48 protein-coding genes and 3 pseudogenes (1 of these 51 running past the window's edge) are annotated in these 54,274 nt (G+C 62.5%); 18 read left to right on the forward strand and 33 right to left on the reverse strand.

All coding sequences use genetic code 11. The annotated features are described in order from the left end of the window. On the forward strand, positions 1-816 hold the 3' portion of the coding sequence (locus FJ973_RS21865) for a pyridoxal phosphate-dependent aminotransferase (RefSeq protein WP_140523994.1). It extends 351 nt beyond the left edge of the window; only the last 816 of its 1,167 coding nucleotides appear in the window; its start codon lies off the left edge, out of view; it ends in the stop codon at positions 814-816. A 73-nt stretch (positions 817-889) separates the two neighbouring features. Here FJ973_RS21865 and hemA read toward each other — a convergent pair whose 3' ends face one another. Continuing rightward, a complete protein-coding gene (hemA, locus tag FJ973_RS21870; protein ID WP_140513285.1) occupies positions 890-2,167 on the reverse strand; it encodes a 5-aminolevulinate synthase in 1,278 nt (425 codons plus the stop codon). Between the two features lie 277 nt (positions 2,168-2,444). On the opposite strand from hemA, the gene galE reads away from it, so the two are divergent. Beyond that, positions 2,445-3,440: a UDP-glucose 4-epimerase GalE gene (gene galE, locus FJ973_RS21875; RefSeq protein WP_140557651.1), complete on the forward strand. Its 996-nt coding sequence runs from the start codon at positions 2,445-2,447 to the stop codon at positions 3,438-3,440. Between the two features lie 106 nt (positions 3,441-3,546). Further along, positions 3,547-4,797: a D-amino acid dehydrogenase gene (locus FJ973_RS21880; RefSeq protein ID WP_140496573.1), complete on the forward strand. Its 1,251-nt coding sequence runs from the start codon at positions 3,547-3,549 to the stop codon at positions 4,795-4,797. 16 nt (positions 4,798-4,813) lie between these two features. Here the strand turns inward: FJ973_RS21880 and FJ973_RS21885 are convergent, their stop codons facing one another. The 7 genes from FJ973_RS21885 to FJ973_RS21915 form a co-directional block, all read right to left on the reverse strand. Continuing rightward, on the reverse strand, positions 4,814-6,190 hold the full coding sequence (locus FJ973_RS21885) for an FGGY-family carbohydrate kinase (RefSeq protein WP_140557652.1): 1,377 nt from the start codon (positions 6,188-6,190) through the stop codon (positions 4,814-4,816). Next, a complete protein-coding gene (gene rhaM / locus FJ973_RS21890) occupies positions 6,187-6,504 on the reverse strand; it encodes an L-rhamnose mutarotase (protein ID WP_140496569.1) in 318 nt (105 codons plus the stop codon). Before rhaM ends, FJ973_RS21885 begins: the two co-directional genes overlap by 4 nt. Continuing rightward, entirely contained in the window at positions 6,504-7,499 is a 996-nt protein-coding gene (locus FJ973_RS21895) for an ABC transporter permease (RefSeq protein ID WP_140557654.1), read from the reverse strand. Before FJ973_RS21895 ends, rhaM begins: the two co-directional genes overlap by 1 nt. Then, positions 7,496-8,473 carry an ABC transporter permease gene (locus tag FJ973_RS21900; RefSeq protein ID WP_140496565.1) on the reverse strand — a complete coding sequence of 326 codons (978 nt, stop codon included), beginning with the start codon at positions 8,471-8,473 and terminating at the stop codon, positions 7,496-7,498. Before FJ973_RS21900 ends, FJ973_RS21895 begins: the two co-directional genes overlap by 4 nt. Further along, the gene (locus tag FJ973_RS21905) at positions 8,470-10,011 is read right to left on the reverse strand and encodes a sugar ABC transporter ATP-binding protein (protein WP_140557656.1); all 1,542 of its coding nucleotides are present in this window, start codon (positions 10,009-10,011) and stop codon (positions 8,470-8,472) included. Before FJ973_RS21905 ends, FJ973_RS21900 begins: the two co-directional genes overlap by 4 nt. Positions 10,012-10,092: 81 nt before the next feature. Continuing rightward, a complete protein-coding gene (gene rhaS / locus FJ973_RS21910; protein ID WP_140557657.1) occupies positions 10,093-11,088 on the reverse strand; it encodes a rhamnose ABC transporter substrate-binding protein in 996 nt (331 codons plus the stop codon). A gap of 56 nt (positions 11,089-11,144) precedes the next feature. Beyond that, positions 11,145-11,948, reverse strand: a complete 804-nt coding sequence (locus tag FJ973_RS21915) for a DeoR/GlpR family DNA-binding transcription regulator (protein ID WP_140496559.1) — start codon at positions 11,946-11,948, stop codon at positions 11,145-11,147. Positions 11,949-12,135: 187 nt separating this feature from the next. Here FJ973_RS21915 and FJ973_RS21920 point away from each other — a divergent pair, with 187 nt between their 5' ends. The 3 genes from FJ973_RS21920 (at position 12,136) to ggt (ending at position 17,596) form a co-directional block, all read left to right on the forward strand. After that, positions 12,136-14,238: a bifunctional rhamnulose-1-phosphate aldolase/short-chain dehydrogenase gene (locus tag FJ973_RS21920; RefSeq protein ID WP_140557659.1), complete on the forward strand. Its 2,103-nt coding sequence runs from the start codon at positions 12,136-12,138 to the stop codon at positions 14,236-14,238. An 87-nt stretch (positions 14,239-14,325) separates the two neighbouring features. After that, entirely contained in the window at positions 14,326-15,618 is a 1,293-nt protein-coding gene (gene rhaI / locus FJ973_RS21925; RefSeq protein ID WP_140557661.1) for an L-rhamnose catabolism isomerase, read from the forward strand. 238 nt (positions 15,619-15,856) lie between these two features. Continuing rightward, the gene (ggt, locus tag FJ973_RS21930) at positions 15,857-17,596 is read left to right on the forward strand and encodes a gamma-glutamyltransferase (protein ID WP_140513303.1); all 1,740 of its coding nucleotides are present in this window, start codon (positions 15,857-15,859) and stop codon (positions 17,594-17,596) included. Positions 17,597-17,711: 115 nt separating this feature from the next. Here ggt and FJ973_RS21935 read toward each other — a convergent pair whose 3' ends face one another. The 7 genes from FJ973_RS21935 to FJ973_RS21965 all read right to left on the reverse strand — a co-directional run bounded on the left by FJ973_RS21935 (position 17,712) and on the right by FJ973_RS21965 (position 25,677). Next, positions 17,712-18,056, reverse strand: a complete 345-nt coding sequence (locus FJ973_RS21935) for a hypothetical protein (RefSeq protein ID WP_140496551.1) — start codon at positions 18,054-18,056, stop codon at positions 17,712-17,714. Between the two features lie 1,149 nt (positions 18,057-19,205). After that, on the reverse strand, positions 19,206-19,946 hold the full coding sequence (locus FJ973_RS21940) for a ribonuclease activity regulator RraA (RefSeq protein WP_140496549.1): 741 nt from the start codon (positions 19,944-19,946) through the stop codon (positions 19,206-19,208). Positions 19,947-19,970: 24 nt separating this feature from the next. Next, positions 19,971-21,134: a mandelate racemase/muconate lactonizing enzyme family protein gene (locus tag FJ973_RS21945; RefSeq protein WP_140557663.1), complete on the reverse strand. Its 1,164-nt coding sequence runs from the start codon at positions 21,132-21,134 to the stop codon at positions 19,971-19,973. Positions 21,135-21,165: 31 nt separating this feature from the next. Then, positions 21,166-22,263, reverse strand: coding sequence for an ABC transporter ATP-binding protein (locus tag FJ973_RS21950; RefSeq protein WP_140557664.1), 1,098 nt, complete (start codon positions 22,261-22,263; stop codon positions 21,166-21,168). Positions 22,264-22,273: 10 nt separating this feature from the next. After that, positions 22,274-23,164: a carbohydrate ABC transporter permease gene (locus FJ973_RS21955; protein WP_140557666.1), complete on the reverse strand. Its 891-nt coding sequence runs from the start codon at positions 23,162-23,164 to the stop codon at positions 22,274-22,276. Beyond that, positions 23,161-24,120, reverse strand: a complete 960-nt coding sequence (locus FJ973_RS21960) for a sugar ABC transporter permease (RefSeq protein WP_140557668.1) — start codon at positions 24,118-24,120, stop codon at positions 23,161-23,163. The genes FJ973_RS21955 and FJ973_RS21960 overlap by 4 nt, the downstream gene beginning before the upstream one ends. Positions 24,121-24,198: 78 nt before the next feature. Continuing rightward, complete coding sequence (locus FJ973_RS21965) at positions 24,199-25,677, reverse strand: sugar ABC transporter substrate-binding protein (protein ID WP_140557670.1); 1,479 nt, start codon at positions 25,675-25,677, stop codon at positions 24,199-24,201. A gap of 217 nt (positions 25,678-25,894) precedes the next feature. On the opposite strand from FJ973_RS21965, the gene FJ973_RS21970 reads away from it, so the two are divergent. The 6 genes from FJ973_RS21970 to FJ973_RS21995 all read left to right on the forward strand — a co-directional run bounded on the left by FJ973_RS21970 (position 25,895) and on the right by FJ973_RS21995 (position 32,247). Then, a complete protein-coding gene (locus FJ973_RS21970) occupies positions 25,895-26,605 on the forward strand; it encodes a GntR family transcriptional regulator (RefSeq protein WP_140557672.1) in 711 nt (236 codons plus the stop codon). A gap of 52 nt (positions 26,606-26,657) precedes the next feature. Beyond that, positions 26,658-27,824 (forward strand): mandelate racemase/muconate lactonizing enzyme family protein, encoded by a 1,167-nt coding sequence (locus FJ973_RS21975; RefSeq protein WP_140557673.1) that lies wholly within the window; start codon positions 26,658-26,660, stop codon positions 27,822-27,824. Between the two features lie 64 nt (positions 27,825-27,888). After that, positions 27,889-29,250: a mandelate racemase/muconate lactonizing enzyme family protein gene (locus FJ973_RS21980; protein WP_140557675.1), complete on the forward strand. Its 1,362-nt coding sequence runs from the start codon at positions 27,889-27,891 to the stop codon at positions 29,248-29,250. 102 nt (positions 29,251-29,352) lie between these two features. Continuing rightward, positions 29,353-29,679, forward strand: a complete 327-nt coding sequence (locus FJ973_RS21985; protein WP_140496531.1) for an NIPSNAP family protein — start codon at positions 29,353-29,355, stop codon at positions 29,677-29,679. A 9-nt stretch (positions 29,680-29,688) separates the two neighbouring features. Then, on the forward strand, positions 29,689-30,888 hold the full coding sequence (locus FJ973_RS21990) for a mandelate racemase/muconate lactonizing enzyme family protein (protein ID WP_140496529.1): 1,200 nt from the start codon (positions 29,689-29,691) through the stop codon (positions 30,886-30,888). 141 nt (positions 30,889-31,029) lie between these two features. Continuing rightward, a complete protein-coding gene (locus FJ973_RS21995; protein WP_140557677.1) occupies positions 31,030-32,247 on the forward strand; it encodes a DUF2235 domain-containing protein in 1,218 nt (405 codons plus the stop codon). Between the two features lie 121 nt (positions 32,248-32,368). Here the strand turns inward: FJ973_RS21995 and FJ973_RS22000 are convergent, their stop codons facing one another. The 6 genes from FJ973_RS22000 to FJ973_RS31435 form a co-directional block, all read right to left on the reverse strand. Next, positions 32,369-33,250, reverse strand: coding sequence for an ABC transporter permease (locus FJ973_RS22000; RefSeq protein WP_181165435.1), 882 nt, complete (start codon positions 33,248-33,250; stop codon positions 32,369-32,371). 62 nt (positions 33,251-33,312) lie between these two features. Next, complete coding sequence (locus tag FJ973_RS22005; RefSeq protein ID WP_140557681.1) at positions 33,313-34,896, reverse strand: sugar ABC transporter ATP-binding protein; 1,584 nt, start codon at positions 34,894-34,896, stop codon at positions 33,313-33,315. A 165-nt stretch (positions 34,897-35,061) separates the two neighbouring features. Continuing rightward, a complete protein-coding gene (locus FJ973_RS22010; RefSeq protein WP_140557683.1) occupies positions 35,062-36,204 on the reverse strand; it encodes a substrate-binding domain-containing protein in 1,143 nt (380 codons plus the stop codon). A gap of 76 nt (positions 36,205-36,280) precedes the next feature. After that, positions 36,281-37,765: an aldehyde dehydrogenase gene (gene aldA, locus FJ973_RS22015; protein WP_140513323.1), complete on the reverse strand. Its 1,485-nt coding sequence runs from the start codon at positions 37,763-37,765 to the stop codon at positions 36,281-36,283. Between the two features lie 41 nt (positions 37,766-37,806). Beyond that, on the reverse strand, positions 37,807-38,838 hold the full coding sequence (pdxA, locus tag FJ973_RS22020) for a 4-hydroxythreonine-4-phosphate dehydrogenase PdxA (protein ID WP_210240113.1): 1,032 nt from the start codon (positions 38,836-38,838) through the stop codon (positions 37,807-37,809). A 223-nt stretch (positions 38,839-39,061) separates the two neighbouring features. Next, positions 39,062-39,586 (reverse strand): nucleotide-binding domain containing protein, encoded by a 525-nt coding sequence (locus FJ973_RS31435; protein ID WP_246675920.1) that lies wholly within the window; start codon positions 39,584-39,586, stop codon positions 39,062-39,064. Between the two features lie 204 nt (positions 39,587-39,790). On the opposite strand from FJ973_RS31435, the gene FJ973_RS31440 reads away from it, so the two are divergent. Beyond that, positions 39,791-40,183 (forward strand): hypothetical protein, encoded by a 393-nt coding sequence (locus FJ973_RS31440; RefSeq protein WP_246675922.1) that lies wholly within the window; start codon positions 39,791-39,793, stop codon positions 40,181-40,183. Here the strand turns inward: FJ973_RS31440 and FJ973_RS22030 are convergent. Both FJ973_RS22030 and FJ973_RS31445 read right to left on the reverse strand, forming a co-directional pair. Continuing rightward, the gene (locus FJ973_RS22030) at positions 40,149-41,048 is read right to left on the reverse strand and encodes a DeoR/GlpR family DNA-binding transcription regulator (RefSeq protein WP_318012478.1); all 900 of its coding nucleotides are present in this window, start codon (positions 41,046-41,048) and stop codon (positions 40,149-40,151) included. The two genes, FJ973_RS31440 and FJ973_RS22030, sit on opposite strands and share 35 nt — an antisense overlap. 184 nt (positions 41,049-41,232) lie before the next feature. Next, a complete protein-coding gene (locus FJ973_RS31445) occupies positions 41,233-41,694 on the reverse strand; it encodes a hypothetical protein (RefSeq protein WP_246675924.1) in 462 nt (153 codons plus the stop codon). Between the two features lie 63 nt (positions 41,695-41,757). Here FJ973_RS31445 and FJ973_RS22040 point away from each other — a divergent pair, with 63 nt between their 5' ends. The 3 genes and pseudogenes from FJ973_RS22040 to FJ973_RS22050 all read left to right on the forward strand — a co-directional run. Next, positions 41,758-42,684, forward strand: a complete 927-nt coding sequence (locus tag FJ973_RS22040; protein ID WP_140496511.1) for a LysR family transcriptional regulator — start codon at positions 41,758-41,760, stop codon at positions 42,682-42,684. 100 nt (positions 42,685-42,784) lie between these two features. Further along, positions 42,785-42,955 (forward strand): iron-containing alcohol dehydrogenase, encoded by a 171-nt coding sequence (locus FJ973_RS22045; RefSeq protein WP_140557690.1) that lies wholly within the window; start codon positions 42,785-42,787, stop codon positions 42,953-42,955. A gap of 14 nt (positions 42,956-42,969) precedes the next feature. Next, positions 42,970-43,675 (forward strand): annotated as a pseudogene (locus tag FJ973_RS22050) (aldehyde dehydrogenase family protein); the annotation flags it as partial. Positions 43,676-43,796: 121 nt separating this feature from the next. Here the strand turns inward: FJ973_RS22050 and FJ973_RS22055 are convergent. Beyond that, entirely contained in the window at positions 43,797-45,536 is a 1,740-nt protein-coding gene (locus FJ973_RS22055; protein ID WP_140557692.1) for an FAD-dependent oxidoreductase, read from the reverse strand. A 368-nt stretch (positions 45,537-45,904) separates the two neighbouring features. On the opposite strand from FJ973_RS22055, the pseudogene FJ973_RS31450 reads away from it, so the two are divergent. Next, positions 45,905-46,239, forward strand: a pseudogene (locus FJ973_RS31450) (DDE-type integrase/transposase/recombinase); the annotation flags it as partial. Between the two features lie 136 nt (positions 46,240-46,375). On the opposite strand, the gene FJ973_RS22065 reads toward FJ973_RS31450, so the two are convergent. The 9 genes from FJ973_RS22065 to FJ973_RS22105 form a co-directional block, all read right to left on the reverse strand. Then, a complete protein-coding gene (locus FJ973_RS22065; RefSeq protein WP_140496507.1) occupies positions 46,376-47,026 on the reverse strand; it encodes a prepilin-type N-terminal cleavage/methylation domain-containing protein in 651 nt (216 codons plus the stop codon). Further along, entirely contained in the window at positions 47,023-47,391 is a 369-nt protein-coding gene (locus tag FJ973_RS22070; protein ID WP_140524045.1) for a prepilin-type N-terminal cleavage/methylation domain-containing protein, read from the reverse strand. The genes FJ973_RS22065 and FJ973_RS22070 overlap by 4 nt, the downstream gene beginning before the upstream one ends. Continuing rightward, on the reverse strand, positions 47,388-47,807 hold the full coding sequence (locus FJ973_RS22075; protein ID WP_140557696.1) for a hypothetical protein: 420 nt from the start codon (positions 47,805-47,807) through the stop codon (positions 47,388-47,390). Before FJ973_RS22075 ends, FJ973_RS22070 begins: the two co-directional genes overlap by 4 nt. Before the next feature lie 37 nt (positions 47,808-47,844). After that, a complete protein-coding gene (gene gspG / locus FJ973_RS22080) occupies positions 47,845-48,285 on the reverse strand; it encodes a type II secretion system major pseudopilin GspG (RefSeq protein ID WP_140496499.1) in 441 nt (146 codons plus the stop codon). A 12-nt stretch (positions 48,286-48,297) separates the two neighbouring features. Further along, positions 48,298-49,617, reverse strand: a complete 1,320-nt coding sequence (locus FJ973_RS22085; protein WP_181169861.1) for a type II secretion system F family protein — start codon at positions 49,615-49,617, stop codon at positions 48,298-48,300. Positions 49,618-49,627: 10 nt separating this feature from the next. Continuing rightward, positions 49,628-50,119, reverse strand: coding sequence for a hypothetical protein (locus FJ973_RS22090; protein WP_140496494.1), 492 nt, complete (start codon positions 50,117-50,119; stop codon positions 49,628-49,630). Next, the gene (locus tag FJ973_RS22095; RefSeq protein WP_140496491.1) at positions 50,116-50,724 is read right to left on the reverse strand and encodes a GspMb/PilO family protein; all 609 of its coding nucleotides are present in this window, start codon (positions 50,722-50,724) and stop codon (positions 50,116-50,118) included. The genes FJ973_RS22090 and FJ973_RS22095 overlap by 4 nt, the downstream gene beginning before the upstream one ends. Continuing rightward, the gene (locus tag FJ973_RS22100; protein WP_140557699.1) at positions 50,721-51,788 is read right to left on the reverse strand and encodes a PilN domain-containing protein; all 1,068 of its coding nucleotides are present in this window, start codon (positions 51,786-51,788) and stop codon (positions 50,721-50,723) included. Before FJ973_RS22100 ends, FJ973_RS22095 begins: the two co-directional genes overlap by 4 nt. A gap of 159 nt (positions 51,789-51,947) precedes the next feature. Then, positions 51,948-53,750, reverse strand: a complete 1,803-nt coding sequence (locus tag FJ973_RS22105) for an IlvD/Edd family dehydratase (RefSeq protein WP_140557701.1) — start codon at positions 53,748-53,750, stop codon at positions 51,948-51,950. Between the two features lie 168 nt (positions 53,751-53,918). On the opposite strand from FJ973_RS22105, the pseudogene FJ973_RS22110 reads away from it, so the two are divergent. Continuing rightward, positions 53,919-54,274 (forward strand): annotated as a pseudogene (locus FJ973_RS22110) (NAD(P)(+) transhydrogenase (Re/Si-specific) subunit alpha); the annotation flags it as partial.

Consider the following 54,274-nt stretch of genomic DNA (forward strand, 5'->3'; position numbering starts at 1 on the left):
ATCTATCTGTCGCCCGCCTGGCCGAATTTCGACGCCGCCGCCGCCATCGCCGGTGCCGTGCCGGTGCCGGTCACGCTCGACCAATCCGGCAATGGCTGGTCGTGCGATGTCGAGAAGATCGCGGCCGCCATCACGCCCCGGACCAGGGCGCTGTTCATCAACACGCCGTCCAATCCGACCGGCTGGACCGCCGACCACGAGACTTTGCGCGCCATTCTCGATCTCGCCCGGGCAAATGGCCTTTGGATCATCGCCGACGAGATCTATTCGCTGTTCCACTATGGCCAAGGCCGCGCGCCGTCCTTCCTCGACATCGCGACCGCAGAGGACCGCATCCTGTTCGTGAACAGCTTCTCCAAGAACTGGGCGATGACCGGCTGGCGCGTCGGCTGGATCAAGACCCATCCGAGCTTGCAGCAGGTGTTCGAGAACCTGATCCAGTATTCGAATTCAGGTGTCGCCCAGTTCATGCAGCGCGGCGCGGTCGCGGCGCTCGATGAAGGCGATGTCTTCGTCGCCGGACAGGTGGAGAGGGCAAGAAAGGCGCGCGATCTGGTCTGCGGCATTCTCGGCGCCACCGACCGCGCCCGGTTCACTGTGCCGCAAGGTGCTTTCTATCTGTTCTTCAGGGTGGACGGCATCACCGATTCGCGCAGCGCCGCCTTCGAGATCGTCGACAAGGCCAATGTCGGCCTGGCGCCGGGCACGGCCTTCGGCCCGGGCGGCGAAGCCTTCCTCAGGCTGTGCTTCCACCGCCGCCTCGACCAGCTCGAGGAGGCGGCGCACCGGCTGGCGAAGTGGATGACGGCTGTTTGAGAGGTTGACGAAGCCCGAATTGAAAGTCGCTCCGGCGCGCCAGACGGCCGCCGGAGTGGAGTTTCAAACGGCTTCAGCCGCCTGACTTGGGCACCAGCAGGGGAATGATCCGGTCGGTCTTGGCCACGGAAGGTCGTCCTGCTGAACCATAGGAAATGCCGAGCGCGTCCCAGGTCTCGACCAGGGCGTCCTGCAGCTCGGCGATCAGCGCATCCGAATGGAACGGCGTCGGCGTGATGCGCAGCCGCTCCGTGCCGCGCGGCACGGTCGGATAGTTGATCGGCTGGATGTAGATGCCGTGCACGCCGAGCAGCCGGTCGCTTGCCATCTTGCAAAGCTCGGGGTCGCCAACCAGCACTGGCACGATGTGGGTCGCCGATTCCATCACCGGGAGGCCGGCGGCGGAGAGGATCTGCTTGGTCCGCGTCGCCTGCTGCTGCTGGGCGTCGCGCTCGGCCTGCGAGCGCTTGAGATGACGGATCGAGGTAGTGGCAGCGGCGGCGATGGCCGGCGGCAGCGCGGTGGTGAAGATGAAGCCCGGCGCATAGGAGCGCACGGCGTCGATGACAGCGCTCGTGCCGGTGATGTAGCCGCCCAGCGTGCCGAAAGCCTTGGCGAGCGTGCCCTCGATGATGTCGATGCGGTCGGCGAGGCCTTCCCGCTCGGTGATGCCGCCGCCGCGCGGACCATACATGCCCACGGCGTGGACCTCGTCGATATAGGTCATGGCGTTATAGCGCTCGGCGAGGTCGACGATCTCTCTGATCGGCGCGATATCGCCATCCATCGAATAGACGCTCTCGAACACGATCAGCTTGGCGCGTTCGCGGCCCGCCGCCTGCAGCAGGCTTTCCAGGTGCGCGACATCGTTGTGGCGAAAAATCTTCTTTTCCGCGCCCGAGCGCCGCACGCCTTCGATCATCGAGGCATGGTTCAACTCGTCCGAGATGATCAGGCAGTTGGGCAAAAGCCGCGCGATGGTCGAGATCGAGGCCTCGTTGGAGACAAAACCGGAGGTGAAGACCAGCGCGGCTTCCTTGTCGTGCAGGTCGGCGAGCTCATGCTCGAGTTCGACCAGCGGATTGCTGGTGCCGGAGATGTTGCGGGTGCCGCCGGCGCCCGAACCCATCCGGCCCGCCGCGTTCTGAAACGCTGCGATGACATCCGGGTGCTGGCCCATGCCGAGATAGTCGTTGGAGCACCAGACGGTGATTTCCTCTGCGCGGCCGTTGGCGCGCCAGATGGCACGCGGAAATTTGCCCGCTATGCGCTCGAGGTCGGCAAAGACGCGGTAGCGTCGTTCCGCATGGAGCTGGTCGATCGCGTCCTCGAAGAACCGCTGATAATTCATGTCGGCTTCCCAGTTTTGCGCTGGATCATAATCATTGCCCGATTGGCCGTCCACCGGCCCGTTTTGGTCAAAATGCCACGCCCCGCACCTGTTCCTAACGAGGGGCGGATCATGGCCTATTTCCTGGCGATAACGGCCTGTAGGGCGCTTTTGTTTCGACATGATGCCATATGCCGGCCAAGTCGGTTACGCAGGGTTTTATTGGTCATGGGGCGGGCTTTCCAGTAGAGCGGGTGTTGAGACAGTTTCCGATAGATCTTGAATGCGAGGACGCGGAATGACGGTTTTGGTGACAGGCGGCGCCGGCTATATCGGCAGCCATATGGTCTGGGAATTGCTGGATGCGGGCGAAAGCGTGGTCGTTCTCGACCGGCTTTCGACCGGTTTCGAATGGGCGGTGGCACCGGAGGCAAAGCTGGTCGTCGGCGACGTCGCCGACAAGGAATTGGTCGGCTCCATCATCCGCGACAACAATGTCGACGCGATCATCCATTTCGCGGGCTCGATCGTCGTTCCCGAATCCGTCGCCGATCCGCTCGGCTACTACGAGAACAACACCTGCAAGACGCGCACGCTGATCGAAACGGCGGTGCGCGAGTGCGTACCGAACTTCATCTTCTCCTCGACCGCCGCCGTCTATGGCGGCGCTGGGCTGGAACCGGTGCGCGAGGATGCCCGCCTGGCGCCGGAATCACCCTACGGCCTCTCCAAGCTGATGAGCGAATGGATGCTGCGCGATGCGGCGATCGCGCATGGCCTGCGCTATACGGCGCTGCGCTATTTCAACGTCGCGGGCGCCGATCCCAGGGGGCGCACCGGCCAGTCGACGCCGGGCGCCACGCATCTGATCAAGGTCGCTTGCGAGACGGCGCTCGGCAAGCGGCCGTTCATGCAGGTGTACGGCACCGATTATCCGACGCCCGACGGCACCTGCATGCGCGATTATATCCATGTCAGCGACCTGGCCGCGGCGCATCGCCTGGCCCTTGAGCGGCTGCGCGCCGGGGGCGCGAGCCTCGTCGCCAATTGCGGCTACAGCCACGGCTACTCGGTGCTGGAGGTGATCGAGAGCGTGCGCCGCGCCTTCGGCCATGATTTCGAGGTCAGGACGGGCGAGCGCCGCCCCGGTGACGCCGCCGCGGTGGTTGCCAATTCCGATCTCGCCCGGACGGAACTCGGCTGGACGCCGCAACGCGACGATCTCGACCAGATCGTTGCAGATGCGCTCGCCTGGGAGCGTATCCTGACGGGGAAGAATTCCGCACGCGGTTGAGCGGGTTTTCCCAAGGGCTCGCAAGCCGCTCCGCGAAGCGCTATGGAAGCGTTCGCGGAGGGTGCGGAAGCGCGCTGCCCGGTTCGACCTTTTTTGGGGGGACGACATGAAGATAACGGTGCTCGGGGCCGGCGTCGTCGGCACGGCGGCCGCCTACTATCTGGCGAGCGACGGCCATGAGGTCACCGTCATCGAGCGTCATCCGGCGCCGGCGCGGGGCACCAGCCAGTCGAATGCCGGGCTGGTGTCGCCGGGCGATGCCACCGCCTGGGCTTCCCCGGCGGCGCTGAAGACCTTCCTGCGCGGGCTCTACAACCACGATCTCGGCATCAAGGTGCGACTGCGCTTCGATCCCTATTTTCTCGCCTGGAGCCTGCGCTTCCTGCGCCAGTGCACGGTGGCGCGCCTGCGCGCCAACACCGACATCAAGCTGCGGCTCGCGCTCTATTCGCGCGACTGCATCAATGCGCTGTCGGAGGCGACCGGCATCCACTATGACGAGCGCAAGAAGGGCATCCTCTACTTCTTCCGCTCGCAGAAGAGTCTCGACACCGGGACCGACAATTATCGCTATCTTGCCGAGCATGGCTTGCCGATCGAGATCGTCGGGCGCGACCGGCTGGTCGAACTGGAGCCGGGGCTTGCCGGGGTGAAGGACAAGATAGCCGGCGGGGTTTATTCGCCCACTGACCAGACTGGCGATTCCAAACTGTTTGTCGACAGGCTCGCCGCCTATGCGACCGAGAGGCTTGGCGCCGAGTTCCGGTTCGGCACCACGGTCGAAGGTTTCGATATCGAAGGCGACAGGGTGCGGGCCGTCATCACCTCGTCAGGCCCGGTGGCCGGCGATGCGGTTGTCATCGCAATGGGCCCGGAAAGCGGCCTACTCGGCCGCCGCTACGGCATCGACCTGCCGGTTTATCCGGTGAAAGGCTATACCGCGACGATCCCCCTGGAGGACGAAAGCAAGGGGCCGACTATGGGTGGCGCCGACGAGGACCGGCTGATCGGCTATTCCAGGCTGGGCAACCGCTTGCGGATGTCCTCGACGGCCGAGTTCACCGGCTTTGACCGAAGCTTCAAGCCCGCTGACTTCAACACCATCATCAGCACCGGCAAGGATCTTTTCCCTGGCGCCTTCGACGAGAAGAAGGCCATGTTCTGGGCGGGCCTGCGGCCGATGATGCCCAATTCCGTGCCGGTCATCGGCCGGGCCCGCTACAAAAATCTCTATCTCGACACCGGCCACGGCCATGTCGGATGGACCATGGCCTGCGGCTCGGGCAAATTCCTCGCCGACCTCGTCGCCGGCCGAAAGCCCGAAATCGATCCACAGGGGCTGGTCTATGAAGATTAGGCAAGCGGATCCGTAGTTAGCCCCGCCCTTCGACCGCCGCACGCCAGGTGCTTGCATAATCCGTCAAGGCGGGGTCGACCGGCGGTTCTTGTCTCAAGCCCTTGCCATGCGCCTCAGCCTTGTCCGATGCCAGCAACGCGGCGCCGATGCTGGTGCCGGTCGCGGCTTCGGAGGCGACGACGCTTCTGGCGGTCGCCGCCGCCAGCATGCCGACAAAGAGCCGGTTGCGGGCGAAAGGGCCTTCGACAATGGTCGGGCCGTCGGCGCCGATCAGATCGAGGCAGGTCGCCGACATCAGCGCCAGATAGAAAGAGATGGCGGCAAAGCGCTGGCCGCTATTCATGCCGTCAGCGTTGAGCCACGCCGCCGCATGATGCGGGAACGGTCCCGACCCCTGTTGTGTCGATGGCAGCAGCAGCGTCCTTTTTGCCAGCACGGCCCCGACATCGTCTTCGGTCCAGTTCTCCGGCTGATCATCCGTCAGCACGGAAAATTCGCGGCCGCCCATGAAGCGCGCCGATGGCACGGGATCGCCCAGCGCGTTGACGTTGACCAGCGTATCACGCGCCGGATCGAGCGCCACCGATCTGCCGCTGACCGACATCGACACCACCCAGGTGCCGGTCGAGACGACGCTGAAAGGCGGCGCGTCGGCGAGAAGATGCGGCAACAGCGAGGCGTTGGAATCGTGCAGGCCGCAGAACACAGGCGTCCGCGGATCGAGCCCCGTTCGCTCGGCAAGCGCCGGCAGGAGCGGGCCGAGCCGGTCCCTTGCCGGCCGCACCGGCGCCATCAACGCGCGCCAACCGAGGCGGTCGATCATTGCCGAAAAATCCGCTTTCCACGGGTTCCACAGATCGGTGTGGCAGCCGAGCGAGGTCACCTCGTTGGCGGCGATGCCGGTCAGCCGCAGCGCCCAATATTGGGGATACATCAACATCGCCGTTGCCCTGGCGAATTCCGTCGGAAAGCGCTTCTGCTGCCAGAAGAATTGCGCGCCGAGATTGAGGCCGAGCGGCAGCCGCGGCGTGCCGGTTTCAGCGAAGGGCGGACGGATCGCGTCATACTCGGCCGCGAGTTCCTCGGGGCCGTCGAATTCGTAGTCGAGCACGGGCAACACCAGTTCGCCGGAGGCCTCAACCAGAGCGCCCGTCGCGCCATGGGTAGTGATCGAAACGGCGTCGATGGTCTGTTCGCGGTTGAGATCGGCAAGACTGTCGAGGATGAAGGCCCACAGCGCCTCGACGTCGTGATGCGGGTAGCGGGCTTGCCGCACCGGCGCGTTCGCCACTCGGCGCAGCGAGACCTCGCGCAGCGTGGCGAGGTCGACCAGCGCCACCTTGGCGTTGGTCTTGCCGATGTCGATGACGGCGATGTGGCGCGGGGCACTCATGCCATGTGGAACATGGTTTCCAGGGGCACGGCCACCGGCTCATTGTCAGGCCTGGTCTCCATGAGGTCGGCCATGTCTGCCCACCAGCGCTGCATCACCGGATGCTTCGGCAGGTCGGCCATGCCATGGTCGTCCCGCCGCCACAGCACGCCGAACAGGATGTTGGTCTCCTCGTCGAGATGGATGGAATAGTCGGAAACCCCGGCCTGCTTCAACAGCGCGACCAGCGATGGCCATATCTCGTCGTGACGCTTCTTGTATTCCGCCTTCATGCCGGGCTTGAGCATCATCTTGAACGCGTATTTTTCGGCCATCAGTGTCCCCCGCGCAGCCGCCGCCAGACGATCGGCAGCGCGATGACGATGATCAGGAGCAGGCCGATGAAGATCGACATGACGATGCCGGGCACGTTGAGCAGGCCGAGCCCGAAGGTCACCAGCCCCATGATGAAGGCGGCGAGCACGACGCCGACAATGCTGCCTGCGCCGCCAAGGATGCTGACGCCGCCAAGCACCACCATGGTGATGACTTCCAGCTCATAGCCCTGCGCGATCGAGGGACGGGTCGAACCGAGCCGGGAGGTGATCAGCACAGAGGCGATGCCGGACATCAGCCCGGTCAGGCAGAACAGGATGAACTTGATGCGGCCGACACGCACGCCGGAAAACTGTGCCGCGACCGGATTGTTGCCGATGGCGAAGACGCGGCGGCCGAAACTCGTGCGGTGCAGCACGAACCAGTAGACGACGGCGGCGATGAGAAAGAGCACCAATTCGAACGACACCACCCACCGGACGTAACCCTGGCCGAAGAAGGCGAAGCTCTCGGGATAACCCTTGTAGGCCTGGTCGCCGAGGATGATGAAGGCGATGCCTCGAAACAGGCTCATCGTGCCGATGGTGACGACGATCGAGGGCAGGCCAAGCCTCGTGACCAGCAGGCCGTTGAAGGCGCCGCAGCCGAGCCCGACGACGATGCCGATCGCCACCAGCACCGGCGTTCCGGCGCCGGCCTGCACCGCCATGCCCATCATGGTCGAGGCCAGCGCGATGATGGCGGCGACCGACAGGTCGATCTCGCCCGAAATGATCAGCAGCGCCATGGCGAAGGCGATCAGGCCCTTCTCGGTGAAGTTGAAGGTCAGGTCCGACAGCGAATAGGGGTCGAGGAAATAGGGCGAGGCGAAGCTGTTGATGGCGAAGATGGCGAGGGCCACCACGACCAGCAGCGCTTCCCAGGAAAAGATCGCCGAACGAAACGGCTTGTCGAGCCGGTCCGGAATGTGGCGCGGGGCAGGGACGTCGCTCATGCCGCCTCCATTTTTCTCAGGATGATGCGGCCCTGCTGGCGTTCGCCGCGCGCGTTGAGCACGACGGCGAGGATGATGGCGCTGCCCGAAATCGCCATCTGCCAGAAGGGCGAGATGTTGATGACCGGCAGCGCGTTGGAGATGATGCCCAGGAACAGCGCCCCCAACACCGCGCCCCCGACCGAACCGATGCCGCCGGCAATCGAGATGCCGCCGATGACGCAAGCGGCGATGATGTTGAGCTCGTAGCCATTGGCGACCTCGACCGAGGCGATCACGTAGCGTGAGATCCAGAGATAGCCGGCGAGCCCGCCGATCATGCCGGAGATGCAGAAGACGATGAATTTCGTCCGCCCGACATCGATGCCGGCATAAACCGACGCCGTAGGATTGACGCCGATGGCATAGATCGAGCGGCCGAGCGCGGTGCGCGTCATCAGGATGAAGAACAGCGCGATGACCAGAATGGCGATCCAGGACAGCACCGGAATGCCGAGTAAGGCCGCGCGTTGGAAGCCGATGAACTCGGGGCTCATCTTGTCGGCATTGACCCAGGCGCCGCCGGAGATGACGAAGGTGGCGCCGCGATAGATGGTCAGCGTGCCCAATGTCACCACGATCGAGGGGATGTTCAGCCGCCACACCAGAAGGCCGTTGATGGCGCCGAGCACCAGGCCGACGACCAGCGCGATGACGATCAGCAGCGGGATCGGGATCGCCGGGTGGGCGGCGTTCAGCATCGCCACCACCATGCCGGTGAAACAGAGGTTCGACGCCATCGACAGATCGATCGAACGGGTCAGGATGACCACCATCTGCCCGAGCGCCAGGATCATCAGGATCGAGGTGTCGTTGAACACCTGGCGCAAATTGCCGGGGTCGGCGAAGGCGGGAAAACGCGTCGAGATCAGCCCGATCAGCACGAGAATGGCCGCCAGCAACCAGATTTCGCGATATTTCAGCAAAGCCTTCATGCCGCAATCCCCGCCGCCGTCCGGACCAGCGTCTCGGCGTCCAGTCCGTTGTTGTCGTAGACGGCCGCGACAAGGCCCTCGCGCATGACGACGACGCGGTCGGACATGCCGAGGATTTCGGGCAGCTCCGACGACACCATGATAACCGACAGGCCTTGCGCCACCAGCTCGGCCATGAAGCCGTGCACGGCGGCCTTGGAGCCGATGTCGATGCCCTTGGTCGGCTCGTCCAGGATGATGACCTTGGGCGTGGTCGCCAGCCATTTGGCAATGACGATCTTCTGCTGGTTGCCGCCCGACAGCGTGCCGACATCCTGGCTGAGCGAGGAGGCCCTGAGGTCGAGCCGCTCGGTGTAGGAGCGGGCGAGCGAAAATTCCTCCGCCAGCCGCAGCACGCCGGATTTGGAGGTGCGTGCCAGCGACGGGAGAGAAACATTCTGGAAGATGGGCAGGCCGATCACCACGCCTTGCTTGCCGCGTTCCTCCGGCACGTAGACGATGCCGGCCTCGATCGAATCCGCCGCCGATTTCGGCACGATCGACTTGCCGTCCAGCGTGATCGTGCCGCCGGAGGTGCGAGTGATCCCTGAAATCGCCTGCATCACCTCGCTGCGGCCGGCGCCGACAAGGCCGTAGAAGCCGAGAATCTCGCCTTTGCGCAGCTCGAAACCGATGTCGTTGAATTCGGTGGGGTGCGACAGGCCGGAGACCGACAGCACCGGCGCGCCGATCTCGGCCTTGCGCTGTGGAAAGATGTGGTCGACCGCACGTCCCACCATCATGCGCACGATCTGGTTCTGGGCGGCATCCTTGATCAGCCCTTCGCCGACCATCTCGCCGTCGCGGAACACGGTGTAGCGGTCGGCGATGCGGTAGATCTCGTCGAACTTGTGGCTGATGAACAGGATCGCCTTGCCTTCGCTCTTGAGGAACTCGATTAGCAAAAAGAGCTCTTCGATCTCCTTCATCGAAAGGGCGGCCGTCGGTTCGTCCATGATGACGATCTGCGCGTCGATCGACATGGCCCGCGCCACGGCAACGAGATGCTTGTTGGCGATGCCGAGGTCCTTCAGCCTTGCATCGGCGTCGATATGGCGGGCATGCATGGTGTCGAGCACTTCGCGCGCATTTCTGCGCATGGTGCGCCAGTCGATGGTGCCAAAGCGGGTGCGCGGCGCATGGCCGAGAAAGATGTTTTCGGCGACCGTCAGATCGTCGAACAGCACGGTTTCCTGATGGATGGCGGTAACGCCATGGCCGAAGGCGGCGTGCGCGCTGGGCAGGGTGACGTCCTGCCCGTCTATGCTGATCGTGCCCGCATCGGGCTGGTAGATGCCGGTCATGATCTTGACCAGCGTCGACTTGCCGGCGCCGTTCTCGCCGATCAGCGCCGTCACCTGGCCCGGATAGAGCGAGAGGCTGACATTGTGCAGCGCGCGCACGCCGGGAAAGCTCTTCGAGATGCCGGACAGCGTCAGGCGCGGCGTGGAGGCCAGGGGCCCGTCCTTCACCGTGCCGTGTTGGGCTGTCGTGTCCATGGTCGTATCAAGCCCTGAAACAAGGTGCGTTTGAAGTTGCGGCGGGGCGTGAACCCCGCCGCGTCAGCTTGAAGCTCCGGATCAGTAGATCTTGGAGAACTTCTCGATGTTGGTCTTGTCAAACTGGAAGGGCGGAGCCATCGCAGCCGAATTGGTGTCGTCGAGCGTGACCTTGCCGACGCGGCCGATCGACAGCGTCGCGCCGGGCTTGGCCTCTTCCTTCTTCACCGCCAGATCGTGGGCGAGGTAGACGGCGGAGTAACCGAGGTCGATCGGGTTCCAAAGAGCCACGGCCTGTGAAGCGCCGTTGTCGATGAACTTCTTGAACTCCGACGGCAGCGCGAGGCCAGTGACGTTGACCTTGCCGATCAGCTTCTCATCGGTGACGACCTGGGCAGCGGCGACGACGCCGACGGTGGTCGGCGCGATGATCGCCTTCAGGTTCGGATAGGACTTCAAGAGGCCCTTGGCTTCGTCGGTGCTCTTGGCCGAGTCGTCATCGCCATAGACGGTAGCGACGAGCTTGATCTTCGGAAATTTCTCCGGCAGCACCTTCTTGGCCGCGTCGATCCAGGCGTTCTGGTTGGTCGCGGTCGAGGAGGCCGACAGGATGGCGACGTCGCCGCCCTCAGGCAAATAGTCGGCGGCGAGCTTGATGATGGTCTCGCCGATCAGGCCGGTATCGGACGGGTTGAGGTGAAGCTGGCGGCCTTCCTTGGCGACGCCCGAATCCCAGGAGATGACGGTGATGCCGCGCTCCATGGCCTTCTTCAGCACCGGCACCAGCGCGTCGGCGTCATTGGCCGAGATGGCGATGGCGTTGACCTTTTGCGCGATCAGTGAATTGACCACCTCGATTTGCGCTTCGGCGGTCGCCTTGGTCGGGCCGGTGTAGATGATGTCGATATCGCCCAGTTCCTTGGCCGCCTCTTCGGCGCCCTTGTTGGCGGCGTCGAAGAAGCCGTTGCCGAGCGACTTCACCACCAGCGCGATCTTGACGTTCTCGGCATAGGCGGCATTCACGACCATGGCGGCGGAAAAGGCCGCCGTAACCATCAGTTTCTTCAGAAAGCTCATCGAATACTCCTCCCTTGAGCGTTGCATTCCATCGCCGCTGCGGGCGTGAGGGTGTCTCAGGCTTGCAGCGAAGATTCTTCCTTTGCCGACTTGCGGGCGACGATCAGCGTTACCCCCGCTGTTTCGAGCATCTTTGCCTCGCGGTCCTCGATGCCGTCGTCGGTGATGACGGTGGCGATGCGCGACAGCCCGCACAGGATCAGGCTGGAGCGTTTGCGGAATTTCGAGGAATCGACCAGCACCACCAACTCGTCGGCCTGATCGATCAGCTTCTGTTCCGCCTGGATCAAGAGCGGATCGCCTTCCATCAGGCCGAGCGGCCCGAGCCCCTGGGCGCCCATGAACATGCGGCGCGCGTAGAAATTGCGCGTCACGTCATTGTCGAAGGGCGACAGGATGATGTTCTGCTCGCGGTAGATGGTGCCGCCGGACAGCATCACCGTGTTCTTGGAGTGCTTGAGCAGGCTTTCGGCGATCGGGAAGGAATTGGTGAAGATCGGCATGCGGCGGCCGGTCAGGAAATGCACCATCTGGAAGGTGGTGGTGCCGCCGTTGATGATGATCGGCTCGCCGTCCTTGCAGAGTTCCACCGCTTCCCGCGCTATCGCCCGCTTCTGCGCGGCATTGAGCGTCTCGTTGACGGAAAAAGGCCTGCCGGCAAGGCCGATGAACTGTGGCGGCGTGATCGCCTCGGCGCCGCCGCGCACCCGGCGCAGTCGCTTTTGCACGTGCAGGGCCGCGATATCGCGCCGGATCGTCGCCTCGGAAGACTCCGTCAGGTCGACCATTTCCTGCACCGTCACCACAGGCTTTTCCTGGACGGCGGACAGAATGATCCTGTGGCGCTCTTTTTCGTGCATGGTTCCTCCCTGCATGGCCATCTGGCATTAGAAATCGCGCAGTGTCAATCATTTCCGATCATATAATTTCATTGTGCAGTGCAATATGATTGATGTTGATCGTTTGTGATTGACAAAGCCACGCCTTGCGTAGACATTCCCGACGAAAAGAGGAGCGCACCGTCCGCGCTTCAAGGGAGGATTACCCATGCTCGACAAGCGCTCCGGCTCGCGCCTCGCCAATCTTTGGGATGATGCGAAGGTAAGGGGGATGAGCGATCCCGAGCTTCTGGTCTATCGTTCGAACACGCTCGGCTCCGACAAGCGTGTCACCAATTACGGCGGCGGCAACACATCGTCGAAAATCCGGCAACAGGATCCGCTCACCGGACAGGACGTGGAAGTGCTGTGGGTGAAGGGCTCCGGCGGCGACAGCGCTTCGATCAAGCTTGATGGTTTTGCCACGCTCTACATGGACAAATTGCGAGCCCTCAAAGGCCTTTATCGCGGCGTCGAGCATGAAGACGAGATGGTGGGTTATCTACCCCATTGCACCTTCAATCTCAATCCGCGCGCGGCCTCGATCGACACGCCGCTGCATGCCTACGTGCCGAAGCCCTATGTCGATCACATGCATCCCGACGCCATCATCGCCATCGCTGCCGCCAAAGATTCCAAGGCCCTGACGAAGGAAATCTTCGGCGACGCCATAGGCTGGCTGCCGTGGAAGCGGCCGGGCTTCGAACTTGGCCTGTGGCTGGAGAAATTCTGCCTCGACCATCCAGCCGCCAAGGGCGTGATCCTGGAAAGCCACGGCCTGTTCACCTGGGGCGACAGCCCGAAGGAATGCTACGAAACGACGATCTCGGTGATCAACCAGGCGATCGAGTGGTTCGAGCGCCGTTCCGAGGGCGTCGCCATTTTCGGTGGCGAAGCGGTCAAGTCGCTCGACGCCGCCGAACGCCGCGCCATCGCCGCGAAGCTGATGCCGAGGATCCGCGGCCTCATCTCGGAAAAGAGCCATAAGCTCGGCCATTTCGACGATTCCGCCGCCGTGCTCGAATTCGTCAATTCCAGGGATCTGCGCCCGCTGGCGGCACTCGGCACCTCATGCCCGGACCATTTCCTGCGCACCAAGATCCGGCCGCTGGTCATCGAGTTCGATCCGTCCAAGCCCGATGTCGATGCCGTCATCGCGCGGCTGGCCGACGACATTGCCGAATACCGCGTCGGCTACCAGGCCTATTATGACAGCTGCAAGCATGCGGACTCGCCCGCCATCCGCGATCCCAACGCCGTCGTCTATCTGATGCCCGGCGTCGGCATGTTCACCTTCGCCGGCGACAAGGCCACGGCGCGCATTTCGGGGGAGTTCTACGTCAACGCCATCAACGTCATGCGCGGCGCCTCGACCGTCTCCTCCTATGTCGGCCTGCCTGCGCAGGAAGCCTTCGACATCGAATACTGGCTGCTCGAGGATCTGAAGCTGCAGCGCATGCCGAAGCCCAAGGCTCTTGCCGGCAAGATCGCGCTCGTCACTGGCGGCGCGGGCGGCATCGGCCGCGCGACGGCGAGCCGGCTGCTGCGAGAAGGCGCCTGCGTGGTGCTCGCCGACATTGACGAGACAGCACTTGCCAGCGCCAACGACGAACTGGCCAAGGCCTATGGCAAGGATTTTGTCCGCCCCGTGGTCATCAACGTCACGTCGGAGGATCAGGTCGTCGCCGGCTTTGCCGAAACGGCGGTCGAGTTCGGCGGCATCGATATTCTGGTCTCCAACGCCGGCCTCGCCTCCTCGGCGCCGATCGAGGACACGACGCTGGCGCTGTGGAACAAGAACATGGACATCCTGTCGACGGGATATTTCCTGGTCTCGCGGGAAGCGTTCCGGCTGTTCAGGGTGCAGAAGATCGGCGGCAACGTCGTTTTCGTCGCCTCCAAGAACGGCCTTGCCGCCTCGCCGAACGCTGCCGCCTATTGCACCGCCAAGGCCGCCGAGATTCATCTCGCCCGCTGCTTGGCGCTTGAGGGCGCGGAGGCGCAGATTAGGGTCAACGTCGTCAATCCGGACGCCGTACTGCGCGGCTCCAAGATCTGGTCCGGCGAGTGGAAGGAACAGCGCGCCGCCGCCTACAAGATGTCGACCGACGACCTTGAGGAACATTACCGCTCGCGCTCGATGCTGAAGCGCTCGGTGTTTCCCGAGGACATAGCCGAAGCGATCTATTTCTTCGCCTCCGACATGTCGGCCAAGTCGACCGGCAACATCGTCAATGTCGACGCCGGCAACGCGCAAAGCTTTACGCGCTAGGCCCTCCTTCTCCCCGTTCACGGGGAGAAGGTGCCGGCAGGCGGATGAGGGGCAGCGCCAGCTGAACGAAATTTGGGAGGAGCAGCAGTGTCCGAAACCATCATCTCGGCCGACGTCGTCGAAAAAAACAACGCGGCGCGCAAGGCCGACCTCGAGCGTGACTACGCCTCGCTCGGCGAACGGCTCGACCGTCGCGGCATCGCCATCGACGCGATCCGAGACAAGGTCGAGAAATTCGCGGTGGCGATCCCCTCCTGGGGTGTCGGTACCGGCGGCACGCGCTTTGCCCGTTTCCCCGGCGCCGGCGAACCGCGCGACATCTTCGACAAGATCGAGGATTGCGCCGTCATCAAGCAATTGACGCAGGCGACACCGACGGTGTCGCTGCACATTCCCTGGGACAAGGCCGACCCGAACCGGCTGAAGCAGGCGGCCTCGCGTTTCGGCCTCGGCTTCGACGCCATGAACTCCAATACGTTCTCCGACGCCAGGGACCAAAAGCTGTCCTACAAATTCGGCTCGCTCTCGCATGCCGATGCCGGAACGCGCCGGCAAGCGGTCGAGCACAATCTTGAATGCATCGAGATCGGCAAGACGCTTGGGTCGAAGGCGCTGACGGTGTGGATCGGCGACGGCTCGAACTTCCCCGGCCAGGTCAACTTCGCCAAGGCGTTCGAGCGCTATCTCGATGCCATGAAAGAGGTCTATGTCGGGCTGCCCGCTGACTGGAAGCTGTTTACCGAACACAAGATATACGAGCCTGCCTTCTATTCCACCGTCGTGCAGGATTGGGGCACCAATTACATTATTGCCAAGGAACTCGGCGACAAGGCGTTCTGCCTGGTCGACCTCGGCCACCACGCGCCCAACGTCAACATCGAGATGATCGTGTCGCGGCTGATCCAGTTCAGGAAACTCGGCGGCTTCCACTTCAACGATTCGAAATATGGCGACGACGACCTCGATGCCGGTTCGATCGACCCCTACCGGCTGTTCCTGGTCTTCAACGAACTGGTCGACGCCGAACTGTCCGGCGCCGACGGCTTCGATCCGGCGCATATGCTCGACCAGAGCCACAACGTCACCGATCCGATCGAGAGCCTGATGCTGTCCGCGGTCGAGGTGCAGCGCGCCTACGCGCAGGCGCTGCTGGTCGACCGCAAGGCGCTTGAAGGTTTTCAGGACGGCAACGATGCGCTGATGGCAACGCAGACGCTAAAATCAGCCTACCGCACCGATGTCGAGCCGATCTTGGCCATGGCGCGGCTGAACACCGGCGGCGCCATCGACCCGGTCGCCGCCTACCGGGCGGCAGGCTACCGCGCCAAGGTCGCGGCGGAACGCCCGGCCGTTGCCGGCGGCAGCGGGGGCATTGTCTGAGGCCGAGCCCGCCCCCTCATCCGGCGGCTTCGCGGCCACCTTCTCTCCGCTGGGGAGAAGAGACTGGCACCAGCGCTGACGGCCTCCTTCCACCAGGATAGGTCGGATTGCCCCGAATTGCCCTTCGCAATTCGCATGGCAAGCGGGTGAGGGGGCTCTTTCTCGTGCTCCCTCAATTGTTAGTGGACTCGATCACCCCAACACGGTTTCCTAGGCGTCCCCCGCCAGGAGCCTCGCCATGCATATCACTCGCCGCACGCTGATCGCCGTCAGCCTCTCATTCACAATCGCTTTCGCGCCATGGGCGGCCGCCATCGCCGCCTCGCCAGCGCCTGCCAAGGGCGAGAACGGCATGGTTGTCACCGCGCAGCATCTGGCGTCGGAGGTGGGCGTCGAAGTCCTGAAGAAGGGCGGCAACGCCGTCGATGCGGCGGTCGCTGTTGGTTATGCGCTCGCCGTCGTCTATCCCAATGCCGGCAATATCGGCGGCGGCGGCTTCATGACTGTCCGCTTCAAGGACGGCAAGTCGACCTTCCTCGATTTCCGCGAACGTGCGCCGCTGGCCGCGACCAAGACCATGTATCTCGACAAGGACGGCAAACCGGTGAAAGGCGCCAGCCTCGACGGCTACCTCGCCGTCGGCGTGCCGGGCTCCGTCGCCGGTTTCGAGATGGCGCGCGAAAAATACGGCACCTTGTCCCGGCAGGACCTCATGGCGCCGGCCATTCGCTATGCCAAGGACGGGTTCATCCTCAATCAGGGTGACGCCGCCTCGTTTGCCGGAGGTGCCGACAGGCTGGCGAAGGATCCCGCTGCGGCGGCCATATTCCTGAAGCCGGATGGCAAGCCCTATGGCATCGGCGAGCGGCTGGTCCAACCCGACCTAGCCGCGTCGCTCTCGGCGATTTCCGAAAAAGGCCCCGACGCCTTCTACAAGGGCGCCATCGCCGATGCCATCGTCAAGGCAAGCGGCGCCAAGGGCGGTATCCTGGCCAAGGGCGATTTCGAACAATATGCGGTGCGCGAGCTCAAGCCGGTGACCTGTTCCTATCGCGGCTACGAGATCATTTCCTCGCCGCCGCCAAGCTCCGGCGGCGTCATCATCTGCGAAATCCTCAACGTGCTGGAAGGCTATCCGCTGTCCTATCTTGGCGCCGGTTCGGCCGAGACCGTGCATGTCATGGTCGAAGCCATGCGCCACGCCTATGTCGACCGCAATTCGGCGCTCGGAGATCCCGATTTCGTCGACAATCCGGTCTCGAAGCTGCTGGACAAGGCCTACGCCAAGGATATCCGCGACAAGATCGATCCGTTCCGGGCCGGCGTCTCTCAGGACCTGATGCCGAAGGGGTTCGGCGAGAGCAAGGAGACGACGCATTATTCGATCATCGACAAGGACGGCAACGCGGTCGCGGTCACCTACACACTGAACGGCTCGTTTGGCGCCGGCGTTGTCGCCGACGGCACCGGTATCCTGCTCAACAACGAGATGGACGATTTCACCCAGAAGCCCGGCGTGCCCAACCTCTACGGCCTGGTCCAGGGCGAGGCCAACGCCATCCAGCCGAAGAAGACGCCGCTGTCGTCGATGAGCCCGACCGTGGTGGCCAAGGACGGCAAGCCGTTCATGGTCATCGGCAGCCCCGGCGGTTCGCGCATCATCACCATTACACTGGAAACCATCGTCAACGTCATCGACCACGGCATGAACATCCAGGAGGCGATCGACGCGCCGCGCATCCATCATCAATGGCTGCCCGACACGGTCTATATCGAGCCGTTCGGACTGTCGCCGGACACCGAAAGGTTGCTGGCCGGCATGGGTTATCATCTCGATCTCAGCGACAAGACCTGGGGTCAGGCAGCGGGCATACTGGTCGGCGGCAAGAGCCTGGCGGAAATTGGGAAGGGTGGCGGCGCCCGCTACAATGGCGCCATCGACAGCCGCGCCGCTTCCGGCGAGGCGCTCGGCTATTGATGGGACTGGCGCACTCCGCAAGCGCGTGAACCCGCGTCCGCAATCGCATCGAAAACGAAAAAACAGGGCGGTCTGGGTTTCCGTGAAACGACCGCTTTAATTGACGATCAAGCCGTCACGAAATCAGCGTGACGGTGGATGCGATCAGCATCAGGGCCGCGATGCCGACGAACAGTGCGTAGATGCGCGGCCGGTCGAGCAGAAGCGCGTTTCCCGATATCCAGGCCGATGTGGCGCCGCCGAGCGCGAACAGGAAACCGTTGCGGTGGCCGAAGGTCATCGACGCGGCCATCAGCCCGCCTATGATCAGGGCGCCGAACACGATTATGACGGCGACCGCGTATCTCTCGAAGTCATTGCCGCTGCCCATCGCCGGACCGATCGCATTCAAATTCGGCAGGTCATCCGGATCGAAGGGGCTGGTCGACCCGTATTCGTCTTGACCGATGGATTCTCGCATCACTCGTTCTCCGCTGACCGGCAACAAACCATCAACACATGCCGAGCGCAACCCGATCGCGTGTTTCTCCCTACGTGTTGACCGCGATATCAAACCGTCCGGCAGGGCGCGCCATCCGTTTTGGCGGGTTCGGATCACCGCCGCAACGCCAGCGGTGTCTGCCCGAATGGCAACGGCCCGCCAACCTGCTTTTATATGGGCGTTTCTTCTGGAGAAAACATGATGGCGGAGTTGATTCGAGCTTCGACAGAAGCATTTTTACGCGACCGGAGCCGCGGCGCCAGGCGCGGCCGCGTAAAATTTTCAGCTCCGGGCGTCCGCTTGATGTTGAGCCAGGTGCGTTCCGCACTTGGGGCGAGCGTCATGCTGGCGCTCGCGGGCTCATGATGAACCAGCTCGACCAAAGCGGCCGGGCTGATCGCATGGACAAAGCTCGGCCGGGGATCGATTTTCGGCGACGGCCTGCGATATCCTAAGCTGGTATCAGGGCGGCGATACGATGGATGCTGATCTCCTTGCGTGCCTTGGACGCCTCGTTGGTCAGCCTCATGTAGAACCTCTGTACTGGACAGCCTCAATCCATAGTGCGAGCGCGGTGGCAGGCGACCGTCCCTTTACTTTCAAATCGCGGCCTCGATAGCCGCCGGCCGCGATCCATACCGTTTTTGAACGCTGATAGATTGTTACGCCTCGTGCATTCGCCCAAGCGCATGATTCCGCGAACTTTGGAGCCATTGCCGAGCCCGCTCCCGAGAATGCTGTCTCTATGTGACAAAGCTGCGTGGCCATATCAGGTCCCCTAATCTTGACGGTCCCGGCCGACGATCCCGGCCCCCGCCCAAAATCACCGAATGAATGATAGGACCGCTTCCGTTACGGTAATGTGTCGCCACCAGCGCGGTCAGGTATCTCCCGATGCAAAAGCCGCCAGCTTTCGGCAGGGACAGGTCTGGAGTGGCCAGGGATTAAACCCAGCTTAGGTCAACGAGCGGGCGGAGAGCCGGGATCGGCCGCCATTCAAACCTGATCAGGAGATCGGGCTGGAGACGATGGTGCGCAAGGCGCACCTGTTCGACGCACAGCGCGGCGCCAGGATAAATTAGGGGGAATGGCTGACGCGCGCTGGCGACTGTCAGTTCATCCTGTCTATCAAGGTTTGGCGTTGGCTTTCCGCCAAGCCTCGTACTCGTCGTTCGCGCTTGGGTGCAGTGGATAGTAGCGTTGCAACGGCGCGCCCCCCATGAGTTTCATTCGTGAGAATTCCTCCCAATCGTGATGCTTCTGGGATTCTTCGATGACCTTCGGGGCCATTGCGACGGGAAGCACCACCACCCCGTCGTCATCGGCGACGATGATGTCGCCGGGGATCACCGTGACACCGCCGCAGGCAATCGGAACGTTGACCGCATTGGGATAGATGCTGGTCTGCACATGATAATTTGGCGTCCAGCCGCGCAGCCAAAGAGGCAGGTCGAGCTTTTCGACATTGGGCCGGTCGCGCATGCACCCATCGATGACAATGCCCGCACCGCCTCTGCCCTTGAAATAGGTCGACATCATATCGCCGAAGACACCGGAGCTCATGTCGCCGCGCGCGTCGACGACGACCACGTCGCCCTCCTGCGCATGGTAGAGCACATGTCTGTGAAGTTGCGTCTCCGGATCGGCATATTCTCCCTCGGTGAAGAGGTCCGGTCTCTGCGGCATGAACTGCAATGTCAGTGCCGGCCCGACGATCGACTTCCCATGGTTCTGCGGCACCGGGCCGACCATGTGCGGATTGCGAAAGCCCATATGGCCAAGTGTGCCCGCGACCGTGGCGGCGCCGATCTCCCTTAGCGCGTCGATCAGGTCCTTGGGCGGCCGCGTGATATCGGGAGTATGCGTCATTTTCGGACTCCGGTTGAAATTGAATTACCAGTTGGTGACAGAGCCGTCGCGGCGCTTGAGATGTGGCGCTTCCCAGAAACGGAAACTCTGCGCCTGGACCGCCGCTTCATTGACCTCGACGCCGAGCCCCGGCAGGTCGCTGACCGGATAATCGGGCCCGTCGAGCCTTGGCTGTACGGGGAAAAAGTCGGAATTGTCGAAACCCAGCTTCCTTTCGGGGATCCTGGTTTCTAGCCACGCAAAGTTGGGCACCGCGGCGGCGAGATGCACGGTTGCGGCCGTGCACACCGGGCCAAGGGGATTGTGTGGCATCAGGTCCACATAGTGCGCCTCGCTCCAGCCAGCGACTTTCATCGCCTCGGTGAGCCCGCCGACATTGCAGACATCGAGCCGGTTGAACTGGTGGATGCCGCGCTCGATGTAAGGCAGGAACTGCCACTTGCTGGCAAATTCCTCGCCGATGGCAAAGGGGATGTCGGTCATCGTACGAAGGGACTCGTACGCCTCCGGTGTCTCAGCCCGTATCGGCTCCTCGAGGAAATCAAGCACGCCGCGGCCGAGCTTGCTGCAGAAGCTCGCCGCCTCGGCCACCGACAGCCGATGATGATAATCGACGCCGAGCACCACCTCATCGCCCAGCGCCTCGCGCGCTTTGTTCAGCATGCTCGCGGTAGGGCCGATCGATTCACGCGGCTCGAAGACGTCCTTGCTGCTTTGTCCGATGGGGAAGAAGCGGATCGCCTGCCAGCCCTGCGCGCGCAGTTCGCGGGCGCGTTCGATCGCAACATCGCCCTCGGCCTCGTCTCCGGTCGAGGCGAAGGTGGGCACGCGGTCGCGCTGCTTGCCGCCAAGCAACTCGTAGACCGGCACCCCCAGCGCCTTGCCTTTGATGTCATGAAGGGCGATGTCGATGGCGGAAATCGCCGCCTGCAGGACCCGACCCCCCTCGAAGTACTGGCTGCGATAAACCTCCTGCCAGATACGCCCGATCTGCATCGGGTCGCGGCCGATGAGAAACTCGCGATAGTGCTCGACCGCGCCCGCCACGGCTTTCTCGCGACCGCTCAAGCCGCTTTCGCCCCAGCCGAAGATACCCTGATCGGTCTCGACCTTGACGAGCATCTGGTTGCGCGTTCCCACCCACACCGGGTAGGGCTTGATCGCGGTGATCTTCAGGTTCTTAGTCATCCACGCCCGCGTTCCACGCGCATCCCCTGTCTCAGTCGGCCTTGAGGGCCATTTCAGTTTCGCCATCGAACAGATGCATCCGCTCCTGGTCGAACTCGAGCCAGATACGCTCATCAGCTTTGACGGCGACGTTGGGCGACACGCTGATGTTGACGATGGCGCCCGACAGGAATGCTTGCACGAAGGTGACGTCTCCGGTCGGCTCCACCGTATAGGCCTTGGCCGGAATGGCGCCCGGGACCGCGCTTTTGTGCAGCTTGATCGTCGAGTGCCGCGCGCCGAGCACGACCTTCTTGGTGGTCGCTCCCTGGACCTTGCGCGCGTTGAGTTGCGACAGCTCAAGCGTCCAGCCTTCCGCGCTGGTCAGCGCGGTGCTGCCGTTGGCCGTCGAAGCCTCCAGCGGAATGAGACTCATCGCCGGGCTGCCGATAAAGCTGGCGACGAACATGTTGACCGGATGGGCAAAGACCTGCGCCGGTGAATCGTATTGCTGCAGATAGCCGCCATTCATCACCGCCATCTTGTCGGCCATGGTCACGGCTTCGAGCTGGTCGTGCGTCACGTAGATAATCGTTGCCTTGAGGTCCTGGTGGAAGCGCTTGATCTCGGATCGCATCTGCACGCGCAGTTTGGCGTCGAGGTTGGAGAGCGGCTCGTCCATGAGGAACACAGCGGGGTCGCGGACGAGGGCACGGCCAAGGGCGACGCGCTGCTGCTGCCCGCCCGAAAGTTCCCGCGGTTTGCGCTCGAGCAGGTGCGTCATGTCGAGAACGCGCGCCGCTTCCCTGACCTTCTTGTCGATCTCGTCCCTGGAGAGTTTCCGCATCTGCAGCGGGAACGCCAGGTTCTTGTAGACCGATTTCTGCGGGTACAGCGCGTAGTTCTGGAACACCATTGCGATGTCCCGGTCCTTGGGGTCGAGATCATTGACCACCCGGTCTCCGATGACGATGTCGCCCGATGTGATCGAGGTCAGCCCCGCGACGAGATTGAGCGTGGTTGTCTTGCCGCAGCCTGACGGGCCGACCAGCGCAACGAACTCGCCGTCATTGACCGTCAGCGAAACATCGTTGACAGCTTTGAAGCCGCCATAGGTCTTGACGAGATCTTTGAGGACCACGTGGGCCATTGGCAACTCCCTAATGCTTGACCGCGCCTTCTGTAAGGGCGCGTACGAAGTATCGTTGCAGGACGAGGAACAGCACCACGACGGGCACGCTCATCATGAAGCTGGCCGCCATCAGGCCCGGAAAGTCCGTCGTGTTTTCCGAGAAGAAGCGCTGGATGCCGACCGGCAGCGTCAATTGCTCGTTCTTGGAAAGGAAGGTGTAGGCGTAGATGTATTCGTTCCAGGCGCCGATGAAGGAATAGATCGCGGTGGCGATGATCCCGGGCGTCGAGAGCGGCATCACGATCAGGATGAAGGCCTGGAACCGCGTTGCGCCGTCGATGCGCGCCGCTTGCTCGAGTTGCACCGGGATGTTGTCGTAGAAGCCCTTGAGCAGCCAGATCGCCAGCGGCAGCCCGAACGTCAGATAGGTGAGAATGAGCGAGCCGTGCGTGTTCACCAGGCCGATCGCGCGCATCAGGATGAAGAGCGGCACGAGAAAGATCACTGCCGGGAACATGTTGCGCAGCAAAACGGCGAAGAACAGGAAGTTCCGTCCGGGGAAACTGAAGCGCGAAAAAGCGTAGGCCGCGGGGACAGCCACGATTACGGAAAGGATTGTCGTGACGGTCGACACGAACAGGCTGTTCCAGAAGAAGCGGAGGAAGTCCTGGCCGACGCTGTTCTGCGGATCGAGCAATTTCTGATAGCTGGCGAGGGTCGGCTCGTCCGGCCACCATTGCGGCGGGAATTGCGTCGCCGCGAACCCCGATTTGATCGAGGTGATCAGCATCCAGATCATCGGCAACGCCGTATAAAGCAGCATGAAAACGAGGAAGATGCGCCCGGCCCACCGCCATCCCTCGACGCGCATACGGCGACGGGTCTGGCCTCGGGAGACCGTCTCGGCAATCGCGCTCATACGCCGCCCTCCTTCCGCTCGTTGCCGCTCAGCGCACGGACGTAGAAGTAGCCCAGCGTCATCAGGATGATGAACAGGAGCACCGAATAGGCCGATGCCACGCCCCAGCGCTGCCGGCCGAAGGCGAGTTCGTAAATATGGGTGATCCAGATATGCGATGCGTTCGACGGCCCGCCGCCGGTCATGATCCAGGGGATGATGAAGGAATTGAAGTTGGCCACTGCCAGCAGCAGGATCGTCACCACCGAGACGTTGCGCAGATGCGGGAAGGTGACGTGCCAGAAGCGCTGCCAGGCATTGGCTCCGTCAACTTTCGCGGCGAGCAGCAACTGCTCGGGGACTGTCTGCAGGCCCGCCATCATCATGATCATGGCGAACGGAAACTCGCGCCAGATATTGACGACGATCAGCGAGGGGAGAACCGTGCTGACGTTGTCGATGAAATTCGGCGGTCGGTCGGCCAATCCGAGGCCGACCAGCACTGCGCCGATGATGCCGAAATCCGAATGGTAGATCCACTTCCAGATATAGGAGGCGGCGACCGCGCTGATGACCCAGGGAATGATCAGGATAGCGCGCAGCACACCGCGGCCGATAAAGTCGCGGTGGAGTGCCAGCGCAGTGGCAAACCCCAGGACAAAGGAGATGAAGGTGGACCCGAATGTCCAGATCAGCGTGTTCCAGGTGACTTTCCAGAACACCTCGCTGGTGAGGATGGCCGTGTAGTTGTCGAAGCCGATGAAGGTCTTGTCACGAAGCTGCAAGCCGGGCGGCGTCTTATAGAACGACAGCTCGATCGTGTAGTAGATCGGATAGGCGATGACGATGAGCATCACGGCGATCGCGGGCAGCACGTACGCGTAGTCGGCGCGATGCTCCCAGATATTCCGCAGCGCACCGGACCTGCCGGGTTGCAATTTTCGGCGCGCCTCGGCCTTGCCGGTCACGATCGTCACGATGGTATGCCCTTGTTTCTTCGGAACGAACCGGCTGCGCTGTCAGCGCAGCCGGTCAGGTCGTGGGTCAGGCGCAGGCTAGAGCCCGCCCATCAGGTCTTTCACCTTCTGGGCCGCGTCGTCCGCCGCCTGGTCGACGGTCATCGCTCCGGTCAGAGCATTCTGCAGCATGTCCGGGACGATGATGTTCATGATCTCCGGGGCCTGCGGCAGCGCCGGGAACGGGATGCCGTATGGCAGCATCGAGGTCGTGACATCGAGGAATTTGATGTTGTCCAGACGTTCCTTCATCCATTTGGTCTTGAAGCCGTTCAGGTTGCCGGGATTCGATCCGGCATAGGCCATCTTCAGCGACCATTCAGGGCTCGTCCACATGCAGATGATAGCCTTCGCCGCCGGCTCGTCTACCTTGCCGCCTTCGACATATTCGGGCTTCAGGATGTGGATGTTCGAGCCGCCGAACACGACGGCGCGCTTGCCGTCGGGCCCGGTCGGGATCAGGCCGTAGCGCATGTTGTCTATGACGGTCTGCGCCTTGTCCTTGTCGGTGCCCGTCGCCTTCTTCTGCAGGTCGAGCATGACATTGTAATCGGACGGGTGCGAGATCATCATGCCGAGTTGGCCGGCGACGAACAGGGGCTGGTTATCGGCCTGCTGGTTGGTGAGTGCCGAAACCGGAACCGACTTGTCGCGAACATACATGTCGTAGGAAGCCTGCAGCGCTGCCTTGCTCTGCGGGCTGTCGAGCTCGACCTGCTCATAGGTCGGGTTTGCCGCCGCTTCGTCGAAGACGCCGCCACCATAGGCCCATAGCTGCGGCATGAAGCGATACGGCGTATTGCCGGCATTCTTGCGAGCCACGAGGCCATACCCGGCAATGCCGAGCTTGTCGTGGATCTGCTTGGAATACTTGATGACGTCGTCCCAGGTTGCCGGTGGCTTGTCCGGATCGAGGCCGGCGCGTTTGAAGATGTCGGCGTTCCAGATGAACGCCATCGTTTCGTTGTTGGTTGGAATGCCGTAGGTCACCCCGTCCCAGGTCACGGCCTTCATGGCGCCGGGCCAGAAGTCCTCGGTCGAATAGCCCACATCCTCCGGCTTGAGCGGCTGCAGATAGCCTTTTGAAGCGAATTCGGTACCACCCAGGATTTGCAAGCGGACCGCCATCGGCGCGGCATTGCCGAGGAGCGCGGTGCGGAACTTGTCGAGAAGGTCGTTATAGGTGAGGGCTTGTTCCTCGAGCTGGATGTTTGGATAGGTCTTGCGGAAGGTTTCGAAAAATTCCTTGTAGTACTGGCGCAGGAGGTCGGGGTCGCCCTCGAACACGCCCTGATACCAGAAGGTCAGTCGCCCCTTGTAGTCCAGCGGGGTGACCTTGGCACAATCGGCCGCCGTGTCGAAATCCTGTGTTCCCGCAATGGCGCGGACGTATTCCGGCGACCACTTGCTGAGGTCGACCGGCGGCGCGCCCAGCGCCGATGTGGACATCAGCGATGCCGCCATAACGCTGACGACAGTGCCGCGCAGGACCGCACTGCCGAGTATAATCCTCGTCATAGGTATCCTCCCTGGTTCTCCCATGCCGCTTTGCGGCGAGGCAAAAGCGGTTTTTTGCTCGTTTGATCGCAGGACGTCTTTGTATCTGTGTACCCTTTCGGGAGCTCCGTACGTTTTCAGATCATGAATTGCCTGTCAACGCGTTAGATCGTACATTGTTTATCGAAACTTTGCGTGTTAATCGGAAAGGGTGTGTATTAATCCAGGGGAGCCGGCCTTGGCCGAACCAAACGATTTCAAAGCCAAGCCACCGGTGGGGATTGACCCCATAGGGGCGTCCAGCGAGGGCGCCTCGCTTTATGAGCTGATCAGGGAAGACATCATCGAGGGACGGCTTGCCGCCAACGAACGGCTCGTGGTCACTGATCTCGCCCGGCGCCACGGCACCTCGACCAACCCCGTGCGCGAAGCCTTGCAGCTCTTGCGCGGCGAAGGCTTTGTTACCTTTCTCCCCAACCGCGGGGCGCGCGTCCGGCCTATCGATCAGGAGTTTGTCCGCGACATTTATGAGATCGGCGTTCTGATCGAGCCGGCCCTGACGCGATGGTTTGTGAACATGGCCACCGGCGAGGACATTGCCGAACTCGAACGTCTCCAGGACCTGATTGAAGAGAACAACTTCGCTGATACGTTCAGGCACAGCGAGCTGGATACCGCCTTCCACACCGTGATGTACCAGCGGCATTACAACCGCCATGCCGCCGAGCTTTGGTGGAAGCATCGTGAAGTGCTGCGAGCCGTGAGCCGGCGTTTCAATTTCACGCTTGCCCGGCGTGCCGCGATCATTCGCGAGCACCGCGAACTCATCGCGTTCGTAAAGGCGGGAGATGCCGACAAGGCGGCCGAACTCGTTGCCCGCCATGTCGAGGGCTCCGGCCGGCACATCCTCGAACATATGCGTGCGCGCAACGCCGCTCGGGCCGGATAGAATGCCCGTTCCAGAACATCGCTAGCCCGACGATCAGACAGAGGTAGCTGACATGAAAATTACGAGCATTCGGCCGTGGCTGATCAAGTCCGACGCGTCCTATTGGGGAGAGTACCTGTTCGTCGAAGTGACGACCGACGAGGGGGTGAGCGGCTGGGGAGAGATCACGACCACCACCAGGCTCGCCAATCGCGCGCTCTGCACGATCCTGCGGCAGATCGGTGCCGCCGTGACCGGCGAGGACCCGGCCCGGATCGAGCACCTCTGGCACAAGATTTTCCGCAGCTTCACCTATATGGGCAGCCGCGGCGCCGCGGTCGAATGCGTGAGCGCCATCGACATAGCTCTCTGGGACATCCGGGGCAAAGTTTTGGGCAAGCCGATCTACGAGCTGCTGGGCGGGCCGGTGCGCGATGAAATCGCGCTCTACACCCATCCCAACCAGTCCAAATTTACCAGCAAGGAGGCGGTGGTCCGCGAAATTCGGGACATCGTCGAGTCCGGACACACCGCGCTCAAGTTTGATCCTTTCCCGCATCAGGGACGTAGCGCCGATGGCGTGTCGCGCGAACAGCGGGACGGCTACCTCGATGGCAGCATGACTCGCAAGGACGAGCGCGAAGCGGCCGAACTCACGGCTCTGATCCGCGAAACGGCGGGCCCTGATGTCGACATTCTCATCGATGCGCACGGCCGTTTCGATGTTCCAACCGCCATTCGCCTCTGCCGAAGCCTCGAGGAAGCCGGCCAGATCGACTGGTTCGAGGAGCCTTGCCCGCCCGAGAGCCTCAATGCCCTCAAGCAGGTGCGTGAGAAGGTCAGCGCCGCCATCTCGTGGGGAGAGCGCGGCCACACCAAGTGGGACTTCGTGCCGGTGCTCGAAAACAAGCTCGCTGACTATATCATGCCTGACGTCACCTGGACCGGCGGCATTACCGAACTCAAGAAGATCTCTGCCCTGTGCGAAGCCTACTACGTCCCGGTCTCGCCGCATGACGCCGCGGGGCCGATCAACGTGGTGGCGGGCGCGCAGGTGATGATGACAGTTCCTAACTTCTACAAGCTCGAGACGTCGGAGTGGAACCTGGGTAAATACGATCATCTCATCGACACACCGCTCGACGTTTCGAACGGCAGCCTGAAACTGACGTCGAGGCCCGGTCTCGGCATCGAGATGGACCGCGAGTACCTGCAAGCCCACGAGATTGAGCTGGGCTGACGCATGTCGCATGTCGGGGCTGCATGCCGCCGAAAAGCCCGCCTACCAAAAACGAGGATAAGTGATGCCCAAGACCGGTGGAGCCGACGAAGCCCTTGATCGGGTGAACATGAACTCCAAGCCGTCCGATCTTCGCATCACCGACATGCGGGTGGCTGAAATCGTCGGCGCACCGTTCACAACGGCGCTGCTCAAGATCTACACCAACCAGGGCATCGTCGGGCTTGGCGAGGTGCGCGACGGGGCCAGCGCCACCTACGCGCTGATGCTGAAGAGCCGGTTGCTTGGCGAGAATCCCTGCAACATCGATCGCCTGTTTCGCCGGATCAAGCAGTTCGGCGGGCACGGCCGGCAAGGCGGCGGCGTCTCGGCGGTCGAAATCGCGCTGTGGGATCTCGCCGGCAAGGCCTATGGCGTTCCGATCTACCAGATGCTCGGCGGCCGGTTTCGGGAGAAGGTGCGCCTCTATTGCGATACCGATGCAACCGTGCCGAGCGGCACAGAGACCGGCAAGCGCCTCAAGCAGCGCATGGAACTCGGCTTCACCTTCCTCAAGATGGATCTGGGGCTGATGCAGATTGCGGATGTGCCCGGCGCGGTCGTGTCTCCTGCCGGCTCACTGGAAGGCTATCGCGTTCATCCTGCCCGCGGCCCACTCAAGACCGTTGATGAACGGCGCGCCCGCAACGCGGCCTACGACCTGCATAATGTCGCCCACCCGTTTACCGGCCTCCACTTTTCCGACAAGGGCCTCGACCTGCTCGAGCAGTACATTGCCGAGGTTCGCGAGGTCATCGGCATGGAGATCCCGCTCGCGATTGACCACGTCGGCCACATCTCACTGCAGAACGGCATTCGGCTCGCCAGGCGAATTGAAAAATACGTGCCGGCCTGGCTCGAGGATGTAATCCCCTGGCAGTACACCGAGCAGTACCGGCAGTTGCAGGACGCCACCACGGTGCCCATCTGCACCGGCGAGGACATTTACCTCAAGGAGGGGTTCGAACCGCTGCTCAAGAGCGGTGGCCTCTCCATTATCCACCCGGACCTGCTCACCAGCGGGGGCATCCTGGAGACCAAGAAGATCGGCGACATGGCGCAGGATCACGGCGTCGCCATGGCCATCCACATGGCCGAAAGTCCAATCGCCGCGATGGCCGCGGCCCATGTCGCGACCGCGACCGAGAATTTCATGGCGCTCGAATACCACTCCGCCGATGTCGACTGGTGGGACGATATCGTCACCGGCCTTCCCAAGCCGCTCGTGCAGGACGGGTTCATCACTGTTCCGGACAAGCCGGGTCTGGGGATCGACGACGTCGTAGACGAGGTGATCTCGCAGCATCTGCAGCCGGGTGTCGTCGGCATCTGGCAATCCACCGAGCATTGGGACAATGAATATAGCTGGGACCGGACCTGGAGTTAGCCCAGACGCCCAGCCCTCATTCCTCAAGCTCACAGGGCCAACGACCGACCATTCGTGTCGACCTCTCCGAGGGGAGAGGCGAAGAAAGAAACGGACGAAACCATGATCTACGAACTGCGTATCTACGACTGCCTGCCGGGCAGGCTGCCGGCTTTGCTCAAGCGCTTTTCCGACCAAACGCTGGCCATCTGGGAGAGGCATGGCATCCGCCAAGCCGGGTTTTTCACCACGGCGATCGGCGAAAACAGCAATCGCCTTACCTATTTCCTCGCCTGGGAATCGCTGGCCGAGCGTGAGGCGAAATGGGCGGCTTTCGTCACCGATCCGGCATGGCACAGGGCCCGGGACGAGTCTGAGCGTGACGGGCAGATCGTTGCCAATATCGCCAGCCAGCTGCTCACACCGACAGCTTTCTCGTCTGTGAAATAGGACTGTGCCATGAAGATCACCGACCTGCGCTGCGCCGTCATCGGGCGGCATCCCATCGTTCGCGTCGTCACTGACGAGGGCCTCCATGGCCTTGGCGAGGTCGAGTTCACAAAGACCTATCTCAAGCCCTTTGTGCTGCATTTCCGCGAGGCGCTGATCGGCGAGGATCCGACCGACGTCGAGCGGGTGATGCTGAAGATCCGCCAGCGAGGTTCGTTCAAGCCCTATGGCGCCGCCGTCTCCGCGATCGAGCATGCGCTGTGGGACATTGCCGGCAAGGCCGCTGGCGTGCCGGCCTACAAACTGCTCGGCGGCAAGGTGCGCGACAAGGTGCGCGTCTATAACGGCTCGATCCGCCGGAAACGCGCGGGCGACCGGCCGGAGGATTATGCGGCCGACGTCAAATGGATGATGGAGCAGCCGCAGAACTTCTTCATGGTCAAGCAAGGAATCTCGTTCCACTCGAACATGAAGGACAGCATCGAGGACTTCCATTATGGCGTGACGCAGAAGAAGGCCGGCTATCACGGTGCCATGGATCAGGGCGTGATCAGCGAGCGCGGTTTCAACCACATGCTCGACTGCGTGATCGCCATGAAGGAAGTGCTGGGCGACAAGGTCAGCCTGGCGCTCGACTGCGGCCCGGGCTGGATGCTGCCCGATGCGATCAAGTTCGCTCGCGCGGTGGAGAAGTACAATTTGATGTGGCTCGAGGACATGCTGACCGGCGACTATGTGCCGTGGGTCAATCCGCAGGCCTATCGGGAGCTGACAACCTCCACCTCGACGCCGATCCATACCGGCGAGCAGATCTACTTGCGGCACAATTTCAAGGAGCTGATCGAGACGCAGGCCGTGCGCGTCATCGGCCCCGATCCTGCCGATATCGGCGGTATTGCCGAACTCAAATGGGTCGCCGAGCACGCCTATATGCACTCCATCCTGATGGCGCCGCACGGCACCGCCAACGGCCTGCTGGGCCTCGGCGCCCTGATCAACGTTTGCGCCACCTTGCCCGCCAACTACATTGCCTTCGAATATCCGAGCGCCTCTGACCCCTGGTGGGAGGATCTCGTGATCGGCCTGCCGTCGCAGATCGTGAAGGACAGCATGGTGGACCTGCTGGAAGCGCCGGGACTGGGCCTCGATATCGACGCCGAAGCAGCCAGGAAGTATCTCAGGGAAGAGGATACGGGCTTCTTTGATTGAAGCCCTCTTCTTTCGCCACCGGAACCACGCCGACCGCGCCGCTACATTCTCATCGGTATCCATTGTCAGACGCCTGTTGATGTGATCCACAGCTTGGGTCAAAGTCGGTTGGTCTGAACTGGACCTTCAAAGGCGGTGGCGTTGAAGCGGACTGGCAAAAACATCGTTGTCTGCTGCGATGGAACGGGAAACCAGATCGAGCGCAATCTCTCGAATGTCTTGAAGTTGTTCCGCATCCTGAAGAAGAATGAGGAGCAGCGCGTCTATTATGACGCCGGCATAGGAACCATCGGTGCCAGCGATGCCTGGACGCGATGGCGCCAGAACGCGAAATCCGTGTTCGAGCTCGCAACTGGATATGGTCTCGACGCCGAAATCGCCGGCGCCTACGCCTTCATCTGCAGGCACTACGTCGAAGGGGACGTAATCTTCCTCTTTGGCTTCAGCCGCGGAGCCTATACAGCCCGCGCCGTTGCGGGCTTGATCCACATGATCGGCCTGCTGCATCCGGACCAACTCAACATCGTTGAGTATGCCGTAAGCTCTTACAAGCAAGCCAGCGATGAGCACGACCTTAGCGTTGCCTGGCACTTTTCCAAGGTTTCAGGAGCCCGGGACGCGCGCATCAGATTTCTTGGTGTTTGGGACACCGTGGCGTCGATCATCGTGCCGCGAAGCGACCGGCTTCTACCACAGCTCCTGACACTGCCGCATACGAGGACCAACCCGAGCGTCGAAGTCTTTCGACATGCAATTGCGATCGATGAGCATCGTCGCATGTTCCGGCTGAACCGGTGGGTCGAGCCGCAGCCATTCGTCGAAAATCCTTTCGACAAGATTTCGCCGGCAAAAGAGCAGGATATCAAACAAGTCTGGTTCGCCGGATCTCATTCCGATGTCGGCGGTGGCTATCCTGAAGAGGAAAGCGCCATATCCAAATTTCCGCTCGACTGGATGGTTGATCAGGCCAAAGCATTTGGATTGCAGACCAATTCCCGCATGCTGGAGCGGCTTGTCTTCGGGGAAGGGAAGGGCGAGGGGACGATGACGTTCGTCAGCCCCGATCCGTTGGGGATCGTGCATGATTCAATGACCGTGGGCTGGAAGCCGCTCGAGTGGATCCCAAAGTCCGTCAAATGGCGTGAATGGAAGCGAAAATCCGTCCTCGGCTTCTACCTACCGCAAGCCGAGCCGCGCACGATCGAGCGACAGGAACGGCGGCCGCTGGTCCATCAGTCGGTTCTGGATCGGAAGGCGGCGATCCCGGCCTATAAGCCCGAGAATTTTCCAACCGCATTCGATGTTGAACCTTATGGTGACCTCATGCAGGACCACCTAGCCAACGAAGCCGCTACCTAGCGCAGACACCGAGCGGGCCAGCAGGTCTGTGACGGCAGAGAATTTCGGGTGGGTCGGTCCTACTTCGGCAGTCAACGCGTGGAACGCGCGCGTTTCGTCGGGTCATGGAACTCTGCTGCTTTCAACGCCGGTTCAACGAGACGGCAATGATGATGATAGCGCCCTTGATCACCTCCTGGATGCTGGTCGAAAGACCGAGCACGAGAAGACCGAATCCGAGAATTCCTATGAAGATTGCTCCGACGACAGAACCGACGATCGATCCATAGCCGCCGAAGAGACTTGTCCCGCCTATGATCACGGCCGCGATGACGTCGAGTTCGAGACCCGCCCCCAGGCTGGGATTGCCGGCGGTGGAGCGGGCCGCGAGCATCATCCCTGCAAGGGATGCCATCATGCCGGACAGCACAAAGGCGAAAATTTTGACGCTGTCCGTCCGCACCCCGGAAAAGCGGGCGGCTACAGGGTTTCCACCAGTCGCATAAACACGCCTGCCGAAGGGCATCTGGTGCAGAAGATAATAGCCGACGGAAGTTAGGACGATTGTCCACCAGATTGGCGCCTGCACGCCCAGAAAACTACCGTTCCAGAACAGGTTCGAGAAATCATCGTCGACGATCGACACTGGCCGGGTGCCGGTGATCGTCAGCGCCAGTCCGGAAAAGATCGACAGCATGCCAAGGGTCACAAGAAACGATGGAATGCGTATTTTTGTAACAAGGATGCCGGAGGTGGCCCCGATCGCTGCGCCGGCTGCCAGCACCAGAAGAGCTGCGACGTAGGTGGGAACATCCTGGCCGAGCAGCAGCGCTCCGATCATCCCCGAAAAACTTGCAACCGATCCTACCGACAGGTCGATTTCGCCGCAGATGATGACGAATGTCATGCCGATCGCCATTGCCGAAACGATGGCCGTGATGCGCAGAACCGCGCTTGCGGTCGACACAGACGCGAAGTGTGGAGCAAACAGGACGAAGTAGAGGGTTATCGCCAGGAAGATCACATAGGTGATGTGATCGCGGAAAAAATTTATCGCATTTGCGTGCGAGGGCATAGGCGAAGGTTTCATGCTGCAACTCCCTGGGCGCGCGTACTGGCTTGTCTGGCCGCCTCGGCCTGCAGCAACGCGCGAAGTTTTGTCTCGTCGTCCGCGCGATCGATGCTGCGCGTGATCCGCCCTTGCGCCATCACCAGAATGCGATCGGACAAATCCAGGAGTTCTTCGAGTTCCGAAGAAATGAGCAGCACGGCGACGCCTTCGCCGGCCGTGCGGCGCACAAGGTCGCGCATATCGCGCTTGGCATTGATGTCGACGCCGGAGGTTGGCTCGTCGAGGATCAACAGCTTCGGCTTCATGGCCAGCCATTTGGCGAAGACGATCTTCTGCTGATTGCCGCCCGAAAGCTCCTGGGCTTTCTGTAAGGGACCGCGGCACAGGATACTGAGATCGTCCCGGTATTGTCTGAACAGAGCCGTTATCCGGGCCTTCGCCATCGGCCCGAACGGACCCGCCAGCGAGAACTCGGAAAGGCGGGGGAGCGCGAGGTTCTCCTCGATCGAGCGCCCACCCACAAGACCTTCGAGCCGACGGTCTTCGGGAACAAGCGCGATACCGGCAGCGATGGCCCTGCTCACACTGCCCGGCTGGACGGGGTCGCTCCCGACGGCGATGTGGCCGGTTACATCCGGAAGGATGCCGAACAAAGCCTTGCCCAGGGTCGAGCGGCCACTGCCGACAAGCCCGGCAAGGCCGACGATCTCGCCCGGGTCGATCGAGAACGACACGCCGGACAGTTTGCGCGAGGTGGCAAGGTCACGGACCTCAAGAGCCGGCATCCCGGCGGGCGTCGCCGGTTGACGATTTGCTGGCGCGGCTGCGGCTGGGGAAGCTGTTTCGACCTTGGGCCGGGACATCAACGACGCGATATCCTCGATGGACGTCTTCTCCGGATCGAGCGGGCCGACCAGTCGCCCATCCTTGATGATCGAGATGCGATCCGAAAGCTGCAGCACATCGGCCATGCGATGGCTGATGTAGACGATACCGATTCCGTTCTGCTTGAGCTGACCGATTGTCCGAAAAAGCGTTTCCTCCTCATGGATGGTCAGGGACGAAGTCGGCTCGTCCATTACGAGCAGCTTGGCGCCCCGCGAGATCGCTTTGAGAATCTCGACCATCTGGCGCTGAGCGAACGCCAGGTCGCCCACACGTGCCGAAGCATCGAGCGAGAAGGCAAATCGCTCGATCAGAGCCCGGGCCTCGCGCAGCATTTTTCTGGCATCGACACGTCGGCCGAAGGCGAGCGGCTCGCGAAGGATAAACAGGTTTTCGGCAACCGAACGGTTCGGCAAGACGCTCAGCTCCTGGAAGATCATTGCGATTCCGCGATCGATCCTCTCTCGAAGCGACAGGGCGGTGACGTCCTCGCCGTCGAACAGAATCCGGCCTTCGTCCGTCCGATACGCGCCCATGAGGATCTTCATGAGCGTCGACTTGCCCGCACCGTTTTCGCCGAGCAGTGCATGCGTTTCGCCGGCCTTGACCTCGAACGAAATGTCCGACAGCACGCGGTTCGCGCCAAACGACTTGCCGATGCGTTGCATCGTTACGATAGGGCGCTGGGACGTTGAAGTTTTCGCTTCGGCCATGACGATTTCTCGATCGCTCGGGGAGCGCCGGCGGACTGCTGCGGCCCGCCGGCGAAAGAAGGAGCCAGAGCAATTCCAGGAAAAGTGTGTACGGTTTTCCGTCTGGAATTGCGCAAAAACAAAGAGATAGAGCGGTTCGCCGTTTCCGTGAAACGGTGAACTGCTCTAGAAGCACTCGCCGTTGCAGATTTTCACCACCGAAGCCGGCGCATCTTCCTTGGTGACCTGCTTAAGGGCACTGAGAAGGTCGAGCTTCTTGACGCGCAACGTCGGTACCGAAATGTACGGCGGGACGTCATGTCCAAGCAGAGCAAGCGCGGCCGCCTTGGCCTCCGCGACACCCTGGTCATAGGGGCGTTGCGCACCCACGGCCAGAAACTCGCCACGTGCAACGTTCAGCGCGCTGTCTGCGGCAATGTCATTCGTGGTGATGACGATGTCGCGGCCGAGTGTCTTGGCCGCGGCCACGACCTGCTGCGCGGGCGTGTCCCAGGCAACGAAGATGCCCTTCATGTCGGGATGCGCCGTCAACATGGCGGTGGCGACCTCGTAGGCCTTCTCAGGCGCGGTGAAGGTACCGACGTCCGCGACCTTGATGTCGGGGTGTTCGCCGAATGCCTTGAGTGCGCCGACCTTGCGGGCCGCGACAGAGTAGTAGTAGTCATAGACCAGCGTGATGATGCCGACCTCGCCCTTGCCGCCAATGGCCCCGACAAGTTCCTGCGCGGCGAAATAGGCGTTCTTCTCATTGTCGGAAGCGACAACGGACACATAGTCCTTGCCCGGCGCCATATCGACCGGAACGTTGTCCATGAAAACCAGCTTGATGCCGGCTGCCGCCGCCTTCTTGTAGGCTTCGGATTCGGACTTCGGATCGATCGGGATCGAGAAGATCACATCCGGCTTGCGTGCGATCATCTGCTCGAGATCACTGATCTGCTGGCCGGGCTGGAACTTGGCGTCGGTGGTTCCGACAACCTCGATGCCAAAATCCTTGAGCGTGTTCGAGATCCCGGCCACCTGCAATTGGGGCCAGCCGGCATCCATGGTGTGCATCACCAACCCGGCGGTGAACTTTCCGGCCTTCAGCTTTGCAAGGTCGGCATCGGAGAATTTCAGCACGTCTGGCGACACCGCCGGTGGACCGTCCGGGAAGCCCGGAACGGGTTGGCCTCTCGGCGATAGGGGCAGCGGCTCAAGCAGCGCCTTTGCTTCCGGTGGAATGGTGTCGTCGGCGATCGCCGAAGATGCGGCCAGTCCTGACAGTGCCACGGCCAAAGCCGCCGCCATGAATCCACGATAGTGCATTTTATTCCTCCCGATGAGATGAAACGGCCATTTTGGCCGGGTAGCGACCTGGCTGGTCGTACTGTCTGGGCGCTGTTCAGCGCCCGTAAGGCATCAATGCCGCCGTGGCGGCACCCGAGTAATTCACGTAGACCGTCTTCTTGCGCATGTAGCTCTCGAGCCCGTGTACGCCGTCATCGCCGCCCAATCCGCTCTCGCGGAAGCCGACATGGAAGCCCTGCAGCATTTCTGGCCCGATCCGGTTCACATAGATTTCGCCAAACGAAACCTCGTTGACGGCGTTCATGACGCGACCCAGATCGTTGGTGAAAAGATAGGCCGACAGGCCATAGCGACTGGCATTGGTGATGCTGACTGCCTCCTCGAAGGTGTCGAAGGGCATGATCGGCACGACCGGGCCGAAGATTTCCCGCGTCATGATCGGCATGTCGGGCGTCACGTCGGTCAATACGGTCGGATTGAGCCAGTAGCCGCCGTCGATCGGCGCCTTGGCCGGGCGTCCGCCGGCCAGAGCCAGCTTCGCGCCGCCCGCGACGGCTTCCGCCAGGACCACCTCGACCTTTTCCAATTCCTCACGACTGACTTTGGGACCGATATCGGTATTCGCCTGCATCGGATCACCGACGACCAGCGACTTCGAGAACTCCACGAAGCGCGTGACGAACTGATCGTAAATCGAACGGTGAACGAGCGTGCGTTCGTTGCATATGCAGACCTGCCCGCAATTCATGTAGCGCGAAGTGGCCGCCGACCGCACCGCCAGCTCGAGATCGGCATCGGCCAGGACGATGAAGGGGGCCTTGCCGCCAAGCTCCAGCGAAACGGGCGTCAGGTTGCGCGAGGCATTCGCCATGATGCGCTTGCCGGTCGGCACGCTTCCGGTCATGGTGATGAGGTCGACGCCGGGTTCCGTGCACAGCACCTCGCCTATGGTTTCGCCTCGTCCTGTTATGATGTTGACCACGCCGTCCGGCACGCCCGCTTCCACAAAGATGCGAGCCATTTCGAGCGCCGAAAGCGGCGTGTCTTCATGCGGTTTGAGGACGATGGTGTCGCCGGCGATCATGGCGGGCGCCACCTTTCGGCTGACCAGGGCGCTCGGATAATTCCAGGGAATGATGGCGGCGACGACGCCTACGGGTACGCGCTGGATCCAGACCTGCTCTCCCGCATAGTCGGATGGCAGGATCTCACCTTGAATGCGGCGGGCAAACTCGGCGTAGTAGTCGAAGAACTCGGCCGCACCGCCGACTTCACCCATGGCCTCATTGATCGGCTTGCCTTGTTCCCTGACGACCACCTCGGCCAGATGTCGGGCGTTCTGCCGGATCAAGACCGCGATCCGCTTCATGATCGCCGCACGGGCGAGGGGTGATTTGAGCCCCCAGGCTTTCTGCGCCTTACGGGCTGCCTCTATCGCCTGGCGAGCCTGATCCGGACTTGCCTCGGGCACGTCGACAAAAGCCTTGCCGTTGGCCGGGTTGATCACCGGGCGCGTGCCGGCTTCGCCGGTGACAAATCTGCCGTCGATCAGCATGAGATGGGACGTCTCTACAGCCATGGTTCGATCCGCTTCTTCGTGCGTTGCAGGCGTGCCGGCGCCTAAGGTTTGGATTTTGCCGCGGCCATCTGGACGGCGAACTCGATCGCCTCGACCAGGCTGTCCTCGTTGGCGATGCCCTTGCCGGCGATGTCGAAGGCCGTGCCGTGGTCGACGGAGGTACGAATGATCGGAAGGCCGAGCGTCACATTGACACCGGAGAGCGCTTTCCATTCACCGGTCGCGGGATCGACATTGAAGCCGAGCAGCTTCACCGGAACATGGCCCTGATCGTGATACATCGCGACCACCGCATCATACTGACGGGCACGTAGCTTGACGAAGACCGTGTCGCCCGGAACAGGTCCAACCACGGTGAAATCGGGCGATGTGTAAGAGGCGACGACCGGGGTCGTGATGTCGATATCCTCACGACCGAAAATGCCGCCTTCGCCAGCGTGCGGGTTGAGCGCGGCAATCGCAATGCGCGGATGCGCAATGCCGAGGCCCTGCAATGCCTCGACAGTCAACTTGATAACCCGGCGCAAACGAGGTCCGGTCAGTTTCGAGGGAACTTGAGCCAGCGCCACATGGGTCGAGACATGGCTGACGCGAAAATCGCCATGGGCAAGCATCATCACGGAATCGCGTGCGCCTGTCAGCTCCGCCAGCATGTCGGTATGGCCGGCATAGTGATAGCCGGCCAGGTTGAGCGCTTCCTTGTTGAGAGGAGCCGTAACGATGCCTGCAATCGAGCCGGCCTGAGCCAGGCGAACAGCCTTTTCGATGGCCAGGTAGGCAAGGCGCCCGCCTTCGGCCGACATGACGCCTGTCTCTATGGGTATCCGCTCTGGTCCGGCCTCAAGAATGGCCACGGGCGGAAAATGTCCGTTGGGCGAAGCCGACGGTTCTTCCCGCTCGATACGTCCTGAAATGGACTCCATCGCGCGCATCGCGGTGACGCTGCCGATGATGAGAAGCGACAGTGACCCCTCGGCAAGGCGCGGTTTCAGCCGTGCGCATGCCTTCGCGATGATCTCGGGGCCGATGCCCGCGGGATCACCCATTGTGATGCCGAGCCTTGGACCAGACATAAACACCCCATACCGGTCAATTGTGATCATCTTCTAATCCTTCTGGCCAGATATGCGCAATAGTTTTCTTTCGCGATCATTCGCAATCAAATTTCACGGCTGATCGGACTGCGCCTCTCCCTCTGCGGGCTGAAATCTCGACCGCGCTCGGCTTCGCAGTGTTTTTTGACGCTATTTGACCGGCAAGGCGGATGTGCCGCGTCTTCGCCGGCGATCGTCCTGATCAGGAACGCGCGAGAGCGGCAAGCCTGCAGAGCAGGGCGCTGTCGCCGAACGCGCCCGATTTCGAAATCGTGGCCAGCCCCTCGAAAACGCCGCCTTTGATGACGGAAACCGGCAGCCCCGGCTCGATCTCGCTTTCGACCGTGAGTTCGACGGCGCCTAGGCTGTCGCACACCGACCGCAATGTTTCGCCGCCAGTGACGAGCAACGTGCCGGGCCTTGGCAAACCTTCGAGAAGCGAGGCAAACACCTTGCCGATATGATCCGCCACCGCGTGGCGATCACCCGATGCAGCGACGCTGACAATTGATGGCGCGCCTTGCATCATCCGCTCCGCCAAGCGCTTTCTCGCTTTGTCGATGTCGCGTTCGATAACGATATGCGCATCCGCATGCCGGGCGGCAAAGAGGGCCACCTGTCCCGCTGTGACCTCGTGATTTGTGCCGACCAGGCCAAGGAACGGCCCGGATAACGCAAGAGCAGGCTTCTGCTGTGCTTTCATGTGCCGGGCGAGTGCCGCCGCCAAGCCGCCTGTACCGACCCACAAGATCCGTGCCTCCGGCATTCCGGCCGTTGCGACGATCTTGTCCAGGTCCGTGTCCGTTTCGGCATCGTAGAGGGTGATGAAATGAGCCGACCGTGCCCCCGGTGTTGAACGCCCGGCCGAAAAGCGCTGGCCGAGGTCGGCGAGGAGGTCGGGACCTACCATTTCGGGGCGATCGAGCCGCCATTGGCGTCCGACGCGCGTAACGCGCCCCTGAAACGGGAAAGCAGGCGCCAGCACAACGCGCTGGTACGTCCCCTCGACGATGCAGGCTTCTATTTCGGCGATGACGTGACCGCGCAAAAGGCTGTCGATCTTCTTGAAACTCAGCTGTCCGGCGGCGAGCCATGGCGCGAGCGCCTGGTGCCTGGCGACGGCCGTGGCCTCGGCGCCCTCTCGTGTGGCGACATCGACAGCCATGCGCCCCGAAAACGGACCGTCCAGTCGCCAGCTCACCCCAATGCCGTGGCCGGGCGATGCGAAGGAAACCGCGCTGTCCAGGGCGCCGGTCAGGTCGTCGGCTACGACCCGGATATCCGCAATCTCAAGAGCGCTCAACTGAAGAACCTGGACGGCTGACGCGCACGACGCGGACGTTCACATCGAGCGTCCGAAGATTGGTGAGGTGAGCCTGATCGATGCCCTCGTCGGTAATGATCTGGTGGATATCGGCCAGACGGCAGATGGTGCAGAAATTGGGGGCAGTGAACTTCGAATTGTCCGCAAGCACGACGACACGGCGCGCCGCCGCGATCATCGCCTGCTTCATCGCCGCAACCTCTAGCGAGGTCTCCGTGAGCATGTCTCCGGTGATGGCATGGGTCCCAAGAATGGCCACATCGGCGTGGATGGTTCGCAGGAAATTCTCGCCGGGCTGGCCGACCAGGGTCAGTGAGCCCGGCTTGCAGGTGCCGCCAAGCATGACGAGACGTACTTCCGGCACGGCTGCAAGTATCTGCGCGATCGCAAGACTGTTGGTAACGGCGGTAAGCGGAATAGGCGTCGCGGCGATGGCGCGGGCGACTTCCAGCACGGTCGTGCTTGCGTCGAAAATGACGCTTTGGCCGGCGCGGAGTTCCGACATCATGGCGGCACCGATGGCCTCTTTCTCTGCCCTGGCGAAATGCGCCGCGGTGGCGAGATCCGGCTCGAAGGTGGCGAGTTCCGTGCGTTGAAGCATCGCCCCGCCATGCGTTCGCTCCAGTGCTCCCTGCCGTTCAAGCGTCTCGAGATCGCGCCGGATCGTCGAAGGCGATGCGCCGATGAGATCGATGAGCTCCTGAACGCCTACGGCTCCTTGCCGTTTAAGGCATTCGAGGATGAAGGCATGACGCTTGGCCGGAATCAAATCGACCCGTCCGCGCCCGCCATCGTCTTCCCATGACCCGGCGGACGCCGAGGGCGCCATGTCCTCCACCGCTGATTTTCGGACATTCCTTGCCACGTTTGTATCTCCGCACGGTGCCGCAAACGCGCTCGCCTGAATCACGCGAGCGATCTGCCGCAAATATCATGAATCCATCCAGCAAGCCCAATCGTTTGTCATCTTGGTGGGCGAATTCCCACCGTTTTGGCTTGGTTAGAATTATTTTGACTGGTTTTTGACCGAATATGCTGATCAAACGTGGTCAACCTTGGTCGGAAGAGGTTGAAAAACGAGCAGTTTCGTCAAAAAACTTTCTGCGGCGGCGGTAACGGCGCGGCAGATGGGGGGTGTAGACGATGAAGCGGCACTTCGTGATGCCGTTCTGCTGACGCGACCTGGAGACGACGTCGGTCCCGCCGGCCGAATTGGCTTGGCGCTGGCTGGCAACTCGGCCCGCGGAGGATCTTCTGACGAGGCGAGCGTCGTCGGAGTTCTCGATGCCCTGGGGCTTGCCCGGGATGACGAGACGGCGGCCGACTTGGCAGACGAGCTTACGCATCTTGCTGCGACCCACGGCACTGTCGGAACGACGATCGGCACCTTCGCGGCCGTCGAGCGCCGAGGCCTTCCACGCACTGGCGGGTCCTGGTTCGCCGACGCGCTGTTGGTACAGCGGCTGGGTTGGCCCCACGCGGGTCCCGCTGTTCGGTGGCGAAACCGCCAATGATCTTCATTTGAAATGCTTGCGGTCGATATGATCTCGATATAACATTTACGCAATCCAGGCATGACCCCACCGCTCCACTCGATCATTTCCAGGCTCCACCTGAAACAGCTGCGGCTCCTGGTCGCGCTGGGCGAGCACGGCTCGCTCCTGAAGGCCTCGCAGCAGGTCGCGTTGACGCAACCGGGCGCGAGCAAGGCATTGCAGGAAATCGAGACGACCTTCGGCACGCCGCTGTTCGTTCGCACCAACCGGGGCCTGGAGCCCAATGCCGTCGGCCATTGCGTGATCCGCTATGCGCGCCTGATCCAGACGGATCTCGCGCACCTGCGCGACGAGATCGTCGGAATCATGCGTGGCCAGGGCGGGCGGGTGGCGGCCGGCGTCATCATGGGCGCGGTGCCGCTGCTCACCGATGCCATCTCCGCGCTCGTTGCGCGGCAGGCCGACTTGTCCGTCGAGATCGTCGAGGACACCAGCGCCGCCCTGCTGGCCCAGCTCGAAGCCGGCCGGCTCGACCTGGCGATCTGCCGCACGACCATCAGCCAGGCGCCGCAGGTCTACGACAGCGTGAAGCTCCAGGATGAAACGCTCGCGGTGATCGCGAACGTCGGCCATCCGCTCCGGCACGCGAAGAAGCTCACCCTGCAGGAGCTGGCGCCATACCGATGGGTGGTATACCGCGCGAACATGCCGATGCGGCTCTTGCTCGAACGCGAATACCGCGATTGCGGGATCCGGTTCCCGCAGCACCTGCTCGAGACGACCTCCGCTTTTGCGACGCTGGCGCTGCTGCAGGCCAACCCGTCCTTCGTGGCCCTGGTGTCGATCGAAGTCGCGCAGTTCTTCGCGCACCGGCAGATGACGCGCATCCTGCCGCTGGCCCTGGCGTCGCGAAGCGAGGCCTATGAGCTCGTCACCCGCAAGGGGGCGTGGGTTCCGCCCGCCGCCAAACTGCTGATCGACGAATTGGTCCATCGCCAGTCCTGAGCATCAGGTCGGCGCGACCGCGCCGGTCAGCGCTGTATCCGCCAGGGTGCCGCATGGGCAAGGCGATGGACCTGGCCAGCGGGGCCGAGGGGGGCCGTCCGTGCGCGCCATGACCGAGCGGCTCGGCTTGCCGACGGGCTTGGCCCAACTGGGCGTGGCGCGCGATGTTCCCCGACATCGTCCGGGCGCCTTGAAGGACCACAGTCACCTGACCAACCCGCGCGTGGCATCCGACACCGGTTACGAAGCGATGCTCGAAGCCAGCCTTTAGGAAGCAAGCACACTATGTTCAACAACCTGATCGGCGGCGAGTGGGTCGAAGGCCCTCGCGTCTCGCGCAACATCAACCCCTCGGACACGCGCGACGTCATTGGCGAGTTCGCGCAAGCCGAGGCGGCCCAAGCCAGGCAGGCCATCGCCGCAGCCACCCAGGCCCAGTCCGCCTGGGGCCTGTCCACCCCGCAGCAGCGCTTCGACATCCTCGACGCCGCCGGCGCCGGGATCCTGGCGCGCAAGGCCGAACTGGGCGACCTGCTCGCCCGCGAGGGAGGCAAGACCCTGCCCGAGGCCATCGGCGAGGTGGCACGGGCCGGCAACATCTTCAAGTTCTTTGCCGGCGAAGCGCTGCGTGTCGGCGGCGACGTGGTGCCTTCCGTACGCCCGGCGTCGGCGTGGAAGTCACCCGCGAGCCCGTAGGCGTCGTGGGCCTGATCACGCCCTGGAACTTCCCCATCGCGATCCCCGCCTGGAAGATCGCCCCGGCCTTGGCCTGCGGCAACGCCGTGGTGCTCAAGCCCGCCGATCTCGTATACGGCAGCGCCTGGGCCATCGCCGACATCCTGCACCGCGCGGGCCTGCCAGCGGGGTGTTCAACCTGGTGATGGGCCGCGGCTCCGAAGTGGGCCAGGTGCTGCTGGACGACAAACGCGTCAACGCGATCAGCTTCACCGGCCCGGTGGCCACCGGCCAGCGCATCGCGCAGGCCTGTGTCGCGCGCATGGCCAAGTTCTTCATGCCGCCGGTGCTGGAATCACTGGCCTCGGGTCCGAGGAACAGGTAGTCCCGCCGGACCGAGAGGCCTGGCGGGACTATTGTTGAGAGCTGTAGTCCTGCTAATACGAACTGGAGGCTGCGTGCCTTCCTGCGATGATGCCCTGAGAGAGAGCTCGACCGTTCCCGTGCTGACTGAATCCGCCAGCAGCTTCGCCGGCGGCGTAGAGGCCGGGAATCACCTGAGAGGCATAGTCGAGGACCTGGCTTGAGCCGTTGATGCGCAGGCCGGACCGGGCGTCGTGGATCACCGGCGTCGACCAGGCGGCATAGAAGGGGCCCCGTTGGATCTTGTATTGGGGTGTCGGTTTGCCGAAGTCGGCGTCGGCACCCGCGTCAACAAAGCTGTTGTACCGCGTCACCGTTTCGACCAGGTTGCTTGCCGGCATCGGAACCCGCTGATGCGGCATGACGATCTTCTGTGCGAGTTCCTCCAGCGTGTTTGCCTGGAAGAAGAATCCATCGGGATCGACGAAGGGCGGCGCCACATTCCATCTCTGGCGGGCCACGGCATCTGCATCGAAGATGGCCCAGATCGGGCCACCGCCGTTGTGGCCGTCGCCGATTCCAGCCAGAGCGGCGTTGATCCAGTTTTGCGGGTTGTATGTGATGTTCTTGGCGTTCAGGTAGCTGCCCTGAGTGTACGGGTTGACCGAGCCAGCGCTGTTCGTCCCGAATTGACCTCCCGTTTCGTCGTAGAACCGCCTCCCGATCATGTTTACATGGATAACGTTCTGGTTGTTGACGTTGGCTAGTCCCGAAGCTTTCGCAAGGTGGAAGACAGGGCTATTGGGCCCCCACTGCAGGAACGAGTAGTTGTACCGCGTTCCGATGGCGGTTGGCTTGGTGATGTTAGTGCCGAACTCTCCAGTCTGGTTGTACGTGCCCGCGAGCGACGCGCCGACATTCAGCCCTGCGAGTATGCCGCTGGCGTCCTGGAAGGAATAGGGCTCGCCAGCGACGCCGCAGTACTCCGCGGTGAGCCGTGGGTCGAACTGTCGGCGGTATTCCACATTGCCGTTTCCGCCGCCACTCGCAATCACTACGCCCTTGCGTGCCTGAATGTTAACGAGGCGGCCCTGATTGGAGGCTACGACCCCGACCACGCCCGCTTTCGTCCGCAGCAGTGACTCCAAACGGTAATTCAGCAGGATCTTCACGCCACGCGCCTTTGCCGCGGCCTCCAGCGGATATATGAAGCCGGGCCCTTGAGACGTCGTCCGCTGTTGGCTCGCGGCTACCGGCAAGCCGGTCCGGACCGAGACGTAGTTCATGATCGCCGTATGCATCATACGGTTCACCGAGTTGCCGACCTCATTGCCGCCGACATTGTCGGGCCTGGATGTCGTCCACACGACGCCATGGCGGACCAGAAAGTTGTAAAGGTCGACGTTGACGTCGGCAAATGCCCGGATCAGCTCGCGATCGTTATAGCGGTAGCTCGGAAAGCCGTTCGCCTGGACGATGGACCAGTCGGTAAGGTCGCGATACAGGAGGTCTGGCGAGTCCGCGATGCCGGCCGCCATCTGGGCAGGGGTTCCGCCTCCCAGGGGAATGTTGCCTGAGCTGACGATGCCACGTCCCCCGATGTGCGGTTGCGCCTCGAGGACAATAACCGACGCGCCCGCCTCTGCGGCGGCGACTGCGGCCCCGAGGCCCGCCGAGCCGCAACCCACAACGACGATATCGGCTACGCGCGGGTCCGCGGCATTGGCAATGCTCGGCTGCAATATGCTGCTGGCCACCCCTGCGGCGGCGATTCCGGCGCCGGCCTTCAACAATGAGCGTCGGCTGACTGTCATTACGTTCTCCTCCTGATATTTTTAGACCAGCGCATTCGGGCCAGCGCATTCGGGATTGTTTGGATCTGGGCCTGAACAGCGAAACTCATTAATCGTGATCGCCGCAGAGACTTGGCCGGCCGGAGTATTGCAGCATTCGCTCGCGCGACAACTGAGAAGATGTGATCTCGGTATAACGTTTACTCAACCCAGGCATGGCCCCACCGCTCCACTCGATCGTTTCCAGGATCCACCTGAAACAGTTGCGGCTCCTACTCGCGCTGGGCGAGCATGGCTCGCTCCTCAAAGCCTCGCAGCAGGTCGCGTTGACGCAACCGGGCGAGCAAGGCATTGCAGGAAATCGAGACGACCTTCGGTCGCCGCTGGGTTACGGCAGGCCGGAACGCATTGTCACCGACGGCAGCCAAACCAACCGCGAGGCGGTCATTTCCTGCGATGCTGAAAGCCGTCTGCGGGACCGCCCGCGACGTTCACCGAAGCCGATTCACATCCGCAACAGCAAGTACCTCAATAATTGGATCGAACAGAACCATCGACGCGTCAAGCGCCGCATCCACTCCATGTTCGGCTTCAAGTGAATGCGACCGCCGAGGTTATTCTCACTGGCATGGAGATGGTTCACATGATGCGCAGACAGCAGGCGAGGTTTGCCTACAATCCATCTCCCTCGATCGCCGAGCAGTTCGAGATCCTGGCAGCCTGATCAGCGACGCGAAAACAAAAGAACGATTTGCGACAGAGCCCGCGAATGTCGATAGCCAGCGGCAGCCTTGCGCCGTCTGCATGCCACGCTGTTTTGCAAGCCTGTTATCGGCGCCAATCGTACAGCCCTGCGGAGTTCAGAAGCCGATGCCGTAGCGCTGCAGACACGGCGCGAGCGCTTCGGCCGCGCCGCAACGCGCGGGCAGCTCGACGCGTAACCGCGCATAGGCCCATTGCCGCCAGGGACGCGGAGAACTGCCGGATATCTCGATACGGACGAGTGACGGCATGCGGTTGGTGCTTGTCCATTCGGGGCTGAGCGCGCCGTCCGGCCCGGCATAGCTGAACGAAAGCTTCAGATCGCCTCGCACCAGCGGAAGATCCTCCCCGCCCTCGCCCATCCTGTGATCGCGGCGGGCACGAATGAGGGCCTCGTCGGCTCCGGCCCGACCCATCGAATAGGTGATGTCATCAAGTCCCGCACGCGGCTCGTAGCCGAGCGCTGGGCGCTCGAAGGTGACCTCGTCGGCATGGCCGGTGAAGCGGATCGCAGCGGCTCCCTCCGGGTTGGAATAGCCGGGCTGCGCCGCCTCCAGATCCTCGACCATCCGGTCGAGAATCACCGCCACCGTGTCCTCCTGCCCGCCTCTGGCGATTATCCCCTGCCATTGGCGCAGCCAGGTTCCGGTGTAGAGTGCCAGCCCGCCAAACAGCATCGTCGCAAGCACCAGCGAAGCCAATGCCTCGATCAGCGTGAAGCCGGCCCGAGCGCTGCGTTTCCTTGTCATTGCCGCTTGCCGAGGCGCACGGTCTGCATCGCGTCGTCATCCGATCCGTCGGTGCTGCGAACGGTGACGGAGTAAAGCTGCCATCCGGCGCGAGCCAGGGCAGTGCCGCGTTCGAAGCGGTACGGTTCCACGATGACCGTGAAGCCTCCGATCACGCGCCGGCCCGTTCGCAACGGGTTAAGGGTCATCGCCGCCGCCATGGCAGCCTGCATGCCGACACGGCGTTCGGTCGATCGTTCCAGACCCGCGAACGCACCTGCGGTGCCCGTGATCATGCGCGCGATCGGAACGATCAGCAGCACGGCGACGGCAAGCGAGGCCAGAACCTCGATCAGCGTGAAGCCGCGTCTGCGCCGTCCTGTCATTTCGGGCTCATTTCCACGCGGCCGGTCAACCAGTCGACGCGCAGTTCGATCTCCCGGCCGCTGGCGGACAGTGTCATGACGCCCCCACACGACCGTCCGTCGGCAAGGAAGCGCAAGGCTCTGGTTCCGCCTCGTATGGGACACCGGTCCGACGTGACCCAGTTCATGGCCACCCCATCCCTGATCGAGATCGGATTGGCGCCATCCACCTGGATGCGTTTGTTTCCCGGATCGACCCTCACGTCGGCGACGCTGCCCGTGGTCAGCGCCTTCGCTCTGCCCTTGCGGAACTCCCCGCTGACACGAACCGCCTCGCCAGAAAGCTCGGCAGCCCCGATGCTGGAACGCGGGCGCGGCATCAGCACGAAGGCCGCGAGAGCGACGATCGCAAGCGCCGCGACCACGTCGAGCAGCACGACACCGCGTTGCGTCCTTTTGCGGTTGCTGTTGCCCTTAGGGCTGGGCGGACACATTGGAGCCGCGCCCACCGGGCCCGTCGGTGGTGATGTTGAACGTCTTTCCGTCGCTTGCGTATCTGTATTCATGGCCCCACGGATCGAGCGGAACGGTCTCGCCGCGAACGTATGGCCCGTTCCAGACCTGGATGGTCGAGGGCTTGCGCACCAGCGCTCCCAGCCCCTCGGCCTGCACCGGATAACGGCCGACATCGATGTAGAAGATGTCGAGCGCGCTGGAAAACGCCTCGATCTGAAGCTTCGCCGCACGCACGCGCGAGTCGGACAACTGCGCGAGAACACGAGGACCGACGAGCGCCGAGATCAGGCCGATGATGGCCAGCACGACCAGCATCTCGATCAGCGTAAAGCCTGCCTCGCGGCGCCGGGCACGCTTGCGCTGCATGAGATTGGGACCAACTGCGAAATGAACGCTCATGCAAACAGCCTCCTAGCGGACCATGTCGTTGAATGACATGAGGGTGGACATGATCGACACGATCATACCACCGATCAAGATACTGATGGTTGCCACTGCCGCAGGGCCGACAAGCCCGACGATACGGGACAGCGAACGCTCCAGCCGCACTTCATAGAAGTCGGCGACACGATAGGCCAGCCCTGCGAGTTCGCCACTTTGCTCGCCGAGCCTCAACATGCGCACCGCCAGCGGGGGAAGCTGAAGAATCTCAAGCGCATGGCCAAGCCTATTCCCCTGCCTCAGCGCGTCGGACGCCTGCTGCGCGCGTGCCCGCGCGGCCTCGCCGTGGTCGACGGTATCGCTGATGAGCTTGAAAGCCACAGGAACCGCCACGCCGGTCTCGACCATGATGCCCAGGAGACGGGCGAAGCGCCCCGTCCGATAGCTCCCCGGTATCTCCGACAAAAGCGGAAGTTTCTTGGCGAAACCCCAAAGCCATGCCCAGAGAAGGCCCCGCCGCGCCGCCACGAACCCCAGCAATACGAGTATCGAAGCCGCAAGCAAAAGGACCAGCCCATAAGCGCGCAGGAAATTCGAGACCGCGAACATCACCACCATCAGCGTGTCCTTCTTGCCGCTCTGCATGAGCATCGGTTCGAACTGAGGAACGACCCCCACCAGGAAGAAGACCAGTACGCAGATCGTGCCGGCAAACAGGACTGCCGGATACCGCAGCGCCTCGCTGACTTTGGCCCGCAATGCCTCGAAATGCTGGCGCTCCTGCACGATGCGCGACAGGAGGGTGGGTAACTTGCCGGAGGTCTCCGCGACACGAACCATGGCGACCTGGAACGCCGGGAACAGAGCGGGCCAGGCTTCCAGCGCTCTGGAGAACGAGTTGCCCGACGCCAGGTCGGTGCGAATGCCGGCAACCACGGGCTGAAGCCTGCCGCTGTCGAATTCCTTTTCCATGATCGCCAGCGCTTCGTCGATCCGGATCCCCGCATTCAGCATGATCGACAGGTCGGAGAGCAGCCGCGTGACCTGCGACGCCGGTATCCGGGTCGAAAACAGCGGTGCGCGCGATGCAGACTGCCTCGGTTCGACACTTACCGGGATCAGCCCGCGCGCCCCGAGCTTCTGGACGGCATCGTCGGAATCGGACGCATCGATCCGCCCGAGTTCGAGACGACCCTCGCCATTCAAAGCCTTGTATGCGAATGCCGTGGAGACCATGGAGGCCAAATTTCCTAACTGTACGCCTCTACTGGAGACGTTCGTTCCTGATTGCTGTCTGTGAAAGAAACTCGCTCCATTAATCCCTGCCGGAGGCTCGGAATGTGCAACCACTCCATTTGGATCAACCCCCTGAAGGCGTGGGCACCGGCTCCTCCGGTGGCAACATTTGTTCACCGCTTGCCTCATCCGAAAACCGCAGCGAGGCGCGTCCTCCCGCTCCATCGAGCTTGACTTCGAACTGGCCGACTTCCTTCAGGGTCCAACCTTCCCGGCTTTCCCCCGTGCGCAGCGTGAAGGCCGCCATTTCGGCCGGGGTGGTGAAGGTCGCGCTGTTGAGCCTTTCCGACCGCACGATGCCAACCAATTGCCACTCGGGCGCCGCGGCAGGCGGGGGCTCGGGTTCCGGCTCGGGCTGCACGACAATAGGTTCCGGCTCGGGGGCACCGAACGCGATCGGGGCAGTCCGGTCCGGCGAGAACAGGGGCCGATCCCGAAGCGCCGCATAGTCGCTCACCTGGCGTTCCCTGACCGATAGCTTTTCTGCGCCGAAGGACAGGCTCGAAGAGGCCGCGATGGCGGCGAGCATCATTGTCGCGCCCAGCATGGTCATCATGACTGGGGTCCCTTCTCCCGGAAGGCCGACAGCATGACGTTCAGCGACAGCGGCCGATCCATGGAACCCGAGGTCTGATTTCCCCCCAGATCGACGTTTCGGTTCAACCGAAGCCTGAAGCTATCAACGACCATGACGGGCGAGCTTGCCTCGATGGCATACATGAGATCGGGCAGCGATTGCTCCATAACCTCGATATCGGCAGTTAAACGAATGCGTTCCAAAGACTCCAACTGAGGATCGCCTATATCGGCGACCTGACCGTCTGTGGGAACATCGACGCGCCGGATAACGGCACCCACGCGTTCAACGCGGTTGGAGAGCAGACTCTGGAATTCGGCCGAGACGAGCCCACTGGTTTGCGCATCGAGAAGAATCTTGCCCTCGCCGGGATCCAGAGCCTGGTTCGCGCCTTGGGGAACCGGGGAAGTGGACGCCTTGCTTTCGAGCAAGGCGGTACGTTCCTCATAGAGCGCCAGCGCGCCCGCCTCCGCGCGCCAGGACAGCAGCGTATCGGCGACGAGTACAAGAGCTCCGACGACCAGCAGGGCCATGACGACCAGGGATTGAAGCCGCGTGTCGCGCCACAGGGGTGTCGTCCTCATCGCAGCGAACCTCCCGTGCGGATGAGCGGGCGGGTATCGACCTCGAACTCCGAGGTAACGCCATCCTCGCCGCGCAGGGCCGATCCGACCAGCTTGCTGTCTTCGAAGCGACCCGATGATTCCAGCGCGGTCAGTACTTCGGGTAGGTCCTTGGTCCGGCCCGAGAGACGCATGCGGCCATTGGCGAAGGACACCTCAATGGCATAGGAATGCGTCGGCAAAACCTGAGCCAGGTCGTCCAATGCTCCCAGCGCGCTTATCGCGTCGTCCTTGATATTCAGCGCCTCCTGCTCAGGCGCTGTTTCAGCCTTGTCCGGAGTCGCCGCCAGCGCGATTGCCTGGCGCGCCTTCTCGGCCCGGATCTCGACGGCGGCGCGGCGCTCGGCATAGTTGTTCTGGATCATCGGCCGCACCGCCGGAGCCGTGACTGCAGCAACTAGGCTTACGCCCAGAACTCCGGCAAGGACAAACTTTATCCGGCCACGCGTGCCGGTGACCCGTTGCCGCTGTGTCAATACTTCCACGGCATCGCCTTCCGGAAACGGCGCCGAGATCACGACCTGGCGGGCCTCGGCCACATTCAGGCAGGCCAAGGCAGCAGCGACACGCGACCTCGGAACGATTGCGACGGCGACGGTGATCTGCCGCGCCTCACGGCTGATCCCGAGGACCCTGTGGCCGAAATAGATATCGGAAGCAGGCAATGGCGAAAGCGCGCCCATCCGCGACGTAACGATGCCTTCGACGTGGCTGGCAGCCTCCATCGGCAGTTCGATCCGGCGCGCGATTACCCAGCTCGCCGGGATGCCGAGATGGACCGCCTTTCCATTCACCGCGGCGCGCAATGCGGCCGGCGCCTGCGTGTCTGGAGAAATTAGTATCAACAGGGGTGCTGACGGCTTTCGGCTCGTCGCCGGCTCGATTTCAAACGCGCTCCCATCGTCCGCGACCCGCGCGACCACGCGGCTGCCGGATTTGACGCGCGCAAGTTCATCCAGCAGGGAGGCCGGTCCCGCGATCCAGTCATCCAAGCCGCGGATCGCCGCGGTGAAAGGATAAGCCATTCCGGTCAAACCCCAGAGCAGAAGCCGGCACCGGATCCGGAGTTCCGTCGCCCGCGTGAATACAAATCATAGCGCATCTTCAGGCCCTAATTCCAAATCAGTCACAGTTCTTCGCCAATCGAGCACCGATCTTGAACGCAGACCCAAGTAGGAACTGTCCTAATGATTGTCGCGCGGCAGGCCGCTGGTGACGGCGATGTTCTGGTACTTCACCGCCGGCTTCAGAACCATTCCCTCGGACAACTGGTCAACCATTGACCGCTGGATCTCCTGCCAGGGTGTCTGATGCTTCGGATATGCATAGCCGCCCTCGTTCTGCAGGTCGACGCGACGGCGCTTGATCTCGTCGTCCGACACGAGGATGTCGGCGGTCCCCTTGCGCAGGTCGATGCGTACCCGGTCACCCGTACGCAGCAGCGCAAGGCCACCACCGACGGCCGCCTCGGGCGAGGCGTTGAGGATCGATGGAGAGCCGGAAGTGCCGGACTGACGGCCATCGCCGATGCAGGGAAGCGAGTGGATGCCCGCCTTCAGCAGGTAGGCTGGCGGCTGCATATTCACGACTTCGGCGCCGCCCGGATAACCGACTGGGCCGGCTCCGCGCATGAACAGGATGGTATTCTCGTTCAGGCTGAGTGACGGATCCTCAATGCGACAGTGGTAGTCTTCCGGACCGTCGAAGACGACGGCGACGCCCTCGAAGGCATCGGGGTCTCGCGGATTTGACAGATAGCGGTCGCGAAACTCCGGCGAGATGACCGACGTCTTCATGATTGCGGAATCGAACAGATTGCCTTTCAGGTTGATGAAGCCGGCATCCTTCCTGAGCGGATTGGCCACGGTACGGATGACCTTGCCGTCGAGATTCTCTGCCGCGGCGCAATTGTCGCCGATCGTGCGGCCGTTGACGGTCATGGCTCCAGGATGCGGCAGCAAGCCGGCCTTCATCAGCTCTGCCACCACGGCCGGCACACCGCCCGCATGATGATAGTCCTCGCCGAGATATTCACCGGCCGGCTGGAGATTTACGATCAGCGGAACGTGGTGACCGACCTTCTGCCAGTCATCGACGGTCAGCGACACGCCGAGATGCCGCGCGATGGCGTTGAGGTGGATCGGCGCATTGGTCGAGCCGCCGATGGCAGAATTGACGACGATGGCGTTCTCGAAGGCTTCCCGCGTCATGATGTCGGAGGGTTTCAAGTCCTCGCGCACCATGTCGACGATGCGCTTGCCGGTTTGGTAGGCGATCTGGCCGCGCTCGCGATAGGGTGCTGGAATGGCGGCGGAGCCCGGCAACTGCATGCCGAGCGCCTCGGCCAGCGAGTTCATCGTCGTCGCCGTGCCCATCGTGTTGCAGTAGCCGACGGACGGCGCCGATGAAGCGACGATGTCCATGAACTGGTCGTAGTCGATCTCTCCTGCCGCCAGCCTTTCGCGTGACTTCCACACGACCGTGCCGGAGCCGGTGCGTTCGCCCTTGTGCCAGCCGTTCAGCATCGGGCCGACGGACAGCGCTATGGCTGGAATGTTGACGGTGGCCGCGGCCATCAGCAGCGCCGGGGTGGTCTTGTCGCAGCCGATGGTCAGCACGACGCCATCCAGCGGATAGCCATAAAGCAACTCGACGAGAGCGAGATAGGCGAGGTTGCGGTCGAGCGCGGCGGTGGGCCGCTTGCCTGTCTCCTGGATCGGGTGGACCGGGAATTCCAGCGGCACGCCGCCGGCGGCCACAATGCCGTCGCGCACGCGCTTGGCGAGCTCGATATGATGCCGGTTGCAAGGTGACAGGTCCGAGCCCGTCTGGGCGATGCCGATAAGCGGCTTTCCGGACTGCAGTTCTTCGCGGGCCAGCCCATAGTTCAGATAGCGTTCGAGGTAGAGCGCCGTCATGCCGGGATTGTCCGGATTGTCGAACCACTCGCGCGAGCGTAGCCGCTTCGCACCATTGATCTTGGACATTTACACCTCCAGAACCGCCGTTTGGCCATCGATATGGCATCGGCAACTGGCGGACAAGTACCCTCAATCAGATATGTGGACAAATTGCCCATTTTGTGGATTGTAGTAAGATGTGAACGATACGGCAGGCGCGCAGATGCGCCGCGTGCCGGGGAGGGGTAGCCAAGCGTGAGCCAGATCATCTTCATTCCCGCCGAGGGCGGCTCGGGCGAACCCCGTGTCGCGGCGTCGCCCGATACGGTGAAGCGCATAGCCGCCCTTGGCTTCGACGTGGTGGTTGAGAGCGGAGCGGGCACACTGTCCCGCATCGCCGACGAAGACTACGCGAAGGCCGGTGCCACCATTGGTTCCGCATCCGATGCGGCCCGTGCGGATGTGATTCTGAAGGTGCGCCGGCCGACTGATGCGGAGCTGAAAAGCTACAAGTCAGGCGCTGCGGTCATCGCTATCATGGATCCGTATGGCAATGACGCCGCCGTCGCGGCGCTGGCCAAGGCCGGGGTGACCGCCTTTGCGATGGAATT

Origin of the sequence: Mesorhizobium sp. B2-1-3 (genome assembly GCF_006442495.1) — a bacterium.
GTDB lineage: Bacteria > Pseudomonadota > Alphaproteobacteria > Rhizobiales > Rhizobiaceae > Mesorhizobium.

What these genes read in the sequence shown, in the direction of transcription:
- hemA (WP_140513285.1), bottom strand. Translation starts at nt 2,167, where the DNA reads ATGAATTATCAGCGGTTCTTCGAGGACGCGATCGACCAGCTCCATGCG.
- galE (WP_140557651.1), top strand. Translation starts at nt 2,445, where the DNA reads ATGACGGTTTTGGTGACAGGCGGCGCCGGCTATATCGGCAGCCATATG.
- FJ973_RS21880 (WP_140496573.1), top strand. Translation starts at nt 3,547, where the DNA reads ATGAAGATAACGGTGCTCGGGGCCGGCGTCGTCGGCACGGCGGCCGCC.
- FJ973_RS21885 (WP_140557652.1), bottom strand. Translation starts at nt 6,190, where the DNA reads ATGAGTGCCCCGCGCCACATCGCCGTCATCGACATCGGCAAGACCAAC.
- rhaM (WP_140496569.1), bottom strand. Translation starts at nt 6,504, where the DNA reads ATGGCCGAAAAATACGCGTTCAAGATGATGCTCAAGCCCGGCATGAAG.
- FJ973_RS21895 (WP_140557654.1), bottom strand. Translation starts at nt 7,499, where the DNA reads ATGAGCGACGTCCCTGCCCCGCGCCACATTCCGGACCGGCTCGACAAG.
- FJ973_RS21900 (WP_140496565.1), bottom strand. Translation starts at nt 8,473, where the DNA reads ATGAAGGCTTTGCTGAAATATCGCGAAATCTGGTTGCTGGCGGCCATT.
- FJ973_RS21905 (WP_140557656.1), bottom strand. Translation starts at nt 10,011, where the DNA reads ATGGACACGACAGCCCAACACGGCACGGTGAAGGACGGGCCCCTGGCC.
- rhaS (WP_140557657.1), bottom strand. Translation starts at nt 11,088, where the DNA reads ATGAGCTTTCTGAAGAAACTGATGGTTACGGCGGCCTTTTCCGCCGCC.
- FJ973_RS21915 (WP_140496559.1), bottom strand. Translation starts at nt 11,948, where the DNA reads ATGCACGAAAAAGAGCGCCACAGGATCATTCTGTCCGCCGTCCAGGAA.
- FJ973_RS21920 (WP_140557659.1), top strand. Translation starts at nt 12,136, where the DNA reads ATGCTCGACAAGCGCTCCGGCTCGCGCCTCGCCAATCTTTGGGATGAT.
- ggt (WP_140513303.1), top strand. Translation starts at nt 15,857, where the DNA reads ATGCATATCACTCGCCGCACGCTGATCGCCGTCAGCCTCTCATTCACA.
- FJ973_RS21935 (WP_140496551.1), bottom strand. Translation starts at nt 18,056, where the DNA reads ATGCGAGAATCCATCGGTCAAGACGAATACGGGTCGACCAGCCCCTTC.
- FJ973_RS21940 (WP_140496549.1), bottom strand. Translation starts at nt 19,946, where the DNA reads ATGACGCATACTCCCGATATCACGCGGCCGCCCAAGGACCTGATCGAC.
- FJ973_RS21945 (WP_140557663.1), bottom strand. Translation starts at nt 21,134, where the DNA reads ATGACTAAGAACCTGAAGATCACCGCGATCAAGCCCTACCCGGTGTGG.
- FJ973_RS21950 (WP_140557664.1), bottom strand. Translation starts at nt 22,263, where the DNA reads ATGGCCCACGTGGTCCTCAAAGATCTCGTCAAGACCTATGGCGGCTTC.
- FJ973_RS21955 (WP_140557666.1), bottom strand. Translation starts at nt 23,164, where the DNA reads ATGAGCGCGATTGCCGAGACGGTCTCCCGAGGCCAGACCCGTCGCCGT.
- FJ973_RS21965 (WP_140557670.1), bottom strand. Translation starts at nt 25,677, where the DNA reads ATGACGAGGATTATACTCGGCAGTGCGGTCCTGCGCGGCACTGTCGTC.
- FJ973_RS21975 (WP_140557673.1), top strand. Translation starts at nt 26,658, where the DNA reads ATGAAAATTACGAGCATTCGGCCGTGGCTGATCAAGTCCGACGCGTCC.
- FJ973_RS21980 (WP_140557675.1), top strand. Translation starts at nt 27,889, where the DNA reads ATGCCCAAGACCGGTGGAGCCGACGAAGCCCTTGATCGGGTGAACATG.
- FJ973_RS21985 (WP_140496531.1), top strand. Translation starts at nt 29,353, where the DNA reads ATGATCTACGAACTGCGTATCTACGACTGCCTGCCGGGCAGGCTGCCG.
- FJ973_RS21990 (WP_140496529.1), top strand. Translation starts at nt 29,689, where the DNA reads ATGAAGATCACCGACCTGCGCTGCGCCGTCATCGGGCGGCATCCCATC.
- FJ973_RS22005 (WP_140557681.1), bottom strand. Translation starts at nt 34,896, where the DNA reads ATGGCCGAAGCGAAAACTTCAACGTCCCAGCGCCCTATCGTAACGATG.
- FJ973_RS22010 (WP_140557683.1), bottom strand. Translation starts at nt 36,204, where the DNA reads ATGCACTATCGTGGATTCATGGCGGCGGCTTTGGCCGTGGCACTGTCA.
- aldA (WP_140513323.1), bottom strand. Translation starts at nt 37,765, where the DNA reads ATGGCTGTAGAGACGTCCCATCTCATGCTGATCGACGGCAGATTTGTC.
- pdxA (WP_210240113.1), bottom strand. Translation starts at nt 38,838, where the DNA reads ATGTCTGGTCCAAGGCTCGGCATCACAATGGGTGATCCCGCGGGCATC.
- FJ973_RS22040 (WP_140496511.1), top strand. Translation starts at nt 41,758, where the DNA reads ATGACCCCACCGCTCCACTCGATCATTTCCAGGCTCCACCTGAAACAG.
- FJ973_RS22055 (WP_140557692.1), bottom strand. Translation starts at nt 45,536, where the DNA reads ATGACAGTCAGCCGACGCTCATTGTTGAAGGCCGGCGCCGGAATCGCC.
- FJ973_RS22065 (WP_140496507.1), bottom strand. Translation starts at nt 47,026, where the DNA reads ATGACAAGGAAACGCAGCGCTCGGGCCGGCTTCACGCTGATCGAGGCA.
- FJ973_RS22070 (WP_140524045.1), bottom strand. Translation starts at nt 47,391, where the DNA reads ATGACAGGACGGCGCAGACGCGGCTTCACGCTGATCGAGGTTCTGGCC.
- gspG (WP_140496499.1), bottom strand. Translation starts at nt 48,285, where the DNA reads ATGAGCGTTCATTTCGCAGTTGGTCCCAATCTCATGCAGCGCAAGCGT.
- FJ973_RS22090 (WP_140496494.1), bottom strand. Translation starts at nt 50,119, where the DNA reads ATGATGACCATGCTGGGCGCGACAATGATGCTCGCCGCCATCGCGGCC.
- FJ973_RS22095 (WP_140496491.1), bottom strand. Translation starts at nt 50,724, where the DNA reads ATGAGGACGACACCCCTGTGGCGCGACACGCGGCTTCAATCCCTGGTC.
- FJ973_RS22100 (WP_140557699.1), bottom strand. Translation starts at nt 51,788, where the DNA reads ATGGCTTATCCTTTCACCGCGGCGATCCGCGGCTTGGATGACTGGATC.
- FJ973_RS22105 (WP_140557701.1), bottom strand. Translation starts at nt 53,750, where the DNA reads ATGTCCAAGATCAATGGTGCGAAGCGGCTACGCTCGCGCGAGTGGTTC.